Here is a 55,941-nt window from a genome sequence, read left to right on the forward strand (position 1 = left end):
GCGGCCTGGGCCAGCGGGCGCGGCAGCCGCCGCGGCAAGCCGGGCGGCCGCCAGACCAGGCGTTCCGGATCATGGACGGTGGCCGTCAGCCTCAAGCCCGGCTGATGGCGCGCCAACCACTCCAGCGCCATGAATTCACCGCAGCGGCCGCCGCCCAGTTCCGCGTGCACCAGATCGAAACGCCGCCAGTCCACGTTCTGCATCTGCCAGGACAGTTCCAGCGCATTGAGCGCCAGCGGCTGCCCGTCCAGCGGGGAGACGACGCTGACGCCTTCGTCTTCCAAAGCCCGACGCCAGGCGTCGGCGTAGTCGGCGATGCCGTTTTGCTCCGACGGCAGCGGAGCCAGCAGGGCGATCTTCATCGGCCTTCTCCTTTCCAACGCGCCGCGCCTCTCAACACGGCGGCGGGGATTTCAAAACGGCGGCGGTTGAGCACAATGCCGTCTACCTGTCCGAACGCGGCGCCCAGGATGGCCAGCGCGTTTTCCACCACCGGCACCGTGGTGGGGGGGGGCGCGCCCCCCCCCCCCACCACCAGCAAGATCAGATCGGCGCGCTTCAGCTGCACGAAGGCCTGCTGATTGTCGAGCAGCGCCGGCGCTTCGATCAGCGCCACCTCGCCGGCGGCGACGCGCGCGTCCCCGGCGGCCAGCCGCGCCGGCACGCCGCGCTCGGCCAGCACCCGCAAAAAATGACCGGCGACGAAGCTGACGCCCTCGCCGCGCCGCGACGACGCCAGGCCGATGACCAGGCCGTCCCGCGCCAGCTTGTCGGCCGGCAACTGGCTGTAAAGGCGATAGACGCTGGCCTCGAAGGCCGGCGGCGGGGTCCGCCCCGGCTCCAGCTCCATCAGCGTGCTCCACAGCGGCACGCCGAAACGGCGCTCTACGCCGCCGCCGTCGTGGATGCGTTGGTCCAGCAGATAGCACAGGTAAAGCGCGAACAGGCCCACCGCCAGGCCGGCCGGCGCCGCGGCCAGCAGGATGGCCAGGCTCTTGGGAAACACGCGCGCCGGGCTGAAAGTGGCCTGCTCTATCACCGCGATATTGCTGATGCGGCTGTTGTCCAGCTCGCGGTCTATGCGCGCTTTTTCCAGGCTGTCGCGGTAGAGCAGGTAGTTCTTTTCCGCCACCGCCAGATTGCGTTCCAGCCGCGACAGCTCCGGCTCCACGCCGAGAATGCGCGCGCGCTCGTCCTTCAGCTCGGCGATGGCCTTGTCGTAAGCCGCCACCTTGGCCTTCAGCTCGCCGGCGCGCATGCCGCGCTCCAACTTGCCGCGCTCCAGCAGATTGACGAGATCGCTGGGCGCGCGGTTTTCCGAGCGCTGCACCGTGTCTTTTTCCCGGGCGATCAAGTTCTTAAGCGCGGCGATGTTTTCATCCAGTTCGCGGATGGGCGGCGCGTCCGGCAGATAGGTCTTGAGCTTGTCCAGCCGTTCCAGCTCCAGGCCGTTGAGCTTGAGCTTGAGGTCTTGCCGCGCCGGGTTCAGGCTCAGTTCGCGCTCCTTGACGATTTCGCGCGGCAGCTTGCCGCCGCTGGCCTGGGCGTTGGCGATGCCGCCCTGCATCGCCGTCCACTCCGCCTGATCGGCGCGGCGCGCCGCCTCCAGCTTGTTGAGCTGGTCGGTGAGGCTGTCCAGACGCTCCTTGGAGCTGATGCCGTCGATCTGGCGCAATTGCTGGCCGATCCGCTCCTTGTAGCCGGCGATCTGCTCGGCCAGCTTGCCGCTTTCGGTTTCGTAAAACGCGTACAGGCTTTTGCGCCCCAGCGCGCGGCTGCGCTCGTCGATGTACAGCGCCAGCCATTTGTTCAGCACTTGCCGCGCCACCGCCGGATCGTCCCAGCTGAAAGCGATTTCCATCACCGCCGAGCCGCTTTGGTGGCTGACGCTGAATTGCTTTTCCAGCTTGGCGGCCAGCCGTTCCTGCGGCGTCTGCGTTTCCACCACCCCGATCAGGGCCAGCGCGTCGCGCGCGCCGTCCAGCACAGCGCCGGCCGCCTGCTTTAGCCGATGCTTGACGGTTTTCCACCAGCCTTGCGGCGGCGGCGAGCGCATCTCGTTCAGGTAGTAGTCGGCCACTTGGTGGATGATGGGGCGGCCGGTCAGCAGCTTTTCCTCGTCGACGATGGGGTCGCGCTGAGTGCTGGGCGCCACCAGCGTCTGACGGTCGGCGTATTCGATCGGCAACGTACTGGTGTCGCGGCCGGGCTTGACCAGCAGCCGCGCTTCGGATTCGTAGCGGGCCGGCAGCAGGAAGGCGCCCAGCGCCGCCACCAGCACGGTGGCGACGAAGGCCCATTTGAACTCGCGCCGGAAGATGAAGAACAGGCGGGCCAGATCGCGGAAGGAGCGGATTTCTATCATATCGCTATCGCCGGTGCGGACCAGGGGCTAGCCGCCGGCCTTGATGGTGGGGTTGTTCTGGATGTTGACGTTGTTGCTGCCCTTGCCGCCCAGGTCGTAATTCAGTCCTATGCCTATCGCCTTGGAGAAGGGCAGCAGCTGGTTGACGTACATGTCCACGCCTTCCACCGCCTTGCCGATGGCGGACTTGGGCACGAACACGATGTCGCCGCGCTGCAGCATCACCCCGCGCCGTCCGGCGGCCGGGTCCAGCATCCGCGCCAGATCGGTGAAATAAATCTGATACAGGCCGGTCTCGTCCATGCGCAGCAGCGCCACGTGCTCGCTGTCGGCGGACGGCAGCACGCCGCCGGCGCCTATCACCGCCTGTTCGATGCTGGCGGCGGCGCTCAGCTCGAAGGCGGACGGATTGCGCACCGCGCCGCCGACGAAGACGCGGTTGCCCGGCGCGATGGCGATGTTGACGGTGACTTGCGGCTGGCGGTACAGCGCGGACAGCCGCTCGGTGATCTCCGCCCCTATCTCCTCCGGCGTGCGGCCGCCGCCGCGGACCAGGCCGGCGTTGGGATAAGAAAAGCTGCCGTCCGGGCGCACGAAGAACAGCGCCATCTCGTCTTTTTCCGCCGGGGATTGCGCGTCGCGGACGATGCGCAGGGTGTCGCCGTTCATCACCCGCGTCGTCGGCGGCGGCAATTGGCTGATGTCGCGCAGCGCCAGCCGCCGCGCTTCCACGGTCTTGGCGTCCGGTAGCGCGATGGTGCTGGGGGTGGAACAGGCCGTCAGTCCGCCCACAAGGGCGGACAACAAGACGGCGGCGAGCTTGGCGGTGGTCATCGCGTTCATTTCCAGTAAGCGGGGAACATGCTGAGGCGGCGCTTGAGCGCGCGCGGCAGCCAGCGTTCGACATGGCCCAGCCGGTAGCCGGCCAGCTTGAGCGCGCAGCGCAGCAGCACTTCGGACTGCCGCCAGGGCTGGCCGGCGCGGCGCACCGTCTCCAGTTCCGAACGCACAAAGCGCCGCCCTTCCGCGCCGGCGCGGCCGAAGCGTTCGGCGATCCAGCGCTCGCGGCCGTAGAACACGCCGATGTCGAAATAACGGCGCATTTCCTCCCACAGCCCGTAATCGTGGGAATGGTGGACGCAGGCGGCGGCTTCGTAGCGCACCGACCAGCCGGCCAGCAGCATGCGGCCGGCGACGTGGGCGTCTTCGGAGCCGATCACGTCCACGGGGAAACCGCCCACCCCGCGCAGCGCCTCGCGGCGATAAGCGGCGAAGGAGTCCGAGCTGAAACAGGTCTTGATGCCCAGCTCGGCGGCGTCGGCCAGCCGCTTGGTGCGGCTGAACGGCGGATAATTGAAGCGGCGCGCGTGCGCGCCCAGCAAGCCGGCGTCCGGCTGCGGCAGTTGACGGCCGTAGGCGACGCCGATGTCGTCCTCCGCCAGCAGCGCGTCGCGCAAGCGGCGCAGGGCGTCGGGGCCGGCGGGAATGGCGTCCTGGGTCAGATAGATCAGCACCTTGGCGTCGGTCAGCTCGCTGGCCAGCCGGCGGGTGCCGCCGTGATTGAAGTCCGCGGCGCGCACCGGCACCACGCTGGCGCCGGCGGCCAGCAGGCGCGCCCGGCTGCCGTCGCTGGACTCGCTGTCCAGCACCAGCCATTCGTCCGGGCGCAGGCTTTGCGCCGCCAGCGCCGGCAGCAGCCGGTCCAGATGGCGGCCGGCGTTGCGCACCGGCAGGATCAGCGCGGTTCGGCTCACGGCGCGGTCTCCGAACGGCCGTAGTCGTCGGCGAAGCGCACGATGTCGTCCTCGCCCAGGTATTCGCCGCTCTGCACCTCGATCAACACCAGGTCGATCAGGCCGGGATTGCTCAATCTATGGGTTTCGCCGGCGGGAATGAAGGTGGATTCATTGGTGTGCAGCAAGCGCTCTTCTTGGCCGTGGGTCACCATCGCCGTGCCGCTGACCACGATCCAGTGCTCGCTGCGGTGATGATGCATCTGCAAGGACAGCGCCGCGCCGGGCTTCACCACGATGCGCTTGATCTTGTAGCGCTCGCTGTCCGCCAGCACGGTGTAATGGCCCCAGGGCCGCTGCGAGCTCAGGTGCAGCCGCCAGGCCGGGTGGTTCTGCTCCTGCAGCCGCCGCGCCAGCTCCCTCACGTCCTGACTGCGCTCGCGCTTGGCCACCAACAAGGCGTCCGGAGTGTCCACCACCGCCAGATTGTCCACGCCCAGCATCGCGATCAGCCGGCCGCGGCTCTGGATGAAGCAATCCCGGCTGTCCCGCAGCAAGGCGTCGCCGCTGACGCGGTTGCCGTCCGCGTCGGCCGGGAACTGCTCGGCCAGGCTGTCCCAGTTGCCGATATCGCTCCAGCCCAGCTCGCAGCGCACCACCGCCGCGGCGCGGGTATGCTCCATCACCGCGTAGTCGATGGAAATGTCCGGGCAGCGGCCGAAGCGCTCATGCTCCAGCGCGCGCAGCCTGTGGTCCGCGTGCGGGGACGCCGGGCTGTGCGCCAGGCAGTCCCGCACCGCCGCCAGCACCTGGGGCGCGTGTTCGGCCAGTTCTGCGCACAGCGCGGCGGCGGAAAAACAGAACATGCCGCTGTTCCACAGATGACGGCCGCCGGCCAAATAGCTCTCGGCGGCGGCGCGGTCCGGCTTTTCCACGAAACGCGCTACCTCCTGGCCGTCGACGCCGATCGCCGCGCCGGCCTCGATATAGCCGAAGCCGGTTTCCGCGCGGTTGGGCGTCAGGCCGAAAACGACGATGCGGCCGGCGGCGGCCAGCCGCGCGGCCTTCTCCACCGCGGCGGCGAAAGCGGCTTCGTCGGCGATCAGATGATCCGCCGGCAACGCCAGCAGCAGCGGATTGGCCTCCGGCTCGCGCTCCAGCAGGTCCGCGGCCGCCGCCGCCAGCGCCGGCGCGGTGTTGCGCCCTTCCGGCTCCAGCAGCAGCTCCAGCGCCAGTCCGCCGGCGTTGACCGCCCGGCATTCGTCCAGGGTGCGCAGCTGCGCCTGCTGATTGGTGATGATCATCACCCGTTTCACCCCCGGCAGGCGCGCGGCGCGCAGAAAGGCTTTCTGCAACAGGCTCTGATCGTCGGCCAGCCGGATGAAGGGCTTGGGAAACGCTTGCCGGGACACCGGCCACAAACGGGTGCCGGCGCCGCCGGACACGATGCAGGGAATCAGTTCTGGTCTTGGGCTTTGCATGGCGGCCTCAATAGGCTTCGTCGGCCGAGAGCACGGCCGGCAGGGTGCGGATCAGGATGTAGGCGTCGAACCACAGCGACCAGTTCTCGATGTATTCGAGATCGTGCGCCACCCGACGCTCTATCTTGGTCAGCGTGTCGGTCTCGCCGCGGTAGCCGTTGACCTGGGCCCAGCCGGTAATGCCCGGCTTGACCCGGTGGCGGGCGGAATATTCCGCCACCGCGTCCTCGAACAAGACGCCGGCGGCCTTGGTGGCAGTGGCGTGCGGACGCGGCCCCACCATGGACATGCTGCCGCCCAGCACATTGAGCAATTGCGGCAACTCGTCCAGGCTGGTCTTGCGGATGAAGCGGCCGACGCGGGTCACGCGCGGGTCGCGGCGGGTGGTTTGCGCCTCGGCGTCCGCGTCGGCCTGCTCCACGTACATGGAGCGGAATTTGTAGACCTCGATCAGGCGGTTGTTGTAGCCGTAGCGCCGCTGCCGGAACAACACCGGCCCCGGCGAGTCCAGCTTGATCGCCGCGGAGATCAACAACATCAGCGGCGCGGCCAGCGTCAGCGCGCAAGCGGCCAGCAACACGTCCTCGCAGCGCTTGAGCAAGGGCGACCAGCCCTTGAGCGGCCGCTCGGAAATATTGAACATGGGCAGCCCGGCCACCGCGCTCACCCGATGATGGGCGTGCCGCAAGCCCGCCATGTCCGGCGCCAGCAGCACCGTCACCGGCAAGCGCCGCAGCAGGCTGACCAAATCCCCCATCCGCTTGACCGCCGCCCAGGGCAGCGCCACCAGGATTTGCTGCACCTCGCCCTCGCGCACCATCGCCTCCAGCCGCTGCATGCCGCCCAAATAGGGCAGGCCGGCCATCGCGTGCTGCAAACGGTCGGAGCGGTCGTCGACGAAACCAATCACGCAAGCGCGGATGTCCGCGTTCTCCCGCAGGAAGCCGGCCAGCAGGTGGCCGCTGGCGGTACAGCCCAGAATCACCGTGCGTTGCAGGCCCACGCCGCGGCGCACCAGCCGGCGGCACCAGACGTGCACCAGCAAGCGCTGCGACAGCAAGAGCGTCAGCGTCGCCGCGAACCAGACCGGCCACAGCCGGTCCGGCAAGGCCGCCAGCGCTGGCGACAACCCGCGCGCCAGCCACAAGACCGCAAACAGCAGCGCGCACGCCGCGGCCAAGGGCCGCAAACGCAGCTGACGCAGAAACATGCCGCCGCCGTAGACGCCAAAAGCCTGAAAAGACAGCAAGGCCAGGACGCCGGCAAGCAGCAAGACCTGCACGGCCTGCACGCGGGCCTCCGCCGAAACCGGCTCAAGCAGCAGCAAAACGCAGCCGGGCGCCAATACCATCGCCAAATGCGTCAGCCGAGCCAGCAGCCGCAGATAGGTCAAGGTCTCGGGGTAGAACTGCACCAAGCTGTCCACATTGCGAATTCGCATCACATAAACCGTTAAGTTTAATTTGCTTAAACAAAAACGCCTTTTCAGTTTAAAATTTTGCTTAAATGTCTTTAAATCTTTTGCGCAATATCGCAGCAAAGCTTCTCCGACGCAACCAGATTTGCGTTACAGTTTGAAATCTGTTGTCAAAAAGAATGTAAAGCGGGCGCTCAAGCTGACTGCGCGGCGATTTATCGATTAAAATCACGACATCACCCCAGAAGGAACGATGCGATGTATCAGTCCGATTTCACCCAATTCATCAACGGCTTCCTGGAAGAACATCCGGAAGTGGACAGCCAGCGCCGCGAACTGCGCCTGACCCTGTGGGATCGTCAAGTGAACGCCGACGACCAGGAACGCTGGAAAGAATCCCGCGTGCCGCAGCAGCCCTATGTCTACCAGCCGGAATAAGCCCGGCTCCCCGCCTGACCCGACGCCCGCGCCGCGGGCGTTTCCGATTGCACTGCACACCCCATGACCAGCCGCACCGTGGCGCTAGACGGCGCCTTGCACGATTACCTGCTGAACATCAGCCTCAGCGAACACCCGGTGATGCGCGATCTGCGCGAATTCACCGCCACCCACCGCATGGCCAAAATGCAGATCGCGCCGGAACAGGGCCAGTTCATGGCCTGGCTGGCGCAGCTGATAGGCGCGCGCCGCTATCTGGAGATCGGCGTATTCACCGGTTACAGCGCGCTGGCGGTGACGCTGGCGATGCCGGAAGACGGCCGCACGCTGGCCTGCGACGTCAGCGAAACCTTCACCGCCGTCGCTCGCGACTACTGGGCCCGCGCCGGCGTCGCCGAGCGCATCGAACTGGTGTTGCAACCGGCGCTCGCCACCCTGCGCCAACAGCTGGACGCCGGCCAGGCCGGCCAGTACGACCTGGCCTTCATCGACGCGGACAAGCCTGCCTACCGCGACTATTACGAAGCCTGCCTGCAGCTGGTGCGCCCCGGCGGCGTGATCGCCATCGACAATATTTTCCTGTCCGGCCGCGTGGTGGAGCCCAAGCCGGAAGACCCGCCCGGCGTGCATCTGATGCACGACTTCAACGCCGGCCTGAAGCACGACCCGCGCATCCGCATGTGCGTGCTGCCGGTGGGGGACGGGCTGACCCTGTGCACGCGGCTGGCCTGAGCCCCACAGGCGACCGTGGCCATGAACTTTTCATGATCCGCCGCGGTCTGATCCGCTTCCCCCGGACACCTAGACCGGAGCCCGGTGTATCATGACCGCTTGCCAACGCTAACAGACGCTCCATGCTCAATCGCCGTCCCCGCCGCCAGATGAACCAGATGAACGTCGTGCCTTACATCGACGTGATGCTGGTGCTGCTGGTCATCTTCATGGTGACCGCGCCGATGTTCACGCCCGGCGTGATCGAAGTGCCCAGCGTGTCCCAGGCCGCTAGCATCGACACCCGTCCGCTGGAAGTGACCGTGGACGCCCAGGGCAAGATTCAACTGATAGACAACGACCGCAAGACCGACGTCGCCTCCGTCGCCGACCTTGCGGTGCAAATCCAGGCCTTGGGCGCGGCCGAACGCCCGGTGGCCATCTCCGCCGACGCCAACCTCAAGTACGCCGAAGTGGTGCAGATCGCCGACAAACTCCACCAGGCCGGCGTCAAGCGCGTGGCGCTGACGGTCAAGCAGCAGAAGCAGGGATGATGGCCGCAGTGTCCACCTCGCCGCGTCCTTGGTCGCTGATCGTTTCGGTACTGCTGCACGTCGCCGTGGTCGGCCTGCTGCTGTGGGGCGGCTTCCATTCCCAAACCCTGCAGGAACAGGCGCCGGTGGCGCTGGAGCTGTGGACCACCGCGCCGCCGCCGCCCGCGCCGACCGCGGTGGCCGAACCCAAGCCCGCGCCGGTGACGGAACCGCCGCGCCCCGTCGTGGCCGAGCCGCCGGCCGACGTCAACCTGGGCCGCGACAAGAAACCGCCGGAGCCGCCCAAGCTCAAACCGGAACCCAAGCCCGAGCCTAAACCGGAGCCCAAGCCGGAACCGGCGAAGAAGCCCGAAGCGAAAAAAGCGGACAAGCCCGCCGAGAAAAAACCGGAGGCCAAAGCGCCGCCGGCGCCGGCCGCCAAACCGCAGGCCAAGCCCAAGCCGTCCAAAACCTACAACCCGGAAGCCGACGACCTGTTGGCCAGCCTGGACAACCCGCGCACCAGCGGCAAGGCCAATGCGCGCAGCGATCAGGCCGGTTCGCCCAACGGCGTGGCCGGCGGCGCGGCCAACGGCTCGTCGACGGCCAAGGCCGGCTGGATCAGCCGGGTCAAGGCCAAAGTCACCCCGCTGGTGCAAGTGCCGCCGGAACTGAGCGGCAACCCCAAAGTGGTGTTGCAGGTCAGCCTGCTGCCCTCGCTGGAAGTGAACCGGGTGCAGCTGCTGCAAAGCAGCGGCAGCAAGGCTTACGACGACGCGGTGCAAAGGGCGATCTGGGAAACGAAAACCTTCCCGGCGCTGCCGCCCGGCGCCAATTTCAACGATGGCTACCGGCAGTTCAAGATGGAGTTCCGGCCCAAGTCATAAGGCGGACCAAACACAAGCCATGATGGACCGGCTGCGGCGTCGCCTCATGCCGATAGACTGATTCGAGGGAACTAATGTCCAGCTTCAAAACTCTGTTAAATATGCTGCTCGTCACGCTGGGCCTGATGGCCGCAGGCGGCGCGCAAGCGGAAATGACCATCGAGATCGTCGGCGGCGGGGCCAATCGCCACGCCATCGCCATCGCGCCGTTCAAGGACGAAGCCAACGCCCAGGGCGGCCTGAGCCCGGTGATCAAGAACGATCTGACGATTTCCGGCGTCTTCCGCATGGTGGACGCCGCCGGCGTGGCCAATACGCCGTTTGAGCCCGCCGACATCCGCTACCCGCTGTGGCAGGCCGCCGGCGCGCAGTCCGTCGCCATCGGCAAAGTGGAGGCCGCGGGCGGCGGACAGTTGAAAATCAGTTTCCGGCTGATGGACGTCGCGCAGAAGAAGCAGCTGACCGGCGGCGAATTCACCGTCACCCCGGACCGCACACGCCAGGTGGCGCACGCGATCGCCGACATGATCTACGAGGCGATCACCGGCCAGAAAGGCTTCTTCAACACCCGCATCGTTTACGTGCTGAAGACCGGCGGCAGCTATCTCTTGCAAGTGGCGGACGTGGACGGCGGACGCGCCCAGACCATTCTGCGCTCCAGGGAGCCCATCATCTCCCCCAGCTGGAGCCCGGACGGCGGACGCATCGCCTATGTGTCGTTTGAAAGCAAGAAGCCGGTGGTCTGGGTGCAGAGCCTGGCCACCGGCCAGCGTTTCGCCGCCGCCAACTTCAAGGGCAGCAATTCCGCGCCGGCCTGGAGCCCGGACGGCGGCAAGCTGGCGGTGGTGCTGACCACCAGCGGCAATTCGCAGATTTACGTGATCAACGCCAACGGCGGCGGCGCGCGCAGGCTGATGTACAACGGCGGCATCGACACCGAGCCCACATGGAGCCCGGACGGCGGCAGCTTGTACTTTGTCTCCGACCGCGCCGGCGGTCCGCAGATCTACCGCGTGTCCGCCGATGGCGGCAACGCCCAGCGCGTCACCTGGGAAGGACGCTACAACGTGTCGCCCAAGGTGTCGCCGGACGGCAAGACCCTGAGTTACATCCGTCGCGAGGGAGGCAACTTCCGCGTGATGGCGCAAGACCTGGCCACCAACGACAGCCGCGCGCTGTCGGACAGCGGCTACAACGAACGCCCAAGCTTCGCCCCCAACGGCCGCATGGTGCTGTACGCCAGCGACGCCGGCGGCAAGAGCGTGTTGTACGCCGCCACCACGGATGGCAGCAGCAAAGTGAAATTGGCCGTGATCAACGGCGATGTACAGGACCCGGCTTGGGGCCCATTTAATCGTCCTTAATTGGAGCTATTGATATGAACTGGAAACAACTCGTCCTCGGCACCGCCACCGTTACCCTGCTGGCCGCCTGCGCCAGCACCAAACCGGCTGACACCACCGCCGGCACCCAGCAGCCCACCACGCCGCAGACCACCGCGCCGGTGGACACCGGCAGCGGCAACCAGAACCAGGTGTCCGTGGATCCCTTGAACGATCCCAACAGCCCGCTGGCCAAGCGCAGCGTCTACTTCGGCTTCGACTCCTCCTCCGTTGACGCCAGCGGCAAGCCGGTAGTGGAAACCCACTCCGCCTACCTGAAGCAGAACGCTGACAAAAAAGTCATCATCCAGGGCAACACCGACGCCCGCGGCAGCCGCGAATACAACCTGGCCCTGGGTCAGCGTCGCGCCGAAAGCGTGAAAAAGGCGATGGAAGTGCTGGGCGCCAAGGAAAGCCAGCTGGAAGCGGTCAGCTTCGGCAAGGAAAAACCGCGCGCCACCGGCAACACCGACGCGGACTTCGCCGAGAACCGTCGCGCCGACATCGTGTACCAAGGCCACTAAGCCCAAACCGCCGGCCCGATTCAGGGCCGGCTTTTACAGCCGGACATCGGGCGGATGCGTTTTCACGCGCTTGCCGTTAAGATATCCGGCTGTATTCATTGCCACCCACCTTACAAGCGTCGTCCCCTCCGGGCCGGACGGCGGGACATCCCGGGACAACCATGAAACGGCTCACCCTCTGCAGCGCGCTCTTGCTGGTTCTCACCGGCTGCGCCACCACCGGCGATCTGGAAGAAACCCGCCGCCAGCTGGACCAAGTCAACCGCCAGGCGTCCACCCGGCTCAATGAAGTGGAAAGCAAGCTTTCCAATGAAAAGCTGTTGGAAATGGTCAGCCAGCTGGAAGCGATGAAGGCCGAAGTGGCCAAGCTGCGCGGCGACGTGGAAGTGCTGAACTACAATCTGCAAACCACGCAGAAGCGCCAGAACGACCTGTACAACGATCTGGACGGCCGATTGGGCCACCTGGAGAACAGCGGCGCCAAGCCCATGCCCGCCACGCACGGCGACGCGGCCTCCGGCTCCGCGGACGGCGGCGCCGCCACCAGCCCGGATTACGACAAGGCGCTGAACCTGCTGCGCGCTCGCGACTTCGCCAAAGCCGCCGACGCGCTGCGCGGCTTCATCGAACAAAACCCGCAAGCGCCGCAAGTGGCGGAAGCCACTTACTGGCTGGGCGTGTCCCACACCGCGCTGCGCCAATACGACGCCGCCATCGACATCCATCGCCGCTTCGTCGAGCAGTTTCCGGACAACCACTTCGCGCCGGAAGCCCTGCGCAATATCGGCAATTGCCAGCGCGACCTAGGCCAGATGGACCAGGCCAAAGCCACTTACAAACGCCTGATCAAACTGTATCCCAAGACGGATTCCGCCCAAAAAGCGCGCCAACAACTGGCAAAAATGTAACACCCCGGCCGGCTCCCCTCCGGCCCTCATGCCCCATTTTGAAGCCAGCCCGCCGCGGCTGGCTTTGTCTTCCGCGTCGTTTCCGTCGCCGGCAAATAGCTGATTTTTCAATAAAAAATTAAAACACAAATAATTATAACCAATGGTTATCCGCTCGCCGCACCAAAATGGCGCAGCGCTCCGCCTCCCCCTCCCTCCGCCGCCTCCGCTCCCGCTTGCCTTATCCATGCGTTTTCTCTACCAAACATGCTTATCGCATGACAATATATTCGTTCTGGGTTTAAACCCAGGATAAAAATACAAACGACAAGATCTACAAAGGAGTTACCCGTGATGAGAACCACACAAGCAAGCGGAACCCAATGGTTCCGGCTTGGCGCTATCGCCGTGGGCGTAGCGCTGATCGGCGGCCTGTCCGGCTGCGAAGACGACGGCAGCGGCAGCCAGCCCGGCGACGGCTCCAGCCATCATGGCGGCAGCGGCCGCCTGGCGGTGGACATCTTCGGCAACCGCGGCGGCGTGCTGACCGCGGTGCCCAGCGGCCTGTGCCTGGGCCAGCCCCGCGTGCAATGGAGCAACGGCGCCCGCGGCTTCAGCGCCGAAGACAGCGCGCCGGACCAGCCGCTGACCGCCACCGTCAGCTGCGCGCTGACCAGCGCCAGCCAGACCCTGGTGCCGCAAAACGTGTTCAGCGCGCCGTCGGTGTTCGCCGTGCTCAAGGCGGACCGCACGCTGGCGGTCTGGGGCAGCCGCCGCCTGGGCGGCGACACCTCCGCCCTGCCCGCCCAACCCAAGGACGTGGTGGCGGTGGCCGGCAATGAACGCGCGATGGCCGCGCTGCAGGCCGACGGCACCGTCGTCGGCTGGGGCCGCGCCGGCTCCGGCGCCAGTTTCGCCGGCCCGGTGGGCGTAGGCAGCGCCGACGCCACCTCCCCGGTGGCGCCGCTGGGCAAGATCGCCAAGCTGTGGCCCACCAAACGCGGCTTCGTCGCGCTCAACGGCGACGGCAGCGCCACCAGCTGGGGCAATATCGAAACCACCTTCGACGGCAGCGGCGGCTCCAAATCCATCTCCTCCTACTTCGACGCCGCCCGACTGGCCGCGCTGACGGACGTCGCCAGCGTCAGCCACAATCTGGGCGCGGTGGCGGTGCTGAAGAAGGACGGCAGCGTGCTCGCCTTCGGCGACCCCAACTCCGGCGGCGACGCCTCGCCGCTGGCCGCCAAACTCAACAATGTGGCCAGCATCGCCGCCACCGATTACAACTTCGCCGCGCTGAAAAAAGACGGCAGCGTGGTGGTGTGGGGCCTGAACTGGGACGGCCAGACCAGCGACTACTACGACGGCAGCGAGCCCATGCCCGCCGGCGTCAGCGCCGTGCAGACCAACCTCAACGTCTTCGCCGCGCTGAAGCAGGACGGCTCGGTGGCCACCATAGGCAGCGCCTATTTCGACCGCGGCGCCGACACCGGCCCGGTGGCCGGCAACCTGGCCGGCGTGGCCAAGCTCTACGCCAGCAAGACCGCCTTCGCCGCCTTGCGCAAGGACGGCAGCGTGGTCACCTGGGGCGACAGCGCCCGCAACGACGCCAGCGGCGTGCAACACCAGCTCAACCGCGTGCGCGCCATCGCCTCCACCGAACTGGCCTTCGCCGCGCTGCGTCAGGACGGCAGCGTCGTGACCTGGGGCGATGAACTGCGCGGCGGCGACAGCAGCGCGGTGCGGCACCGCCTGCGCGATGTGGTGGCCGTGTTCGCCAACGACTACGCCTTCGCCGCCTTGAAGGCCGACGGCAGCGTGGTCACCTGGGGCGCGCCCACCCACGGCGGCGACAGCTCCGCCGTCCGCTCGCGCCTGGTCAATATCCGCGCCATTTACAGCACTCCGCTCGGCGGCTTCCTCGCCGTGGCCAAGGACGGCAAGTTCGTCGCCTGGGGCAGCCCGTCCGCCGGCGGCAATGCCCCGGCCGGCCTCGCCGCCATCCCCTACGTCAAGAACTAAGCCGTCGCCGCATTGGAGCAATAACACATGAACCGCAAAACCTCGCTGTCCCTGCTGACCGCCGCGCTGCTGGCCGGCGCCGGCGCCGACATCGCCGCCGCGGCGCCCTCCGCCGCCGGCATCACCGGCATCATCGTCAAATACCACAGCGTCTCCCAGCTGCAACTGACCCAGGCTCGCATCGCCAACGGCGGCCGCGCCCCGTCCAGCCGCCCGGCGGATTTCGCCGCCCGCACCCAACGCGTGCAGCAACTGAGCGGCAGCCCGCTGCAATTCCATCACCAGATGGGCACCGGCGCCTACGTCTATCAAAGCGGCAAGGCGATGAGCGTGGCCGAAGCCCAGACCCTGGCGCGCAAGATCCAGCAAGACCCGGCGGTGGAATACGCCGAGCCGGACTTCGTCATGAGCCCCAACTACCTGCCCAGCAGCCCGCTCTACGCGGCCAAGCAATGGGATATGCAGGCTAGCGCCGGCGAACCGGGCGCGATGAACCTGCCGGCGGCCTGGGACCTGTCGCTGGGCGCCGGCGTCACCGTGGCGGTGCTGGACACCGGCTACCGTCCGCACGCCGACCTCAAGCCCAATCTGCTGGAACCGGGCTACAACTTCATCTCCGATCCCAAGCGCGCGCGCCTGCCGGCGGTGGCGCAGACCAATGCCGACGGCAGCCCGCTGCTGGACAGCAACGGCCAACCGGTGCAAAACGCGCGCACCAACAACGGCCTGGATCAGGGCGATTACAGCGACGGCAGCCTGTGCCGCGCCGGCAACAGCAGCTGGCACGGCACTCACGTGGCCGGCACCATCGCCGCGGCCGCCGGCGACGCCAACGGCCTGACCGGCGTGGCGCCCAAATCCAAGCTGCTGCCGCTGCGCGTGCTGGGCCAATGCGGCGGCGCCAGCTCGGACATCGCCGACGCCATGCTGTGGGCGGTGGGCGCCACCGTGCCCGGCGCGCCGGTCAACGCCAATGTGGCGCGGGTGCTGAGCATGTCGCTGGGCGGCGCCCAGCCGTGCAGCCGCACCTACCGCGACGCCATCCAGCAGGTCAACGCCCGCAACGGCGTGGTGGTGGTGGCCGCCGGCAACGCGATGAAGAACGTGCGCAACACCAACCCGGCCAGCTGCCCCGGCGTGATCACCGTCGCTTCCAACGGCAAGTCCGGCGGCATCGCCTCCTACTCCAACTACGGCGCGATCACCACCGTCACCGCGCCGGGCGGCGACCTCAACAGCGGCGACCCCGGCATCTATTCCACGCTGAACAGTGGTACTACCGTGCCGGGCGCGGACAGCTACGCCGCCTTCCAGGGCACCTCCATGGCCACGCCCCACGTGGCCGGCCTGGTGGCGCTGATGCTGTCCTCCAACCCCAGCCTCAACTGGAAAGCGGTGCGCAACATCCTGATCAAGACCGCCCGCCAACCGGCGGCGGATTGCGAAGGTTGCTCCGCCGGCATCACCGACGCCGCCGCCGCGGTGCGCGCGGCCAAAGCCAACTAAGCCGGCCGGCGGTCGGCGCCCCGGCGCCGGCCGCCGGTTCGCTTGCGGCTTCCTTTCCCTGCACACCGGGAGCCTGCCGCCGCGGCTCTGGCCCAAAACCAGACGGCGGCGGCTTTTTTCTCAACGCTTTCAGGGCGCGCTTACGATCTCGCGAACCAAGACATGACATGGCGTTGCGGTGGGGAAAGCGGAATGCACACACGGTACATGAGCATTTTGAATGCCATACTCACCGTGCCACGTCTCACGACGCGCAGCAGATCGTAAACAGGTTCTTAGGTATCATTCAGTATCCAAACCCATCCCGCCGCGAGCCCGCCATGCCTCTGCCCACCCCGCCCCTGCCGGATTCCCTATCCCTTGCCGCCTTCCTCCTATTGGCCCTGGCCTTGCTGGCCGAAAGCCTGCGCCTGCGCTGGCCCTCCCGCCTGGCCGCGCTCAGCAGCGCCGGCGTCGCCATCGCCTGCGGCCTGGTGCAGCCCTTGGGCGCCGCGGCCCTCCTCGCCGCCCTCGCCGTCAGCCTGGCCGCGCGCCACTACCGGCGGCCGGAGCTGTGGCTGGTCTGGATCGCGCTGCTGCTGGCGCTGGCGCTGCACGCCTTGCCCGGCTTCGACAACCCCTTGCTGTGGCAGGGCCTGAGCACGCCGAACAGCGCGCCCTACCGGCTGTACTGGAGTTACGACAAGGGCGCCGCCGGCTGGCTGCTCTTGATGGTGCTGGCCGCCAGCCCGCAAGTGGAACGGCGCTGGGGCCCGGCGGCGGCCGGCGTCGGCGCGCTGCTGCTGCTGGTCGTGCTGGGCCTGGCCAGCGTGGCCGGCGTCATCGCCTGGGCGCCGAAATGGCCGCATTGGCTGCTGCCCTGGCTGTTCGCCAACTTCTTCCTGGTTTCGCTGGCGGAGGAAGCCTTCTTCCGCGCCGGCCTGCAACGCTGGCTGGAATTGCGCACCGAACCCTTTCCCGCCCTGATGGCCGCCGCGGTGGCCTTCGGCCTGGTCCACGTCGCCGGCGGCTGGGTCTGGGTGGGGCTCGCCACCCTGGCCGGCCTGGGTTACGGCCTGGTCTACGCCGCCACCCGCCAGGTCTTGTGGGCGGTGCTGGCCCATGTCGCCTTCAACGCTGTGCACCTGATTCTGTTCACTTATCCGCGGCTGATGTGATATGCCCTAAGTACCTTGATGTCAAAATAAAAAACCATAACGGCAGCAGGCCCCAATCGGGTAAAATCCCGGCTTTAGCCTCAACCAGCGAGCTTCTCCGCCATGATTGAAGTCGGCATCGTGATGGGTAGCAACAGCGATTGGGAAGTCATGCAGAACGCCGCCCGCGTGCTCAAAGACTTCGGCATCGCCTGTGAAACCCGCGTCGTCTCCGCCCACCGTACTCCCGACCTGCTGTTCCAATACGCAGAAACCGCTGCCGAGCGCGGCCTGAAGGCCATCATCGCCGGCGCCGGCGGCGCCGCCCACCTGCCGGGCATGCTGGCCGCCAAGACCCATGTGCCGGTGCTGGGCGTGCCGGTGCCGTCCAAATACCTGCGCGGCGAGGATTCCCTGCTCTCCATCGTGCAAATGCCCAAGGGCATCCCGGTGGCCACCTTCGCCATCGGCGAGGCCGGCGCCGCCAACGCCGCGCTGTTCGCCGTGGCCATGCTGGCCGCCACCCGCCCGGAACTGGCGGAACAACTGATCGCCTTCCGCCGCAAGCAAGAAGAAACCGTGCTGGCGATGACCCTGCCGGAGATCGAATAATGGCCGCCATCCTGCCCCCGGCGATGCTGGGCATCCTGGGCGGCGGCCAGTTGGGCCGCATGTTCGCCGTCGCCGCCAAGACCATGGGCTACCGCGTCACCGTGCTAGACCCGGATGAAGCCGCGCCGGCGGCGGACTTCGCCGACCGCCACCTGTGCGCGCCGTTCAACGATCCCGCCGCGCTGGAAGACTTGGCCAAAAGCTGCGCCGCCGTCACCACCGAATTCGAGAACGTCAACGCCGACGCGATGCGCCTGCTGGCCAAGACCACCCGCGTGTCCCCGTCCGGCGACTGCGTCGCCATCGCCCAGGACCGCATCGCGGAAAAAGCCTGGATCGCCAAGGCCGGCCTGCCCACCGCGCCCTATCTGGCCATCCAGAGCGTGGAAGACATCCAGGTCGAACTCTCGCCCTATCTGCCCGGCATCCTGAAAACCGCGCGTCTGGGCTACGACGGCAAAGGCCAGGTGCGGGTGAGCACCGCGGCCGAGGCGCGCGCCGCCTACGCCAACCTGGGCGGACAGGCCTGCGTGCTGGAAAAAATGCTGGACCTGCAGCTGGAAGTGTCCGCCATCGTCACCCGGGTCAGCGCCACCCAGAGCGCGGTGTTCCCGGTGGCCGAGAACATCCACGCCGACGGCATCCTGGACGAATCCATCGTGCCGGCGCGCATCAAGCCGGCGCTGGCGGCCGAAGCGCAAGCCATGGCGATGCGGCTGGCCGAGGCGCTGGACTACGTTGGCGTGCTGGCGGTGGAATTCTTCGTGCTGGCCGACGACAGCCTGGTGGTCAACGAAATCGCGCCGCGGCCGCACAACTCCGGCCATTACACGCTCACCGCCTGCCTGACCGACCAGTTCCAGCAACAGGTGCGCGCAATGTGCGGCCTGCTGCCGGGCCGCACCGAGCTGCTCAGCCCGGTGGTGATGGTCAATCTGCTGGGCGATGTGTGGAAGGACAACGGCGCCCAGCCCAATTGGGACGTGCTGGCGGAAGCGCCCAACGCCCAACTGCATCTGTACGGCAAGAAAAGCGCGCGCCCCGGCCGCAAGATGGGCCACTTCAATGTGATGGCGGCTACGGCCGACGAAGCCTTGGATCAGGCCCGGGCCTTGAAGGATACCTTGTAAGCGCATGGCGAAGCTTTCCGGCTTCGCCATTTTTTCGCCATGAAGCTGAACGGACTCAATCACCTGACCCTGGCGGTGCGCGATCTGGAGCGCGCCTGGGACTTCTACGCCCTCACCCTGGGTTGCCAGCCCCATGCGCGCTGGGACGGCGGCGGCTACCTGAGCCTGGACGGCCTGTGGCTGTGCCTGTCCTTGGACCCGGCCGCCGCGCCAGCCCCCGGCTACACCCATTACGCCTTCGGCGTGGACGCCGCCGACTTCCCGGCCTGGCGCGAGCGCCTGGCCGCCGCCGGCGTCCGCCAATGGCGGGACAACCGCAGCGAGGGCGACTCGCTCTACTTCCTGGACCCGGACGGCCATCAGCTCGAGCTGCACGTCGGCAACCTCGCCTCGCGGCTGGCCGCCTGCCGCGCCCGGCCTTACGCCGGCATGCGCTTCTTCGACGAGGCGCCGGCATGAACGCCGACATCGCCGCGCTGCGCGCCGGACTGAGCGCCGCCGCCGTCCCGGAACAGGCCGCGCCGATGCGCGCCTATATGCGCGAGCAGTTCGACTTTCTCGGCGTGCCCACGCCGGCGCGCCGCAAGGTCTCCACGCCCTGGATCCGCGCGCTGAAGACCCAAACCGCGGAATACTGCCTGGAACTGGCCGAACAACTGTGGCGGCAGCCGGAACGCGAATTCCAATACGCGGCGGTGGACCTGCTGACCGCGCGCGCCGAGGCACTGCCGGCCGCCAGCCTGCCGCGGCTGCTGACCCTGGCCGCCGCCAAGCCCTGGTGGGACTGCGTGGACGGCTTGGCCGCCTGGGTGGTCGGCACGCTCGCGCGCCAACACCGCGATCTGCAACACGATATGGACGCGCTCAGCGGCGACGCCGACTTCTGGCTGCGCCGCGTCGCCATCCTGCACCAGCTGCGCTGGAAAACCGACACCGACGCCGAACGCCTGTTCCGCTACTGCGCCGCCAATGCCGGCGACGCCGAATTCTTCATCCGCAAGGCCATAGGCTGGGCCTTGCGCGAATACGCTTACACCGACGCCCGCGCCGTGCGCGCCTTTGTCGCGGCCACGCCGCTATCCGGGCTCAGCCGGCGCGAAGCCTTGAAACACATTGCCCGCTCCACCGAGGATTTCCGATGACCGGACTCAACACCACCCAACTGACCAGCTTGAAGAAAATCTACTCCGGCAAGGTCCGCGACCTGTACGAGATCGACGACCAGCGCATGCTGATGATCGCCACCGACCGGCTGTCCGCCTTCGACGTGATCCTGGACGATCCCATTCCCGGCAAGGGCCAGATCCTCACCGCCATCTCCAACTTCTGGTTCGACAAGCTCAAAGAGCTGGTGCCCTGCCACCTGACCGGCGACGCGCCGGAAGACGTGGTCTCCGCCGCCGACCTGCCGCAAGTGACCGGCCGCGCCGTGGTGGCCAAGCGCCTGAAACCGGTGCCGATCGAAGCCGTGGTGCGCGGCTACCTGGCCGGCTCCGGCTGGAAGGAATACCGCCAGAGCGGCACCGTCTGCGGCCTGGCGCTGCCGGCCGGCCTGCGCGAGGCCGACAAGCTGCCCGAACCCATCTTCACCCCGTCCACCAAGGCGGCGGTGGGCGACCACGACGAAAACATCAGCTACCAGCGCTGCGAGGAAATCGTCGGCGCCGAACTGGCCGCCCAGGTGCGCGACACCGCGATCAAGCTCTACCGCGCCGCCGCCGAATTCGCCGCCAGCCGCGGCATCATCATCTGCGACACCAAGTTCGAGTTCGGCCTGGACGAGAACGGCGTGCTGACGCTGATGGACGAGGCGCTGACCCCGGACTCCAGCCGCTTCTGGCCGGCGGACAGCTACGCGCCGGGCGGCAACCCGCCGTCCTTCGACAAGCAGTTCGTCCGCGACTGGCTGGAAGCCTCCGGCTGGAACAAACAGGCGCCGGCGCCGACGGTGCCGCTGGAAGTGCGCGAGAAGACCGCGGCCAAGTATAAGGAAGCGCTGGACAGGCTGACCGCCTGAGAACCTGCTTACGATCTGCTGCGCGTCGGCGATACGGCGTTGAAAAAGGCTTCGAAATGCTCATGTACCACGCGTACATTCCGCTTTCTCAGCCGTTTTCGCCTTGTCTCACCTTAGCTCGCGAGATCGTAAACAGATTCCAAGTTTCCACCCAAGCCCCGCCCCGGCGGGGCTTGCTTTTTAAGCCGTTTCATATGACATTGGCGACTCAATCCCGCGACAGGAAACCCCGATGAAAACCGCCCTGCTGATCATCGACGTGCAAAGCGGCATGTTCGACCACGAACCCCGCGCCGACCACGCCGACGCCGTCATCGCCCGCCTCAATCAACTGGCCGCCGCCGCGCGCGCGGCCGGAACGCCGGTGGTCTGGGTTCAACACGAACGCGCCAGCGCGCCGCTGATCCACGGCTCGGCGGAATGGCAGCTGGCCCGCGGCCTGGACGCCCAGCCGGACGACCACTACCTGCGCAAGACCACGCCGGACTCCTTCCTGCGCACCGGCCTGCATCAGCAACTGCAACAATGGGGCGTCGGCCAACTGGTCATCGCCGGCTACGCCAGCGAATTCTGCATCGACACCACCACCCGCAGCGCGGCGGCCCACGGCTACGCCATCATCCTGGCCAGCGACGCGCACACCACCCACGACAAGGACCACGCCAGCGCCGCCCAGATCCGCGCCCATGAAAACGCCACCCTGCCCAAGCTGGGCAGCTTCGGCGTGCCCATCCTGCTCCGTGCGGCGGCCGAGATCGCCTTCCCCGCCAGCGCCTGACCGCTCCGCATGCCCATCGCCCAGCCCACCCTCAACACGCCGCGCCTGCTGCTGTTGCCGGCTCAGCCGGCGCAGGCGCGCGCGATGCTGGATTTCCACGTCCGCAACCGCCAGCACTTCGAACCCTGGGACCCCAAGCCCGGCGACATGTTCTTCACCGAGCTGTACTGGACCATGCAGCTGCGCCAACGCGCGCGCGACTGGGAAGAAGGCCGCGGCGGCCGCTTCCTGCTGGCCCTGCACGCCGAGCCGGAACGGGTGATCGGCAGCGTCGGCCTCAGCAATATCAGCCGCGGCGCCTTCCAATCCTGTCACCTGGGCTATGGGCTGGACCAGCACTGCCAGGGCCAGGGCCTGATGCGCGAAGCGCTGGAAGCGGTGATACGCTGCGCCTTCGACACCCTCAAGCTGCACCGGGTCCAGGCCAACTACCAGCCCCACAATCTGCGCAGCGCCGGCCTGCTCAAGCGGCTGGGCTTCGAGATCGAAGGCCACGCCAAAAACTATCTCTATCTGAACGGCGCCTGGCGCGACCACGTGCTGAGCTCGCGGCTGAATCCGGACTTCGACCCGGAACACATGCTGGCCTGAGCGCCTGTCCACCATCCGCTGCGCATCAGTAGGACGAGTAGCCACGCTAAAAGCCTGTGCACGACCTGTTCAGTGTTTTGGCCCTGGCTTGGCGCACAGGACACCGCCTATCCGAAGCGCCCCAAACCTCTTCAAGACCGCCGCGTGGGTATCGCCTGCGGCTCCACCCACCCTACCGCTGGCCAACGACCGCACGTAGGGTGGGTGGAGCCGCAGGCGATACCCACCGGCACCCGCGGTTGAGGATCACGCCAACCAAAGCGAAACAAGGCCTTGCTCGCGACACGCAACGGATCGTAAACAGGTTCTAAGACGTCACCGTCTCCAGCCTCTCCATCGCCCCCTGCAAACGCTGCTGCAAAGGCTCCAGCAAGGCCCACAGCGCCTTGCCGCGCACTTGCGCGTTTTCGGTGTGACGCAACATCAACAGCACCGCGCCCAAGGCCTCATTGCATTGACGCAACTCTTCGGCGATATCGTCGTAATGCTCGCAGCAACGGGCTAAATGAATCAGAACGGGATCGATGGCGGCAAGCGCGGTATTTTCCGAACGCAGACCTTGCAGATGTTTGACGGTCTTGATCAGACGGCTGGCCGCTGGGAGAGCGGCTGGAGATTGAGCGGCCTCCTTGGGCGGAGGCGGTTTGGAAAGCAGGGATAGAACTGACAATAGAGGCATGACGGGCTCCGATCCAAAATGAGCCTGCCATCCCGCTTCCAATCACGATGGGCAGGCATATGACAGGGTTGGAAGGCAGGCGAATCGGAGCCAGCAGGCCAAAGGCCTCCCTGCCATAACCTGCCCTGATGGGCGCAGCTATAGCGTGGCATTGGGATGATATCCCCCGATTCTATTCAGGCTTCCATTCCTGATGCCGCGCTGTATGAAACGGCACGCGGCTCATGGTGCCCACCCAGCTTGGTCTGGTCAAGCGCGGCGCGTCCGGGAAGGCCTAGCAAAACGGCCCCCACCCCATGGCGGCGAACAGGCCAGGACATTTGGATAGCGCTTGCCAGCATCCTTGCGCCATGTTCTGCTGTGAAGCCGCCGCTTCGCCGCAACCCTGATGCCGCGGCGCAGTCAAAACAGGCCATAAAAGGGCTCAACACCATGCAAACCTTCCATCTGAACGCCGACGACGGGGAAATCCTGCACGCCGCCTGCTGGCTGCCGGACGGCGCGCCGCGCGCCGTGGTGCTGATCTCCCACGGCATGAGCGAATACGCGGTGCGCTACCACCGCTTCGCCCAAACCCTGACCGCCGCCGGCTACGCGGTCTACGCCCACGACCACCGCGGCCACGGCGCCGCGCCGCGGCTGCGCGGCCATTTCTCTGCCGACGGCGGCTGGGACAAGGTGGTGGCCGACGTGGACACCCTGCGCCGCCACGCCGCGGAACGCCATCCCGGCCTGCCGGTGGCGCTGTTCGGCCACAGCATGGGTTCCTTCATCGCCCGCGCCTATTTCCTGCGCCACGGCGCGGCGCTGTCCGGCCTGATCCTGTCCGCCACCGGCTACCGCCAGCGGCCGCTGGCCTGGCTGCTGCGCGGCCTGGCGCGGCTGGTGGCCCGCTTCGGCAGCCCGGAACGCCCCAGCCGGCTGCTGGCGCGGCTGGTCTTCGGCAGCTTCAACCTGGGCTTTCTGCCCGCCCGCACCGGCATGGACTGGCTGAGCCGCGACCCGGCGGAAGTGGACAAATACCTGGCGGACCCGCTATGCGGCTTCGACCCCTGCCCCGGCCTGTGGATAGATTTGTTCGGCGGCATCATCGCCATGGAGCGTGGCGAGGCGAGCGGCGACAGCCTGCCGCGCCGCTGTCCGGTCTGGCTGCTGGCCGGCAGCCGCGACCCGGTCAGCCTGGGCAAGCTGGGCCTGGGCCAACTGGAAATCCGCTACCGCGAGGCCGGCCTGCTCGATGTGCAGACCACGGTCTACCCCGGCGGCCGCCACGAAATGCTGAACGAAACCAACCGCGTGGAAGTGGAGCAGGACATGCTGCGCTGGCTGGAGCGGATCAGCGCGCAGCCGGTCATTGCAGGCTGAGCCTGGGAACCTGTTCACGATTCTTTTTCAGTACTTTGAAACCTTGTTAGCTACGCAGGAAACCTGCGTATCCGACGCGCCCCTACTCCCTTCAAGCCTGCCGATGGGTGGCAGGCCCGAGGTCTTAAGCGGCTGCTTGTTCGAGCACCGCGACGCTAGCGCGGTGCGAGTTCAGCCGCGCCTCGGGCCTGACGGGCCCCGGCGGGAAGCCGAAGGCCAGGCTTGCAGGGCGGCCTTTAGGGTAAAGGGAGATTTGGCCGCGCAAATCTCCCTTTCCGTTCGCCGGGCGGAACCGGCCCTAAATCATCATCCGCGAAGCGGATTCAAGGCATTGGGCAATGGTTCCGAACCTGAAGGATCAGAAACAGCGCCCAAGCGCGCCGGCGCGAATTGGACTAAAATCCGGCGATTCGTTTTTCGCAGGAGGCCGCCATGAGCCTGATTCCCGAGATCAAACCCCAGCAATCGCTGGAACTGCTCAAAGAGCTGCACATCCTGACCCGCGACGGCAAGATCAACCAGGACACCCGCCGCAAGCTGAAACAGGTTTACCACCTGTACCAGTTCATCGAGCCGCTGATGGCCGACGTGCTGGCGGAAAAAGGCGAGATGAGCCTGGCCGACCACGGCGCCGGCAAATCCTATCTGGGCTTCATCCTTTACGACCTGTTCCTGAAGGACAAGGCCGCCGGCAGCGTCTACGGCATCGAAACCCGGCCGGAACTGGTCAGCCGCTCGCAAGAGCTGGCCGCCCGCCTAGGCTTCGAACGCATGGGCTTTTTGAACCTGAGCGTGGAACAGTCGATCACCTCGGAGCAATTGCCGGAGCAGGTGGACATCATCACCGCGCTGCACGCCTGCAACACCGCCACCGACGACGCCATCCGCTTCGCGCTGGCCAAGAACGCGCGCTACATCGTGCTGGTGCCCTGCTGCCAGGCGGAAGTAGCCGGCGTGCTGCGTCAGAAGAAAAACCAGAGCTTCGGCCTGACTCCGCTGTCCGAGATGTGGCGGCACCCCATCCACACCCGCGAGTTCGGCAGCCATCTGACCAATGTGCTGCGCTGCCTGCAGCTGGAAGCGCGCGGCTATCAGCTCACCGTCACCGAGCTGGTGGGCTGGGAACACTCGATGAAGAACGAGCTGATCATCGCCAAGTACACCGGCCAGCGCAAAAACAGCGCGCGCGAACGCCAGGAGGCGATTCTGAAAGAGCTGAACCTGGAAGACCTGCGCGAGCGCTTTGTTTACTAGTAGCCAGTTCAAAGGCTTTAATGATTCGCGGGTTGCCGCATCGTTAATACAATGGAAACCGCGTATTCGACGCGCCCTCACTCCCTTCAAGCCTGCCGACGGGTGGCAGGCCCGAGGTCTTAAGCGGCTGCCTGTTCGAGCGATTTGACGCTAGCAAATCGCGAGTTCAGCCGCGCCTCGGGCCTGACGGGACCAGGCGGGAAGCCGCAGGCCAGGCTTGCAGGGCGGCCTTTGGGGTAAAGGGGAATTTGGCCGCGCAAATTCCCCTTTCCGTTTGCCGGGCGGAACCGGCCCTAAATCATCATCCGCGTAGCGGATTCAAAACTCAAAATATCGTAAACAGGTCCAACTACGCCACTGACACCCGTCGCCTCGGCCCGTTTCCGGGCCCTGAGCATAATGGGAACGACGCACCCGGACCGCCCCGCGCGGCCGGTCCCGCCCCCGCCCGCTTCTCCTCCCGCCTCAGATTCTTCCGAGCATTTCTCCGCGTCCGCCGGGGGCCCTTCCCAGGAGCCCGACATGAATATCAGCGCCAACGGCGTCAAACTGATCCAGCAATTCGAAGGCCTGCGCCTCAAGGCCTACCAGGACGCGGTGGGCGTCTGGACCATAGGCTACGGCCACACCGGTCCGGACGTGACGCCGGGTCTGGTCATCAGCCAGGCCCAGGCCGACGCGCTGCTGACGCGCGATTTGAACCGCTTCGAAACCGGCGTCTCCCGGCTGGTCCAGGTGCCGCTGAACCAGAACCAGTTCGACGCGCTGCTCAGCTTCAGCTACAACCTGGGCCTGGGTTCGCTGCAGAACTCCACCCTGCTGCGCCTGCTTAATCAGCGCGACTACGCCGGCGCCGCCGCCCAGTTTCCGCGCTGGAACAAGGCCGGCGGCAAAGTCCTGCCCGGCCTCACCCGCCGCCGCGCGGCGGAGCAGGCGCTGTTTCTGCAACCGGTCTGAGCACGTGGTCTGAGCCATGAAAAAAGCCCAAGCATCCGCTTGGGCTTTTTTACGGAACGCGGCGAACTCAGCCGCGCCGCCGCCGTGTCTTATTGCGGCGACTGCACCAGTTGGGACTCTTTCACCCCTTTTTGACCTTCGGCCTCGTCAACGCTCTGCAGCTTGTTGCGAGCGTACAGCACGCCCATCTTCACTTCCTGCCAAACGTAGTAAATCTTGCCCGCCACCATGTCCAGGGTCAGGCTGGAATCGTTCTCGGCCTTGCCCACCAGCGTGTGCGAACCCGGCTCCAGATCGGCCATGATGTAGGTTTTGGCCACGGTGTCGCCCAAGGCCTTGTTGTCGGCCAGAACATTCATTTTCACGGCGGCGCCCATCGCCTCGTTGCGATAGATGTAGACGCGAGCCTTGGCCGGCTGGGCGTTGAACTGCTTGGCTTGAGCGTCCGCCTCGGGCGTGGCCAGCGTGGTGGAGGCGCAGCCGGACAGCAGGGCCAACAGAGAAGCAGCGGCAAATAGTTTTTTCACGGAAAGTTCTTTCTTATATTTAAATGGTATGGCGGCGGGGATTCTACATGCAAATATTCCGCCTCGCATCCATCCATTTTCACTTTCCGAAAATGCCGAACCGGCCTCGCGGCCCCGGCTCAATCCTCGTCCGCCAACACCGTCTCGCCGTCGCGCTGCGCCAGCATGAAACGGCGCAGCGGCCGGTGCCGCGCGATCAGCTCCGCCAAGCGCGGCGAATGGCTGGTCACCCACAGCTGGCTGTGGCGGCCGGCCTCGGCGATCAGCCGCGCCAAGGCCGGCAACAAGTCCGGGTGCAGGCTGTTTTCCGGCTCGTTCAAGGCCATGAAGGCCGGCGGACGCGGGCTGAGCAAGGCCACCGCCAGGCACAGGAAACGCAAGGTGCCGTCGGACAATTCGGCCGCCTCCAGCGGCCGCAGAATGCCGTCGCGCTGCATCAGCATCTGGAAACGGCCATGCAGCGCCTCCGTCTGGAAGCGGCTGTCCGGAAACGCGTCGGCCAGCACGCTGTGCAGCAGTTCGACGTCGCCGATCTCCACAATGGTCTGGAAAGCGGCCGCCAGGTTGCCGCCGTCGTGCGCCAGCACCGGCGAGCGGATGCCCACTTGCGGCGCGCGCGGCGGCGAGCCGGGCCACACCGCGAACTCATGGTAGAAACGCCAGCGCCGCAGCGTCTCCCGCACTTGCGACACCTCGGGATAAAGATGCGGCTCAGCCAATTGGCCGAACACCGACTCCTCGGCCTGCAGGCCCAAGGGATAGGTGGTCCTGACCCCGTCCACGCTGGTGAGAAAGGCGCTCTGATTGCGCCGCTCCAGCACCTGGGCCGAGGGGCGGCGCCCCTGGCCGGCCAGCCACAACGTCTCCTCCTTCACCAATGGGTCCAGCGAGAACAGGCTGCGGCTGGGCTCGGGGTAGCCCAGTTGCAATTCGTAGTCGTAATCGGCCAGCCGCGCCGCCAGCGCCATGCGCTTGGGCTCGCCCTTGCGGTCGCCGCGGCGCAGGCCGCCAGCCCACATCGCCTTCTGAATGCCGCCCTCTTCCGCCAGCGCCGCGGACAGGCGGCCGCAGGCGGCCTCGTGCAGCAGGCGCACCGCTTTGTAGAGATTGGATTTGCCGCAGCCGTTGGGCCCGACGACGACGTTGAGCGGCTCCAGCTCCAGCCGCAGCTGACGGATGGAACGGAAACCCTTGAGGCTGAGCTCGTGAATGGACATGGCGGCTCCGGTGACGACGGAGCCGCCATTCTAGCGCGGACGCGCCGTTTTACTGCAGCGCCTGGTTGATCACCATGGCGATGCGCGCGCCGGCCTTGACCAGCTGCTGTTTGACCAGCTGAGCGCCGGCGGTCTGGTAGGTGCGGTCCAGGTAGGCCACGTCGCTGGGCGCTTGGCCGCAGCTGAAGTTGGACAGCGGGCCGTAGACCTCGCTGCGCGCGTACTGATTGGATTCCTTGATCCAGTCATTGACCTGCCCGCTCTGCCAGCCGGCGATGTTGCGCGCGTAGTACTTGAGGTTCTGCGTCGCCCAGCTCTGCTCGTTGGCGCCGCTCAAGGCCTGCTGCACCAGGGCGGTGTCCCACACCGAATGCAGATTGCCGGTCTTGTTGCTGCCGGCCAGCCGCGTCTTGACGTCGTTGCCGCCGCGGTCGTGGTTGTCGGCCGCGTGCAGCGGCTGGTGGATGTCGCCGATCATGTGGAGCAGGAAGGTCAGCGCCTGGGCGCGGGCGGACTTGCTCGCGGTTTTGTCGGCCAGCACCTTGCTGTAGCGCCCGATCTGATTGGACGCGCAGTTGCCGCTGGGACAATCGTCCTCTTCCACGCCGTCGCACACCGGTTCGTCGTTGTAATGCCATTGATCCGAGCCCGGCAGCTGCTGTTTCAATTCCTGCTTGTGCTGGTCCATGTACAAGGCCAGCTGGGCGAAGTCCGCGTTGGGGATCAATTGATTGACCGCGGCCTTGGCCTGGGGGCTCAACAATTGCTGAGCGACGTAGCCGGTGACGCGGTGGCCTTCCTGGCCCCAGGCCAGCGCTTGGGCGCTGGGCAGCGCGAAAGCGGCGGACAACAGCAGGGCGAGCGTAAATTTCTTCATGACGGTTTCTCTTGTGATTGTGATATGCCGAGACGGGCGCGCCGCCCGCCGTTTTTATGGCGAACGGATATTACCCGAAAACCGTTAAATTAAAATGCCAATATCATTTCATTTGAAGATATACGCTGCACAACCCCGTAAAAAAGCCCGGCAGTGCCGGGCTGGGTGTTTGGGATTGCTTGCGAACTCAGTCCGTCCCGTATCTGGGAGAGTACGGACCGTACAACAGGCCGCCGTTATGGCCCGCGCTGAACAGACGCTGGCTGGTGACGCCCGCCATATCGTGGCTAGCGTCGGTGGCGCTGTTGATGATCTGCTTCAGCGCCGCGGTTACCAGCAGACCCACCAGGCCGCCGCCGGAGTTGTTGTTGCCCTCATTGTTGGAGGCGGTGGCGAAACCGCTCCACAACACCGCGCCGGACTTCAGGTCCACCATCTTGGCGCTGGCGGATACCACGGTGTCGCTGCTGATCACGCTGTAGCGAGTACCGTACTTGCTCACCGTCACGTACAACGCGGCGTCGGCCCCGAAGATGTCTTTCAACTTGGCCGGAGCCACGCCGTGAATGTCCGAGGCCGTGCTCATGCCGTTCTGCTTGAAGGTTTCGTCCACCAGCGTCACCGGCAACACGTAGTAACCGGCTTCAGCCAGCGGCATGGTGACTTGCGACAACATGCCGTAGCTGGCGGCCACTTCCGGCGATTCGTTCAACGGAGGCAGCACCAGCAGGGAGCGCGGCCGGCTCTGCTTGTAGGCGGTGTAGTCATAAGGCTTGTGGCTGGCGCAGCCGGTGGCCAGCGCCGCGATGGCCAGGCAGGCCAGCCATTGGGCAATGCGTTTGATCATGGTGCGGTCTTTCACTTCTTGGCTTTCTTCAGCAGGAAGTCCATATAGGCGGCGGATTCAGGAAACAGCTGCTTCTCGGTCTGGAATTCCTGCGCCATCTGATCCCCCTTACCCAGGCTGGCGTACAGCATGCCCAGGTGGGCGTGATAGCCCGGCGGCGGGGTCTTGCCGCTTGCGCGGATCTTCTGCAGATCGCGCTCCAGCGCGGTCACCTGTTCTTCCGCCGCCGCGCCCTTGAAGTGCTGGTAGACCTGGGGCTGGTAGCTTTCCCACTGGTACAGCGAGTTTTGACTGGCGCAGCCGGTCAACAATGCGCCGCCCAGCAGGGCTAGCGCCAATAGCGGCGTTTTCGCCATCTTGTGTTTCATGATGTTCAATCTTGCAATAGCTAGCACGGACGGGCCGCAAGGCCCGCCTTGTAATCATTCGAGGCTTGCTTAACGCTCAGAGCCGTTAACAAAACCTCGCAGAGAACCTGAGCCAAGGCGCGCCGACGCAGGCAGTACCAGGGGTACGACAAGGGGCGCAACGCAGGATCAGGGGTTTTGTTAGCGGGTCTTATTTGGCGGGCTGCCAGGCGCCGGAATCTATGGCCGCGGTCAGCTTGTTCACCGCCTCGCGCATCGCCAGGTCCAGCACCTTGCCGTTCAGCGTGGAGTCATAGCTGGCAGTGCCGCCAAAGCCGATGATTTCGCGGTTGGACAAGCTGTATTCGCCGGCGCCCTGAGTGGAGTACACCACTTCCGAGGTCGCCACCTTGACGATGTTGAGGTTGACCTTGGCGTAAGCGATTTGCTGCTTGCTGCGGCCGAGGATGCCGAATAGCTGGTGGTCGCCCACTTCCTTGCGGCCGAATTCGGTCACGTCGCCGGTCACCACGTAGGTGGCGCCTTTGACCGCCTGCGCCTGCTTGCTGAACGCCGCTTCCTGCTTCATTTCTTCCAGGTTGTCGCGGTCCAGCACATTAAAGCGGCTGGTCTGCTGCAGATGGGTAATCAGGATGGTCTTGGCCTGGCCGCCCAGACGGTCCACACCGTCCGAGAAAATGCCGCGCATATAACTGGAGCGGTTGTCGAACTTGCCTACCGCGATGGGGGAGCGCGGGCCGGCGTAGGGCTTGCCGGCGGTTTCCACTTGCGCCACCGTCAACGCGCGCGAGTTTTCCGTCGCGCAGCCGCTCAGCCCCGCTGTCGCCGCCATAGCGAGCACGACGCATTTTTTTGCGATCTTCATTTTTATTCTCTCTAAACATCCAACTCGGAAAGTCCAGCATCATACTGCTGCGCAGCTATGCCGGTCGACGCCATTTATGCCAAAACAGTGTTATCAAATATACGCACCAAGCCCTTTACTGACGCTGCATAGACATTATGATGATTGGAGAACGCTCATCATTTTCAGGCAAATGGAATGCAAAAACCCGGCAATGCCGGGTTTCCTTTTCCTGCTCATTCCGCCGCGCTCAACGCGGCCGGTCGCCCAGGATGGTGGCGCGGTGCATCACCCGCCGCTGCGGCAGGTAATCCGCCACCGCGTAATGCTGGGTCACGCGGTTGTCCCAGAACGCCAGATCGTTTTCCTTCCAGCGCCAGCGCACGGTGAATTCCGGCCGCGCGGCGTGGGCGAACAGCAGGGCCAGCAAGGCATCGCTCTCGCGCGGCGCCAGTTCCAGGATGCGAGTGGTGAAGCCTTCGTTGACGAACAGGCCCTTGCGGCCGGTGACTGGATGGGTGCGCACCACCGGGTGCACCACCGGCGGATGGTCGCGGCTGGCCTGTTGCCAGCGCGCGTATTGCGGCGTGTCCTTGAAGCGGCTTTCCGGGAAGGAATGGACGAAGCTGTGCTCGGCGCTAAGGCCGTCCAGCAGCCCGCGCAAGGCCGGCGACAGTGCGTCGTAAGCGGCACTGTTGCTGCTCCACAGCGTGTCGCCGCCCACGTCCGGCAGCTGCCGCGCCGCCAGCACCGCGCCCAGCGGCGGGGTGGCGATGAAGGTGACGTCGGTATGCCAGTTGTCGTTGTCCGGCAGATTGTCGACATGGGTGTCCAACACGATGATTTCCGGCTGCTCCGCCACCGTCGGGTAGACCGGATGCAGGTGCAGATCGCCGAAGCGGGCAGCGAAGTCGCGCTGCTGGCGCGGCGTCAACGGCTGGTTCTCGAAGAACAATACCTGGTGGCGCAGCAGCGCCGCCTCGATCGCGTCGCGCTCGGCGCCGGACAGCGGCGCGCTCAGATCGACGCCGGAAACAATGGCCCCCAGGGCCGGGCTGATGGCTTGCAGTTGCAGGCTCATGAATGTGCTCCTTATCCGCGCGGCGGAAACCCAATCCAAAAAGTTGAAAACTCGCTCAAAAACGTTCCGGCGCGGCCCAGCCGGCGAAGCGCCGCTCCACCCAACGCAGCCCCAATTCCAGCGCCAGCGCGATCCAGGCGATGATCAGGATGCCGGCGATCACCGCGTCGGTGACCAGGAACTGGGCGGCGGACTGCACCATGAAACCCAAGCCGCGGGTGGCGGCCACCAGCTCCGCCGCCACCAGGGTGGACCAGCCCACGCCCAGGCCGATGCGCAGCCCGGTCAGAATCTCCGGCAGCGCGCTGGGCAGCACCACCAGCCGCAGCAGCTGGCCGCGGCTGGCGCCCAGCGAGCGCGCCGCCTGCAGCCGCGCCGGGTCCGCGCGGCGCACGCCGGCGGCGGTGGCGATGGCCAGCGGCGCGAAGATGGCGAGATAGATCAGCAGCACCTTGCTGGCCTCGCCAATGCCGAACCAGATCACGATCAAGGGCAGGTAGGCCAGGGGCGGCACCGGCCGGTAGAACTCGATCAGCGGGTCCAGCGCCGCATGCGCGCGCCGGCTCAGGCCCATCAGCATGCCCAGCGGCACCGCGGTGGCCGCGGCCAGCAATAGCGCCAGGCCCACCCGGCCCAGGCTGGCGACGGCGTGACGCCACAGGCTGGCGTCCATGAAGCCGTTAACGGCCAGATCCACCAGCCGCGTCGCCACCTGGGCCGGGCCGGGCAGAAATAGCGGCGACACCAAGCCACCGGCGCTGGCCGCCCACCACAGCAGCAGCAGGCCGCCCACCGACAACGCGCTGGGCCAGCGCCGACGCCAGGCGGCGAAGCGGCCGGAGAACGGTGCGGGGGCATGGGCCGGCGGCGGCGCGCTCAGTTCGGCCTGCGCGGCCGGGCCCAATTCAGTCAGTTCAAGCGGCGGCATGGTCGGCCTCCTCGGCGCGGAAAATCCAGTCCAGCAAATGCTCGCGCATGGCGATGAAGGCGGGATCGGCCTTAATCGAGCGCGCCGATTCGCCGGCGGCGTAGCGGTGGGCGAAGCCCAGTTTCTGCCGCAGCGCGATGCGGCCGGGGCGCGGCGTCAGCACCAAGAGCTCGGTGCCGAGGAACAGCGCTTCCTCGATGCTGTGGGTGATCAGGAAGATGCCCTTGCCGCTGCGCTGCCACAGGCTGAGGATCAGCGACTGCATCTTTTCCCGGGTCAGCGCGTCCAGCGCGCCCAAGGGCTCGTCCAGCAGCAGGAAGTCGGGATCGGCCGCCAGCGCGCGCGCCAGGCCCAGGCGCTGACGCATGCCGCCGGACATCTGGCTTAGCGCGTGGCCGGCGAAGGCTTCCAGCCCCACCCAGCCCAGCATGCGGCGCGCCTCGAGTCGCCGCTGTTCGCGCGGCACCCCGCGCAGGCGCAGGCCGAAGGCGACATTGTCCTCGGCGTTGAGCCAGGGCATCAGCGCGTCGTCCTGGAACACCACGCCGCGATCCGCGCCCGGCCCGCGCACCGGCCGGCCATTGGCCAGTACCCGGCCCTGACTGGGCGTCTGGAAGCCGGCCATCAGCCCCAGCAAGGTGGACTTGCCGCAGCCGGACGGCCCCAGGGCCACCACGATCTCACCGGAACGCAGCTCCAGCGACACCCGGTCCAGCGCCTGCACCGGGCCGGACGGGCCGGCGTAGCTGACGCCGGCGTTTTCCACGATCAAGCTCGCCATCGCGGCCTCCTCGCGCTCAGCGCGGCTGCGCCAGCCGCACGAAGCGCGGCTCGACATAGGCTTGATAATCCGGCAGCACCGCTTCCACCTTCTTCTGTTCCTTCAGGAACAAGGCGGTGTCGCGCAGCGCCTTGGCGGTGCCGCCGCCCAGCAAGCGCGGCGACAGCTGCTCCTGCGCCAGCGGGAAGCGGCTGCCGGCCAGCAGGCCGGGAATCTGCGCCGGATCGGCCCCGGTCAGCCGCGCGATCTTGGCCACCTGCGGCGAGCCGGCGCTCCAGGCCGCCGGCTTGGCGCGGTAATCGGCGAAGGCCTGCAAGGTCACCTTGGCGAAGGCGGCCAGCGCCTGCGGCTGGGCGGCGGCGAAATCCTTGCGCGCCACCCAGGCTTCGAAAGTGGGCGCGCCCCACTGCCCCACTTGTTCGGAATTGACCAGCACCGAGCCGCTTTTCAGCGCCTGGCTCAAGGCCGGGTCCCAGACATAGGCGGCGTCGATGTCGCCGCGCTGCCAGGCGGCGCTGATCTCGGACGGGCGCAGATTGACGATGGACAGCTTGGCCGGGTCCAGCTTCCAGTGTTTGAGCGCGGCCAGCAGGCTGTAATGGGTGGTGGAGACATAGGGCACCGCCACCTTTTTGCCGATCAGGTCCCGCGGGGTCTTGATGCCGCTACCCTTGCGCGCCACCAAGGCCTCGGAGTTGCCGATCTCGGCGACGATCAGAAAGGTCTGGATCGGCAGTTGGCGGGTGGCGGCGGCGCTGAGCGGGCTGGAGCCCAGATCGGCGATATGCACATCGCCGGAGGCCAGCGCGGCCAGCACTTCCGCGCCGCTCTCGAACTTGCGCCATTGCAGCGGCCGGCCGATGGCTTTTTCATACAAGCCGTCGGCCTGGGCCACTTTGGAGGGATCAACCCCGGTCTGGTAGCCGATGACGATGGGCGCCTCGGCGGCGTGTGCCGCCAAGGCGAGGAAGGACAGGCTGGCGAGGCTGAGCGCCAGCAGGGAACGGCGGGAGATGAACATGGACATGGCGAGTTCCTGAACAAGGGGGACTCAGCACACTATAAAAGCCATGTTTAATATCAAAAAGTAATTAAATTTGCTTTCAATATTCCAAATAAATCAATAGCGTATTGGAGCCTGTTCAAAGTCTCGCGAGCAAGAGCGAGACAAGGCGAAAACGAGCGAAAAAGCGGAATGTACAAGTGGTACATGAGCATTTTGAGCTCGTACTCACCGTGCAACGCTTCACGACGCGCAGCAGGCTTTGAACAGGCTCTTAGAACCTGTTTACGATCTCGCGAGCTAGGGCGAGACAAGGCGAAAACGAGCGAAAAAGCGGAATGTACACGTGGTACATGAGCATTTTGAGTTCGTTTTCAACGCCGTATCGCCGACGCGCAGCAGATCGTAAACAGGTTCTTACCAGTTCACCTGATCACTCAGCGTCAGCCCGCCGGCCGGCGCCTGCAACACCCGGTTGCCGGCGTGCTGCTCCCAGCTCACGCTGCCGTCAGGGTTCTTGCGGTAGTACTTGTACTCGATGCGCTGGCCGGCCGGCAGATTGACCCGGGTCTTCCACAGCGGGTAGGCCGCCGCGTCCGCCGGCAGGCCCAGATCGGTGTTCCAATTGCCCAGCGCGCGCGCCGCGCCGGTCACGTACAGCTGCTGCCCCCAGCTGGTCGTGGCGGCGGCCTGGATCTCCACCGTCGCCTCCCCGGCCTTGGGTTCCACCCGGCAGGCGTAGTAACGCGCGCAGGCGGCTTCCGGCAGATCGACGACGCGTCCGGCGCGGATGGAGGCCAGCAGGCTGATGTACTCGCCCATCGCCCAACTCAGCGGCGCGATCGAGCGGGTGGGCGTGCCGGCGCGGTTGCCGGCCGGCGTCTCCACCGCCCAGCCGTCCGGCAGCACCGCGCTGTGCGGCCACACCTGTTCCGGCAGCATGCCCTCCGGCGTGGCCAGTTGCTTCAAGGCGGCCAGATAGGGCTGGCCGGCCGCGCCGCCGCCCTGGCGCGCAATCTCGTAGACGCCGCGCTCGGCGGTGAAGATGGGCCACAACCGGCCCACGCCGCTGCCGGCGAAATCGCCGCCGTCGTTGCGTTCGCCGTAGCCGTCGAAGTTGTAGCGGAACCAGGCGTTGACCGGCAGCGCCGGCGCGCCGGGCAGGTCCAAGCGCTGGCCCAACACCGCGTCGTAAATGCCCAGCGTGGCGAGCACCGCCGGATCGTCGGCACGCTTCACGCCCATGCGCACCAGTTCCAGGAAGCCGCCGTCCACCACCCGGCGCGCGTCGCGGCCGCCGCCGCCGTTCTTCACTTCCAGCGCCTGCGGCGTGTCCGGGCTCAGCGCCGGCGCCTGGCCGGCGCGGCCGGCCCCGCCGGCGCGCGCGGACGGATTGAGGCGCAGATAATAACGGCCGTCGCCAAAGCCGCCGCTGCGGGTGAAGGTCCAGGCGTCCACGTTCTGCTGCCAGTAATCGGCGGCGGACAGATAGCGCGCGGCGCTGGCGTCGTCGCCGTTGGCGCGGGCGATGTCGGCGGCGGCGGCCAGGCCGGCGATCTGCGCCGCCAGCGTGGACGGCGAATAGCCGCTGTTTTCCTCCCAGCGCTCCTGGTAGGTCCACGGCCCGGCGCTCAGGATGTAGTCGGCGGCCAGCTTGATACGCGGCCACAGCGGCGAATACACCGCCGGCCCCTGGCGCCAGGCCAGCAGGATGGGCATGGCCTGCTCGTCCATCTGGGTGCCCTGCCAATACTGCGCGCCGCTGACCCAGGCGTTTTGCGGAAAGCGGCCGTTGCGGCTGAAGCCGTCCGGGCAGCCGGCGGCGTCGTATTCCGCCGCGCCGCAGTCGCGGCGCTGCTGCAAGGTGTTGAACAGATAATCCGTCACCCGCGCGGCGGTGGCGCGGTCGCCGGCGGTGAGCAGGGCGTTGGCGAACTTGAACAGGTCGCGCGGCCACACCAGGTGATAGCCGCCGGCGTTGGCGTCGCCCTGGCTGGCGCCCCACGGCGTGCCCAGACCGGCCACCATCGCGCCGCTGGCCTTGTCCTGCATGGTTTTCAGCGTCATCGCCGCCAGGTAGTAGCCGTCGTCGGCGCTGCCGCCCTGATCGGACAGGCCGGCGGCGTAAGCCTGCCAGCCGGCGTCGTAGCGCCGCTGCGCCGCGCCCAGGTCACCGCCCAGCGCCGCCTCGGCCGTGTCCAGCGCCTGCCCCTGGCTGGCGCCGAAGCCCAGCACCACGTCGAAGGACACGCTGGCCGCGCGCGGGTCGCCCAAGTCCAGCCAGCCCATCTGCGCCACATTGCCGTTGCCGGCGGAATCGAAAGTCCAGTCCATGCGCTTGTCGGCACCGCCGCCCAGCAGATCGGTCCAGCCGTCGCTGAGACCGACAAAGCCGTTGGACAGCATGCGGCGACCGTTCTGCGTCTTCCACGGCAGGCTGCTCAGCAGCGCCGAGGCGCGCTGATTGCGGCTGGCCGCCAAGGCCGCGCCGCCGCCGGCGCGCGCCAGGGTGGCGGCGCTATTGCCGGCGCCGGCGTTGTCCAGATAGGGTTTGAACAGCAGATAAAGTCGGAAATCGCCGACGCGGCGGCCGTCCAGCGCGCTGAAGGTGACGCGCTGGATCAGCGCGTCGCGCGCCGGATCAGTGAAGATGCGCTTGCTGATGCGCCAGTGATGGGCCGGGTTGCCAGTCTGCGCCTGCCAGCTCATGCTGCGCGGATGCAGCCGCTGCACGCGGTAGTCCTGCCGCTTTTCCTCGTCGACGAAGCCGCCGCCGGCGTCGCCCACCAGGAATTGCAGATCCACCGCCGCCTGGGTGTCCACCGCCGGGTAGAACACCTCGGACACCACGCCGCGATAGCCAGTGAAATACACCCGCGACGGCCCTTCCGTCGCCACGCCCACGAAAGACTTGGCCGCCGGGCCGCGCACCGCCGTCAGTCCCGGCGCGCCAAACGCCTCGCCGGCCTGCGCCGCGCCGCCCAAGCCGCCCAACAGCAGGGCCAGGCCCATCCATTGCTTGATCATGTCCGCTCGCTCCTGATTTTGCCAGGGAGCGTAGCAAAACAAAATTCAAATGTCATTTAGAATGAAAAGGATTTCCAGCCTATCCAAGCCTTAGGGTCAGGCGCTGAAATTTTCCTACCCGTCGCTTAGCCGCGGTTCAAAGTCTCGCGAGCCAGGGCGGGACAAGGCGTTTTCCGCTCAGCAGCGCATAAGCCGCTTCAGAACACCGTCTCCCATTCCTCCCTCACCCGGTACTCCTCGTCCACCAGGAACACGCGCTTCCATTTGTCGAAGCTCAGGCAAGGGTGGGAGCTGCCGAACACCAGCAAATCGCCTATCCGCAGGTCCAGGCCGGGGCCGCAGTCCAGCAAGGCGTGCTGATCCATCAAGGCGCGGGTGCGCAGGCCGCCGGGCGTGAAATCCACGCGCCGCCCTTGGCGGTACTGCGCGAACGGCTGCGGCAGGCCGGCGTCGAAGGCCACGTCGCGCTTACCCAAGCCCGCGACGGCCAGGCCCGGCTCCGGCAGCGACTGCACCAGCGCGCACAATTCCAATGCAGGGGACAGCCCGCCGTCCAGCCGCGCCGCCAGCGGCTCGCGCGCTTGCAGCGCGGCGTAAGCCTGCCGATAGATGCCGTGGTCCTGCGTCACATAGCAGCCGGGGCGGATCACATGACGCACCCCGGACAGGCCGGCGTCCCGCAGCTGCCGGCTGACGATGTCGAACCAGACCGAGCCGGCCCCGGTCAGCAACACTTCCGGCGCGCCGGCGAAGTCGCCGTTGCGCAGCAGCGTGCCGCACACCGCGACCGCGCGCTGAATCAGCGCCTGTATCGCCGCGATGTCCGCCTGCTCGTCGTCGCCATGGATCACGCCCTCGTAGAAGGCCACGCCGGCCAGCGCCAGGCCCGGCAGCTTGGCGATGTGCTCCGCCAGTTCATAAGCCTGCCGCTCGGTGCGGCAGCCGCAACGCCCGCCGGGCGCGCCCATTTCCAGCAAGACCGACATCCGCAGTTGCCGGGCGGCGAAAAAGTCCGACAGCCGCCGCGCATTGTCCACGCTGTCTACGCAGCAATGGAGGGCGGCGCGCCCTTGCCGCAGCAGCGCGGCAAGCAGCTCCATATTCGCCCGGCCCAGCAATTGATTGGCGATGATCACGTTCTCGGCCCCGGCCGCCACCGCCGCCTGGGCCTGAAACGCGCTGGCCACGCCCAGCCCCCAGGCGCCGGCAGCCAATTGCCGCCGGAAAATGGCCGGCGTCATCGTGGTCTTGCCATGCGGCGCCAGCGAGACCCCCATCGCGTCCGCGAAACCTTGCATCCAGCGGATATTGCCGTCCAGCGCGGCCTCCTTGATCACCAGCGCCGGCAGGCAGGCGTCCTCATGCAGGATATTGGCCCCGCCCTCTCCGCGGAACATCAGCGCCGCCTTGTGCCGCGCGGGCTCCGCTCCAAATTCGCTCAGCATCATCCTGTTCTCCCTGGTATCCCTATCCGCCAGTCGTAGAGCCTGTTCAAAGTCTCGCGAGCTAGAGCGAGACAAGGCGAAAACAGCTGAGAAAGCGGAATGTACAAGTGGTACATGAGCATTTCGAAGTTGTTTTCAACGCCGTATCGCCGACGCGCAGCAGACATTGAACAGGTTCTCAGCCATGGCTTTCACGCTCAGTCGTAATCATCTCCAGCACCTCCTCCCGGGAACGCGCGCTCGCCGGCGTCAGCCAGGTGACGACAACGGCCAGCAGCAGGCTGAGCAGCACCGCGGGAATCACCGGATTGCCCAGCCGCGCCAGCCACGACGGCGACAGGATGACGGCCAGCGAGGCGAGGCTGCCGCCTAGCAGCGCGGCGATGCAGCCCTGCCAATTGAAGCGCGGCCAGAAACGGCCCAGCAGCACGGTGACGAACATGCCGGACATCACCATGGAGATCATCTTGGTGATGTAGCCGATGATGTCGTTGGAAGTCAGCGCGAAGAGATAGGCCAGCAGGATCACCAGCAGCAGGAACAGCCGGGACAGCGCAATCGCCCGCTCCGGCGGCGGCATCCGGCCACGCATCCAGACGTAGAGATCGCGCAGGATGATGGAGACCCCGGCAATCGCGTCGGAACTGCCAGAGGACATATTGGCCGACATGCCGGCGATCAGCACCACCACGGCCAGCGCCTGCGGCAAGGCGGTGGTGGCGTGCAGGAAGGCGAAGCTGCTATTGGCCAGATTGGGCTCCATCGCATGCGTGGCCATGCCGATGATGGCCGGCAGGAAGGAAAAGCCCATATACAGCAGGCCGGTGATGATGAAGGACTGGCGGATCACGCTGGCGGATTCGGCGGCGTAGATGCGCTGGCGGTAGGAGGGCGTGGCCAGCACGCCCACGCCGATCACCGCGGCCAGCGACAAGGCCGGCAGCAGGCCCAGCTTGCCGATGCCGAAGGGCGTGAACGCGGCCGGATCGGTCCGGCTCACCACCGCCTCCCAGCCGCCGACATGGCGCACCGATAGGACCGCCAGCACGATGAAGCCGAGGAAGAGCACGATGGACTGCAAGGTGTCGATCCAGGACACCGCCTTATAGCCGCCGATGCCGACGTAGAACACGAAGCCGACGGCGACAATGGTCTTGGCCGCCCGGATATCAATACCGGAGGCCCAGGCCAGGTACAGGCCGCCACCCAGGATGTGCGCGCCCAACCAGCCCAGGGAGGCGCAGAAAATGATGACGGCCACCAGGTTTTTGACCAGCTTGCTGCCGCCGGTGTAGTAGCAGACCTCCTCGCTCATGGTCATGAAGCGGAGGTTTCGGACCGGCGCGAACCACCAGGCCGTCAACAGGATGCCGGTGGCGCCGCCAATGCCGTACAACATGCCGGCCCAGCCGTTGGCGTAACCGAAGCTGACCGCGCCGATGCTGGAGCCGGTGCCCACCATGGTGCCCACCGTCGAGCCCAGCGTCAGCAGCATCGGCATCTTGCGGCCGCCCAGGATGAAGTCCTCGCCGGTCTTCTGATGCCGGGTCACATACCAGCCCAACGTCATCATGCCGGCGGCGTAGATCAGAAACCACGTCAGAAAATCGCTATTCGCCATCGCCCTCTCCTTTTCATCGGCCGCGCTGCCGCGCCTGGCGCAAAATACTTAATATTTGAACTTGGCGTTAAAACACCTCATGTCCACCTCAACCATGCAATCCACCACCAGCTCCGCCACGCAGCACACCCGCGCCGGCGGATGCTCGGCGAAGAACGAGCGGAACACCCGGTTGAAGGAGGGGAAATAACGGGCGTCGCTGAGAAAGACCTGCATATGCACGATGTCCGCCGGCGCGAAGCCGGCCTCGGCCACAATGTCCAGGCAGTTCTGTATCGCCAGCCGCGACTGTTCCACGATGCCGCCGGCGATGATTTCGCCGTCCCGCATCGGGGTTTGTCCGGACACGTACAACCAGCCGTCCGCCGCCGCCGCCGCGGCGAAAGGCAGCGCTTGCCCGCCGGTGCCGGCGCTGCCGCTTACTCCATAACGTTTAATCATGCTGCCTCCCCCTAAGAGCCTGTTTACGATCTGCTGCGCGTCGTGAGGCGTGGCACGGCGAGTACAACTTCGAAATGCTCATGTACCGTATGTACATTCCGCTTTCTCAGCCGCTTTCGCCTTGTCTCGCTCTTGCTCGCTAGAGCGTAAACACGCTCTAAGCAGCCTGACGGCTTCTGCTCAAGAACCGCCCGGCGCGGACTCCGCTCAGCCGCTGCTGAGCATAGGTTTGCACCCCGTTGACGAAGACCCGCTCAATGCCCGCCGCCGCCTGCCGCGGCTGCTGGAAGCTGGCGACGTCGTCGATCCGCTGGTAGTCAAACAGCACCAGATCGGCGAAATAGCCGGCACGGATCAAGCCCCGGTCGCGCAGCGCGAAGCGCCGCGCCGGCAGGCCGGTCATTTTGTGGACGGCGGTGGACAGCGGGAACAGTTGCAAGTCCCGGCTGTAATGGCCCAGCACCCGGGGGAAAGTCCCCCACAGCCGCGGATGCGGATTGGGATCGCAGGGCAGGCCGTCCGAGCCCACCATCGCCGCCGGGTGGCTCAGGATGCGCCGCACATCGTCCTCATGCATCTGGAAGTAAATGGCGCCGGCGGGCAGCAGGCGGCCGGCCGCCTGGTGGATGTCGCACGCCCAGAGGCCGGCGATCTGTTGCAGGGTTTTCCCCGCCATCTCCGGATGCGGCGCGGACCAGGTGATCAGGATGTCGTAGTCGGCGGTGACCTGGCCGGGGTCGAGATTGGAGGAGCCGGCGCGGTAGGGGTAGCAATCGAGGCTGATGTCCTGCCCCAGGCGACGGATGTCGATCAGCGCCAGCGTCTCCGCCGAGCGTCCCCAGTTTTTCAGCCCGGCGCATTTGTGGTGCGAGATCTGCACCGGCACCTTGGCGCTGCGGCCGATGAGGAAGGCTTCCTCCATCGCCTCCAGCACTCCGTCGTACTCGGTGCGCATATGGGTGGCGTAGACGCCCTGGTATTCGGCCAGCGGCGCGGCCAGCCGGCAGACTTCCTCGGTGGACGCCTGCGCCGCGCTGTCATAGGACAGGCCGGTGCTCAAGCCCAGCGCGCCCTGCTCCAGCGCCAGGATCAAATGCTCGCGCATCGCGGCGATGCCGGCCTCGTCCGCCGGCCCCTGCTGCGACGCCAGGCAGCGGTGCCGCAAGGTGGTGTGGCCGATCAAGGTGGCGACGTTGACCGAGGGCCGCGCCGCTTCGATGGCGGCGCGGTAGCTGGCCAGGTCCGGATAGCGGAAATCCTCCAATTCGCCCAGCAGATTGATCGGCGCCGGCACCTCGTCGCCCAGCACCGCGCCCACCGCGCTGAGTCCGCAGTTCCCGACGATGATGCTGGTCACGCCTTGCGAGGTTTTTTCCAGGTAGTCCGGGCGCCGGATCACCGCCAGGTCGTCATGGGTGTGAACGTCGATGAAGCCGGGCACCAATACCAGGCCGGCGCAGTCGATGCGCTGTCCGGCGTCGCCGTCGAGCTCGGCGGCCACCGCCGCGATGCGTTCGCCTATCACCCCGACATCCGCCCGCCGCTCCGGCGCGCCGCTGCCGTCCGCCACCAAGGCACCCTTGAACAAGTAGTCGTATCGCATATTGCTCTCCTATCCCGCCATTGCCTCCCGGTAAGCGCGGGCGAAAGCCCGCGCCTGCGCCCGCGTCCTCTCCGGCGGCTGGCCGGCGCGATACAACTCGCCGCCCAGCCCCGCCCCCCGGCAGCCGGCGCGTAGATAATCCGCCAGCGTCTCCGGTCTCACTCCGCCCACCGCGTAGATGTCCACCGCTTCCGGCAGCACCGTCCGCAAGGCGGCCACATAAGCCGGCCCCAGCGCGCCGGCGGGGAACAGCTTGATCCGGCGCGCGCCGGCCGCGATGGCGTCGAAAGCCTCGGTGGCCGTGGCGCAGCCCGGCAGCAATTGCATGCCCGCGGCCAGGCCCTGCCGGATCACCTCGGCATCGACGTTGGGCGTAACGATCAAGCGGCAGCCCAGCTCGGCCAAGCGCCGCACCTGTTCCGGCCGCAGCACGGTGCCGGCGCCGATCAGCGCCTGATCGCCATAGCGCTGCGCCGCCAGCTGAATGCCGGCCTCCCAGCGCTCCGAATTCAGCGGTATCTCCACCGCCTCGAAGCCCGCCTCGATCAAGGCCGGCACGTGCAGCTCCAGCTCCTCCGGCCGGATGCCCCGTAAAATCGCCACCAGCGGCAGCTTGCTGTCCATTTCTTGCTCCCTGTTGAATCCACCACCCCGCCCGCGAGACTTTGAACAAGCTCTCAGAGCAAGCCCCGAGTCCGCGCCAGCAAAATCGCTCCATGACCGGCCAGATCCGCCTGCGTCGCCTCGTCCACCATCGCCACATTGCCGGAGAAGAACTCATCGCCGGCCACCAGGCAGCCCAGCGCCGCGCGCAGCAGCGGCCGGCCGGTGGCGATGAATTGCGTGCCCGGACTCATATTCAGCGCGCGGCTGTTTTTCAAGGTCAGCAAGTCCGCGCCCAGCACCGCGCCCAACAGGAAATTGGCTCTGGCGTTGTGGTCGTACACCGTGAACTGGTCCAGCGTGCGCACCATGAAACAGGCCCGGCCCAGGCCGATGCGGCTGGCCTGCTCGGCCCCGGCCAACAACATCTCCACATCCAGCTCCGCGGCGAACGAGCCGCCCAGCGCATCCGCCAGCAAGGTGTTGTGGGTAATCACGTGCAAGAGCTCGCCGGCCAGCGTGGTCACGCAGCCGGCGATCCGCTGCCGCGCGTCCAGATGGATGAATTTGGAATGCGAGCCGGGAATGGCCAGAATGGCCGGCTGGCGGATGGACAGCCTGTCGATCAAGGCCATCGCCTCGACCTCTTCGCCGCGCATCATGTCCATGCGCTCGCAGTTGTGCAGGCCGATGTCCTCGGACAGATTCTTCACCCCGGGCACAAACCAGATCGGCCGCGCGCACACCTCAGGCACCACGCAGGCCCTCATCCCGGCGGCCAGAGCCTCGCGGCCGGCGGGCGCCAGCAGGTGGGGAATCTCCAACAGGCCCATATTCGAACTGATCATTCCCGTCGCCAGCAGCAGGCTTGGCTCGTCGATGCCGACATCGGCCTGGCTCAACGCCTGCGCCAGCGTTTCCCTCACCGCCCGCCGCAATGCGTTCCGGCTGCCCGTCATCGCCGTATCCCGGCTCCCCACCCGCTGCGCCGCGCGCGCAATCGGCACTGAATCGCGCCATAAGGTGGCGCGGGTATTCGTGGTGCCGGCATCAATGGTCAATATCATTTCCACGCTTTAAATAATGGACTTGTGTGATATTGTTAATGAGCTAATTTTTTATCGCAAGACAGTTATATTTGACATCGGTTTAGTTTTATTAAACGAATGGATCTGGCGGATTTTATTTGCACGAGGGGAAATCATGTACCAACGCCTGCCACCGCTGCATGCCTTGAGAGTTTTTGAATCCGCCGCGCGACATATGAGTTTTACCCGAGCTGCGGAAGAGCTATTCGTCACCAAGGCGGCCGTCAGCCATCAAATAAAACAGCTGGAGCAATTTCTGAATCAGCCCTTATTCGAACGCCAAAACAATCGTTTAAAATTAACCACGGCGGGCGAGCATTATTTACCCAGAATCAGAGAATCATTCCGCACGCTGCAACAAGCCACGGACGGATTGATGCTGCAGACGGCGCCGGCTTTGAATATCCATGTGCCGCGCCTGTTTGGCAGCAAATGGCTGATTCCCCGGCTGTACCGGTTTTTGAAACGGCACCCCGGCCTGCCGGTGGAAATCCATACCGAGCCGGCGGCCGAATATTCCGCCGCCGATATCGTCATCAGCACGGGACCGCCGTGGCCGGCCCGCTTCAACACCGAGCCCTTCGCCTCCTCCGCCTTCTTTCCGGTCTGCAGCCCCGACTTGGCCCGGCGCCTGCGGCGGCCGCGGGATTTGGCGCAATGCACGCTGCTGCACGAGCGGCAGTTCGCCGGCTGGCGGCAATGGCTGGATCACGTCCAGATCGATCTGGATCTCAAGGCGCAGCCGAGCTTGAGCTTTTCGGATGAATCCATGTTGTTGCAGGCGGCGATAGACGGACAGGGCGTCGCCCTGGGACAGGCGCTGTGCGTGGAATACGATTTGCTGGCCGGACGTCTGGCGCGGCCGCTGCGCGGCGAAGCGCCATTCCGCCAGGCCTATTACCTGAGCGTCGCGCAACGCGACGCCAACCAGCCGGCGGCGCGGGCCTTGCGCGACTGGCTGTTTGAAGAAGCCGCCGAGGGCTTGCCCGCGCCCCAAGCCGACATCGGCTAGCGCCAGCCCGTCATTGTCGACGCGCGACGCGGCCAAGACAGCCGCGACGGCCGTCGAAGCCAGGCGACTCCCCCGCCCCAAGGCCAAGCTCAGCATTTGCCAGCCTCGCCCTCTCACCGCTCGTCTATAAAACAATGTCATTCAAAACGCATAGCCGCCGTCGCGGCCGCACAAGGAGAAGAGCGCCATGGGCCTGAATGCCATCACCCCGGACGACCCCCGTTACGAAACGCTGAAAAAAGGCTTCAATCTGCGCTGGCCGGAGGCCGGCCAGGCCGCCGGCGGCATCGTCGTCTGCAGCGACGAGAACGAAGCCGCCGCCGCCTTGCAATACGCGCTGGACCACCGTCTCAAACCCACCATCCGCAGCGGCGGCCATTGCTACGAGGGCTTCGTCAGCAACAACCCCGGCGGCCTGATCATAGACATCGGCCAGCTCTCCGGCCTGCGCCGCGACGTGACGGCGGATGGCCGCCGTTACGGCTTTCAGCTCTTGGCCGGCAATCAGAACTGGGACGGCTATGTCGGCCTGTACAAGCTCACCGGCAAGACCGTGCCCGGCGGCTCTTGCTACTCGGTGGGCGCCGGCGGCCATATCAGCGGCGGCGGCTACGGCCTGCTGTCGCGGCTGCAAGGCCTGACCGTGGATTGGCTGAGCGCGGTGGACATTCTGCTGGCGGACGGCGGCAAGGCGCGCAAGGTCCACGCTCGCGCCGACAATGAATTCGCCGACCTGCTCAAGCTGTGCAAAGGCGCCGGCGGCGGCAACGTCGGCCTGATCACCAGCTATTACTTCGACGATCTGCCGCCGGCGCCGCAGCAGGTGGGCGTGCAATTCCTGCAATTCGACTGGAACGATTTCAAAGACCTGGGCCGCTTCACCGACTTGTTGCAAACCTACGGCCAATACTGGCGGGAGGCGGACAGCGAACCCGAAGGCTACGGCCTGTTCAGCCTGCTCAAACTCACCCATGTCAGCGCCAAAAAACTGGGGCTGGTGGTGCAGTACACGGACCGGGACGGCAAGCTGAACGACACCGCGCCGTTCAATGATTTTTACCAACGCATCGCGCGAGTGGCCTCGCCGCAATTGCTGAACACCTATCTGCCCGGCGGCGGCCATCTGCCCCACATCCCGCACCGCTCGCCGCCCAGAAACAGCGCGCCCTTGCCGGAACACGCGCAGGCGATGGACTGGCTGTACGCCACCCAGACGCTAAACGGCTCCGGCAACAATCAGCGCGGCAAGTACAAATCCGCCTATATGAAACAGAACTTCAGCCAGGCCGAGTGCAAGGCGATCCACCGGCATCTGAACACCCATCCCCACGATCTGGACTTCTCCCAATCGCTGCTGCAAGTGGACTCCTACGGCGGCGCGATCAACCGCCGCGGCGCCGGCAACAACGGCTTCGATCCGGCCGACAACCAGACCGCTGTGCCGCAGCGCGCCTCGGTGATGAAGCTGCAATACCAGAGCTACTGGACCGACCCGGCCAACGACGCCAAGCATGTGCGCTGGATGCGCGAGTTCTTCGACGCCGTCTACGCCGCCGACGGCTTCAACGGCACGCCCTACCCGGCCTCGGCGGCCTTGCCGGATTCGCCCTACGAAGGCTGCTACATCAACTACCCGGACGTGGACATGCTGAACGGCGCTCAGCCGGGCACGCCCGGCTATAGCTGGGGCGAGCTGTATTACGGCGCGCTGTATCCGGAACTGACGGCGATCAAGCGCAAATACGACCCGGGCAATGTCTTCAATCACGCGATGTCGCTGGGCGAGGAATAAGCGCCCGGCTCCGGCCGGCGCGGGACACGCGCCGGCCTCCTGTCCTTTCCCTCCGGCCCCCCTCCTGGCCTAAAGAACATTGCCCTTATGGCCAGCGCCGCCTATACCCGCGCTATGCCCATGGAATTAAATCGCCTACAAAAGCCGTCAGCGGATTTTCCTGCCGGCAAGGAGCCCATATGAGCTATCTGCAGTTCCCCCGCTTGGCCTTTTCCGGCCAGTTCCAGTCCGACGTCTCCACCGTCAACAACGATCCGCGCCATTACGACAACGCCACTTTCGAACCGCGCTTTCAGGAATATCAGCAGGCGGGGGACAACGGGCGCACCAAAACCTACAACGGCTGGTGGCACCCCACCGGCACCGCCATCATGCGCTTCGCCAACTGCCAGGTGAGCAGCTTGCGCGGCCCCAGCGGCATTCTGATCACCGATCCGGCGCAAGACCCGCTGCTGTCCTGCAGCGTGGGCAACGCCATCGGCAAGCCGTCCGGCAAAATGGTGGATCTGGACCCGGACTGGCAGCTGGCCTCCAGCATCTACGGCCTGGCGGTGTCCTTGCTCAAGCCGGACGGCACGCCGCTGATGACCGCCGACTACCAGAGCAACCCTTTCCGCGATCTGTGGTTCTCCCGCGCCGCCAGCCAGGGCGACAGCGCCGCCTCCGCCGTCTTTCAGTCCGTGCTCACCAATATCCAGTGGCATCTGGACGGCTTCGACAGCCCGCTGCTGGCCCGCCTGATCGAGTTGAGCGAGCAGAACCGGCTATCCATCCGGCTGACCACCTACGGCTACAGCACCACCTACAGCGACCCCGGCTTCGGCTACGGCACCGTGCTCGGCGCCATCGGCCCGGCCTATCTCGGCCAGCCGCGCTCCTTCATCCTGGGCCGCCGCTTCATGCCCACCACGCAACAGGGCAGCGATCTTGCCAGCCAGAACGGCATCGGCTGTTTCTCCTCCTGGCTGGATCAGGATACCGCCAGCCTGCAAGTGGACCTGAGCAACGCGCTGCCGCTGGACAGCCGTTATCAGGTGACGGCGCTGCCGTCGCTGCAATACGCGATCCTGCACAATGAATGGACGGCGCAGGACGCGGAGATAGGGCCGGGCGACTACACCGCCATCGCCGGCGTGGACACCTCGCAGACGCTGCAAGACCAGCAGGCCGGCATCCAGTCCGTGCCGCTGAACGAGGCGCAGCTGCGGCTGGCCAATCAGCCCTTGCCGCTGGCCATCGTCCAGCCGGTGGGCGCGGAGGGACGCGCCGTGGTCTGCGTGCGCGAAGCGCTGCTGGGCAACGAGGTCCGCGCCGAGGACTTCGCCATCCGCCTGGACCCCAACCACCCGGACAAGAACCACCTGCACACCCATCTCTACGCGGCGCGCTACGGCCAGCCGCTGGCCGGCGCGGCGCTGGCCTTCTGGGCCGGCGCGCCCATGCTGGACTACGGCGACACCCCCACCGACAAGACTCAGGGCACCACCCCGCGCGCGCTGTTGCCGGTCAACAACGTGCCCAACGCCGCCGTCCGCTTCAGCCCGGCGGAACCGGTCACCGATCAGGCCGGCCGGGTCGCCGTCACCCTGCACGGGCCGGAAAGCTTCGGCACCCCGCGCGAATACATGGACGGCCAGCTGTTCACCATCAACTACAATCTGGCCGGCTCCGATCCGGCGCTGCAACAGCCCTTCGACAATTTCGCCGTCGTGGTTTTCAGCAGCTTCCCGCAGCCGGGCCAGGACATCGACCTGGACAACCCGCGCTGGGAGGACGTTCAGCCCATCCTGCAGCAATACGCCAACCTCTACCCGGTGATGAGCCAGGGCCTGTTCGACTTTTCCAAGCAAGCGGTGGCCGACGCCAGCGCCTTCATCATGCGCTTCGTGTTCGACAAGCCCATCGAAGACCCGGACCAGATGCCGGTGACGCGCGACCTGTCCGCCAGCAAGCGGCGCATGCTGATCAACTATTTCCAGAACGTGATAGACCGCACCGGCAAAACCTTCGACCGCCAGCTGATGTACGGCAAGCGCTGCCCGCTGCGCCAGAGCGCGGCTCCCAGCGAGGCCGACATCGCCGCCACCCGCGGCTCTCTGAGCACGAGCAAGAGCCGCAAGGGCAACGACGCCTGAGCGCCCAGACCACCCCTCTTTCAAGGAAACCAAGCCAGGAAACCAAGCCATGCTGAAGATACGTCAAGAACTGATGGCCGAACTGCTTCAGGCCGAGCACATCAACGATGTGCGGACCATGCTGGCCGGCGCGGTGCGGCTGGAGCTGTCCACCATTCCCACTTATCTGACCGCGCTGTTCTCCATCAAGCCCGGCCAGAATCAGGAAGCGCGCGCGCTGGTGCAATCCGTGGTGGTGGAGGAAATGCTGCACATGACCCTGGCCGCCAACACCCTGATCGCCATCGGCGGCAACCCGCGCGTCATCGAAGACGGCCGGGCGCTCAGCTACCCGGGGCCGCTGCCGATGTGCGTGGACACCGGCCTGATCGTCACCCTCAAGGCGCTGAGCCGGCAGCAGGCTCAGGAAGTGTTCATGGAGATTGAACGCCCGGACACCCAGGCCGTCCTGCCCGGGGAGACCCAGGCCTCGGTCGACAACCAGCCCGGCTTCGACTCCATCGGCCGCTTTTACCAGGCCATCCTGGAACGGCTGCAATATTTGGAAAACCACGGTCACGACTGCTTCGCCCAGCCGCGGCTGGACGAGCAGGTGGACGTCAGCCAGTGGTTCCCGCAGGAGGTGCCGGGCTGTCCGGACGGCAAGGTCTACGACATGGCCAGCGCCCGCGTGGTGATAGACACCATTGTGCGCCAGGGCGAAGGCGTGCAGGTGGAGGACGACTGGGTCAACCCCAAGGAAGAAGCCGGCGGCGGCTACGCCCATTATTTCAAGTTTGGCGAGATCTACTACGGCAAGCGCCTGGTGCGCGACGACTCCAGCCCCTCCGGCTGGTCCTATACCGGCGAGCCGGTGCCGCTGGACGAAACCGGGGTGTTCAATCTGCTGCCCAACGCCGCGCTGTCAGACTATCCGGCGGGCAGCGGCGCGGCCGTCAGCGGCGCCCAGTTCTACCAGGCCTACCAGAACCTGCTGGCCGCGCTGGACCGCACCTTCAACGGCCAGCCGCGGGAGTTGGACGCCGCCATCGGCATCATGTACGAGCTGAAGCTGGTGGCGCAAAAAGTGATGCGGAACCCGGTCAACAGCAGCGTGCCGGACGTGGTGGCCGCGCCGCCGTTCATGCTCCGGCATTCGTCGTCCTGAGCGCCTGTTCAAGGTCTAGCGCGCCAGGGCGGGAACCGCAAAGACAGCGGGATGCTCAAGGGGCGCATGCGCATTTTTAAAGGGGCGCTCGCCGCGCCGCGTCCGGCGAAGCGCGGCAGGCTATGAAGAGCTTCTGAGCACCGGCAGCGTCAGGGCGGCGCATAGCCCGCCCTCCTCCCCGGCCAGCAGTTCCAGGCGGCCGCCAAAGCGCCCGGCGATCGCGGTGACGATGGACAGGCCCAGGCCGCTGCCGGCGCCGGCATGCCGCCCGCGCCAAAAGCGCTGCGCGGCCTGTTCGCGCTGGTCCGCCGTCAGCCCCGGCCCCTGATCGCGGATTTCAAAGCGCAAGCCCTTCTCGCACAGCGCAGCCTCCAAACGCACCGGAGCGTCCGGCGGCGAATACCGCAAGGCGTTGTCCAGCAGATTGCGCAGCGCGGTGGCCGCCAGCGCCTGGGGCAAGGCCAGCGCGGCCTCCGGCAGCGGAGCGCAGACAATGCGCCGCGGCGGCGCGGGCTCCGCGTCGCGCATCGCCAGCCGCGCCACCTCGTCGGCGCAGGCCGGAGGGCCTTCCTCCCAATCGAAAGCCCCTTCCAGCCGCGCCAGCATCAGCAACTGCCCCAGGGTGTTCTGCAAGCGTTCCGCCCCCTCGGCGGCGTGGGCCAGCGCCTGCGCCGCGTCCGGCCCCTGGGTGATGCGCGCCACTTGCAGATGCGTCTTGATCGCCGTCAGCGGGGTGCGCAGCTCATGGGCGGCGTCGCTGGTCAGACGCCGCTCGCGTTGCAGCGCTTCGCCAACGCGCCGCAAGAGCTGATTCAGGCTGTCCGCCAGCGGCAGCACGTCGCGCGGCAAACCCTGAGTGGCCACCGGCTCCAGCGCTTCCGGCGCGCGGCGCGCCAAGGCGCGGCGCAGCCGCTCCAGCGGCCGCAGCCCCCGGCTCACGCCCAGCCACAAGGCCACCAGGCTGCCGGCCAGGGCCGCGATGAAGGGCACGGCGGCGGCCCAGCGGATATCCGTCAACATCGCCTCGCGTTCGGTCAGCCGGTCCGCCGTGGTCACCCGCAAGCCGTTGGCCACCACCGTATAGCTGCGCCAGCGCTCGCCGCGCAGGGTTTGCTCGGCATAGCCCGGCGCCGGGTCCGCGCGGGTATCCGGCGCGCCCGGCGTGCGCGCCAGCACCTCGCCGCGCACGGAAACAATCTGGCACGCGATGCCGGCGCCTATGCCCTCGAAACGCGGCACGGCGCGCGGCGGCGGCGCCGGCAATTGTTCCATCAGGCCGGCCACCATCTGCGCCGACATCGCCAGCCGCCGGTCCAGCGTCAGCCGCATCTGCCGGTCCAGATCATGCAGCGTCCAGGCCGCCACGCCGCCCCACAGCAGGCACAGCGACACCCCTATCCATAACAGCAGTCGCAGACGCAAGCTCATTCGCCGGCCCTGCCGTAGCGGTAGCCCAGGCCGCGCACCGTCTCCACCACCGCCGGCCCCAGCTTGCGCCGCAAATGGTGGATGTGCACGTTCAGGGCGTTGCTTTCGATTTCCTCGCTGTAATCGTAGAGCCGGTCTTTTAACTGCTCGGCGCTGAGAATCCGCTCCCGCGCCTGCATCAAGGCCGCCAACAGCGCCAGTTCGCGGCGCGCCAGCGCCACCGGCCGGCCGTGCAGCCAGACTTCGCCGCGCATCGGGTCCAGCCGCAGCGGGCCGTCCTCGATCACGTCCACGCAACGCCCGGCGGCGCGGCGGCGCAAGGCGTGCAGCCGCGCCACCAGTTCGTCCAGATCAAAGGGCTTGAGCAGATAATCGTCCGCGCCGGCGCGCAGGCCGGCCACCCGGTCTTCCACCGCGTCGCGCGCGGTCAACACCAGCACCGGCAACGCCGCGCCGCGCGCGCGCAAGCGCGCCAGCAAGCGCATGCCGTCCTCGTCCGGCAGCCCCAGGTCCAGAATCATCAAATCGGCGTCCAGCGTCGCCAGCGCCGCCTCGGCCTGGGCCGCGCTGCCCACCGCGTCCACCGTCAGGCCGTGGGCGCGCAGCCCGGCGACGATGCCCAGCGCGATCAACTCATTGTCTTCCACCAATAACACCCGCATTCCCGCCTCCTTGTCGCCGCCAGCTTGCCGGCAACGGATTATCCCATTGTTAACGGCGGCTTAATCCCCGGCGCCCAGGCTGTGGGCATTCATCGCCATGGAGACCGCAATGCCGCTTATTTTCCGCAGCCTGTTGCTGCTGCTTTTCCTCTGGATGCCCACCGTCCAGGCGCAAACCGGCTTTCTGCCGCCGGAACAAGCCTTCCGCCTCAGCGTCAGCGAGCTGGGCGACGGCCAGGTCCGCCTGCGCTGGGACATCCGCGACGGCTATTATTTGTATCGCAAAAATATCAAGATCGCGGCCGAACCCGCCGGCAGCGTCCCGCCGCCGGCGATGCCGGCCGGCAAGACCATCCATGATGAATTCTTTGGCGAATCCGAGGTGTATTACCAGCGGCTGGAACTGCTGGTGCGGGCCGGCCAGGCGCGCCGCCTCGCGCTGAGCTGGCAGGGCTGCGCCGAAGCCGGGCTGTGCTATCCGCCGCAGCATCGCGTCGTCGAGCTGTCCGGCGGCGGCCAGGCCGTTAAAACCGCCACGGCGGGGCTTGCCGGCACGGCCCCCGCCGCGCCGGCCCTGGGCGAAGACCAGGCGCTGGCGGCGCGGCTGGCGCAATCCGGCGTCGGCTGGGTCTTGCTGGCCTTCTTCGGCCTGGGCCTGCTGATGACCTTCACCCCCTGCGTGCTGCCCATGGTGCCCATTCTCAGCAGCCTGATCGTCGGCAGCGGCGCCACGCCGCGACGCGGCCTGGTCCTGGCGCTGGCCTTTGTGCTGCCGATGGCGCTGACCTACGCGGCGCTGGGCGCGCTGGCCGCCAGCATGGGCGCCAATCTTCAGGCCGCGCTGCAAACGCCGTGGGCGCTGGGCCTGTTCGCCGCGCTGTTCATCCTGCTGGCGCTGGCCATGTTCGGCGTTTACGAGCTGCAATTGCCGGCGGTGCTGCGCGACCGGCTGGCCATGGCCAGCCAGCGCCAGCGCGGCGGCACCCTGGGCGGCGCGGCGGCGATGGGCGTGCTGTCCGCCTTGCTGGTGGGCCCCTGCATGACCGCGCCGCTGGCCGGCGCCCTGCTCTACATCAGCGACAGCGGCGACGTGCTCAAAGGCGGCCTGGCCTTGCTGGCCATGGGCCTGGGCATGGGCGTGCCGCTCTTGCTGGTGGGCGCGCTGGGGGCCAAACTGCTGCCGCGTCCCGGCCTGTGGATGAACCGGGTCAAAGCGGTGTTCGGCTTCCTGCTGCTGGGCATGGCCATCTGGTTCCTCGACCGCGTGCTGCCCCCGGCCGCCAGCCTGGCCTTGTGGGGCGCGTGGCTGTTCGCCGTCGCCGTCGGCCTGCTGACGCTGAGCCGGCCCTGGCGCGCCAGCCCCGGCCAATGGACGCTGCGCGGCGCGGCGGCGCTGCTGGGCCTGTGGGCGGCGGCGATGCTGATCGGCGCGGCCGCCGGGCAAAGCGATCCGCTGCGGCCGCTCGCCTTCGTCTCCTCCGCGGCCGCGCCCGCCACCGACATGGAACAACTCGGCTTCGTCACCGTGCGCGATGTCCGCGCGCTGCAACAGGGCCTGGACGAGGCCGCGCGCCAAGGCCGGTGGGCGCTGGTGGACTACTACGCCGACTGGTGCGTGGCCTGCAAGGAAATCGAGCACAAGGTGTTTGGCGATCCCCTCGTGCGACAAGCGCTGGCCGGCATGACGCTGCTGCGGCCCGACGTGACCGAATCCGGCCCGGATAGCGCCGCGCTGCTGGCCTCGCGCCAGGTGATAGGACCGCCCACGCTGTTGCTGATCGGCCCGGACGGCCAGGAGCGCCGCGCCCAGCGCATCGTCGGCGCGCTGGGCCCGGACGCCTTTCTCGAACGCCTGAGCCAGGCGCGGCGGGCCCGCTGAATCTTTTGGAAAGGACCCAGTCTATTCAAACGTTTAAAAAAATAGCCTCCGCCACCCCGCTCCGCGCGGCACAGGACTGAACCATGCTTGCTTTCAACCTTGGCCCGCTGGCCATTCCGGTCAGCCTGGCCATCATCGCCGCCGCCTGGCTCACCGCCCACGGCGCCGGCCTGCTCGCCGGCCGCGGCCGCCGCGTCAGCGTGGCGGCCCACCTCAACGACATGCTGCTGTGGGGCTTCGTCGCCGCGCGCGTCGGCTTCGTCCTGTACTGGTTTTCGCTGTACTCGCAGCGGCCGCTGGCGGTGCTGGATCTGCGCGACGGCGGCTTCCTGCCCTGGGCCGGCGTCGCCGCCGCGCTCGCCCTGGCCGCGTGGCGCGGCTGGCGTCGGCCGGAGCTGCGCCGTCCGCTGGCCGTCGCCATCCTGAGCGGCGCGCTGGTCTGGGCCGGCGGCGCGGCGCTGCAAGAAGGGCGAACCAAGGCCTCGCTGTCCGCCCGCGTGCTGCCGCAACTGGACGGCGCCCCGGCCTCGCTGCCGGCGCTGGCCGGCGGCAAGCCCATGGTGCTCAATCTCTGGGCCAGCTGGTGCCCGCCCTGCCTGCGGGAAATGCCGCTGCTGCAAGACGCCCAGCGGCAAAGGACCGACGTGCGCTTCGTCTTCGCCAACCAGGGCGAGGACGAAGTCGCGGTGCGCGAGTTCTTCCACAAGCAGCCGCTTCGGCTCCGGCATGTGCTGCTGGACCCGGCCGGCGCCCTGGGCCGGGAGTACGGCTCGGCGGCGCTGCCCACCACGCTGTTTTTCGACGCCCGCGGCCAATTGCAAACCATACATCTGGGCGAACTGTCCGAAGCCACTCTGGCCAGCAAGCTGCAATTGCTGGGCGGCGCGCCCGCTTCCAAGGAATAAACATGAACGCACCGCTGATCCGCGGCCTGGCGCCGCTGGCGCTCTGGCTGAGCCTGAGCGCTCACGCCGCGCCGCCCCAAGCCTGGCCGGCGCCCATTCAGGCGCTGGAAGCCCAGGGCTATGAAGTCCTGAGCAGCTTTCCCGGCCCCTCCGGCCTGACCGGCTACGCCGCGCTCTACCTGGGCCGGCCGCAGGCCGTCTACCTGACCCCGGACGGCCGACAGGCCATCGTCGGCAACGTCACCGACGCCCGCGGCGACAAATGGAAGCCCGAG

General features: G+C 66.7%; 53 protein-coding genes (1 of these 53 only partly in view). 27 read left to right on the plus strand and 26 right to left on the minus strand.

Annotated elements, in window-relative coordinates; all coding sequences use genetic code 11:
* The 6 genes from ACODSD_RS18560 to ACODSD_RS18585 form a co-directional block, all read right to left on the minus strand.
* On the minus strand, nt 1–362 hold a 362-nt coding region (locus ACODSD_RS18560), incomplete at its 3' end, for a hypothetical protein (protein WP_488878003.1).
* Entirely contained in the window at nt 359–2,365 is a 2,007-nt protein-coding gene (locus tag ACODSD_RS18565; RefSeq protein WP_488878004.1) for a GumC family protein, read from the minus strand. The genes ACODSD_RS18560 and ACODSD_RS18565, both read right to left, overlap by 4 nt.
* A 27-nt stretch (nt 2,366–2,392) precedes the next feature.
* The gene (locus ACODSD_RS18570; protein ID WP_107801483.1) at nt 2,393–3,199 is read right to left on the minus strand and encodes a polysaccharide biosynthesis/export family protein; all 807 of its coding nucleotides are present in this window, start codon (nt 3,197–3,199) and stop codon (nt 2,393–2,395) included.
* 5 nt (nt 3,200–3,204) lie between these two features.
* Nucleotides 3,205–4,119, minus strand: coding sequence for a glycosyltransferase family 2 protein (locus ACODSD_RS18575; protein ID WP_235085160.1), 915 nt, complete (start codon nt 4,117–4,119; stop codon nt 3,205–3,207).
* Complete coding sequence (locus ACODSD_RS18580) at nt 4,116–5,579, minus strand: mannose-1-phosphate guanylyltransferase/mannose-6-phosphate isomerase (protein ID WP_488878005.1); 1,464 nt, start codon at nt 5,577–5,579, stop codon at nt 4,116–4,118. The genes ACODSD_RS18575 and ACODSD_RS18580 overlap by 4 nt, the downstream gene beginning before the upstream one ends.
* A gap of 7 nt (nt 5,580–5,586) precedes the next feature.
* Nucleotides 5,587–7,020: an undecaprenyl-phosphate glucose phosphotransferase gene (locus tag ACODSD_RS18585; protein WP_488878006.1), complete on the minus strand. Its 1,434-nt coding sequence runs from the start codon at nt 7,018–7,020 to the stop codon at nt 5,587–5,589.
* A 234-nt stretch (nt 7,021–7,254) separates the two neighbouring features.
* Between ACODSD_RS18585 and ACODSD_RS18590 the strand changes: the two genes are divergently transcribed.
* The 17 genes from ACODSD_RS18590 (at nt 7,255) to ACODSD_RS18670 (ending at nt 22,150) form a co-directional block, all read left to right on the plus strand.
* Nucleotides 7,255–7,434, plus strand: coding sequence for a DUF3460 family protein (locus tag ACODSD_RS18590; protein WP_235085168.1), 180 nt, complete (start codon nt 7,255–7,257; stop codon nt 7,432–7,434).
* A gap of 63 nt (nt 7,435–7,497) precedes the next feature.
* Nucleotides 7,498–8,166: a class I SAM-dependent methyltransferase gene (locus ACODSD_RS18595; RefSeq protein WP_474455320.1), complete on the plus strand. Its 669-nt coding sequence runs from the start codon at nt 7,498–7,500 to the stop codon at nt 8,164–8,166.
* A 122-nt stretch (nt 8,167–8,288) separates the two neighbouring features.
* On the plus strand, nt 8,289–8,699 hold the full coding sequence (locus ACODSD_RS18600; protein WP_227106289.1) for a biopolymer transporter ExbD: 411 nt from the start codon (nt 8,289–8,291) through the stop codon (nt 8,697–8,699).
* Nucleotides 8,696–9,565: an energy transducer TonB gene (locus ACODSD_RS18605; protein ID WP_488878007.1), complete on the plus strand. Its 870-nt coding sequence runs from the start codon at nt 8,696–8,698 to the stop codon at nt 9,563–9,565. The genes ACODSD_RS18600 and ACODSD_RS18605 overlap by 4 nt, the downstream gene beginning before the upstream one ends.
* 74 nt (nt 9,566–9,639) lie before the next feature.
* Nucleotides 9,640–10,929 carry a Tol-Pal system beta propeller repeat protein TolB gene (gene tolB / locus ACODSD_RS18610; protein WP_486636323.1) on the plus strand — a complete coding sequence of 430 codons (1,290 nt, stop codon included), beginning with the start codon at nt 9,640–9,642 and terminating at the stop codon, nt 10,927–10,929.
* Between the two features lie 14 nt (nt 10,930–10,943).
* Entirely contained in the window at nt 10,944–11,471 is a 528-nt protein-coding gene (pal, locus tag ACODSD_RS18615; RefSeq protein ID WP_107801475.1) for a peptidoglycan-associated lipoprotein Pal, read from the plus strand.
* A 161-nt stretch (nt 11,472–11,632) separates the two neighbouring features.
* Entirely contained in the window at nt 11,633–12,379 is a 747-nt protein-coding gene (gene ybgF, locus ACODSD_RS18620) for a tol-pal system protein YbgF (protein ID WP_107801474.1), read from the plus strand.
* Nucleotides 12,380–12,712: 333 nt separating this feature from the next.
* A complete protein-coding gene (locus ACODSD_RS18625; RefSeq protein WP_488878008.1) occupies nt 12,713–14,380 on the plus strand; it encodes a hypothetical protein in 1,668 nt (555 codons plus the stop codon).
* A 27-nt stretch (nt 14,381–14,407) separates the two neighbouring features.
* Nucleotides 14,408–15,886, plus strand: a complete 1,479-nt coding sequence (locus tag ACODSD_RS18630) for a S8 family peptidase (RefSeq protein WP_107801472.1) — start codon at nt 14,408–14,410, stop codon at nt 15,884–15,886.
* 320 nt (nt 15,887–16,206) lie between these two features.
* Nucleotides 16,207–17,043 (plus strand): CPBP family intramembrane glutamic endopeptidase, encoded by an 837-nt coding sequence (locus tag ACODSD_RS18635; protein ID WP_488878009.1) that lies wholly within the window; start codon nt 16,207–16,209, stop codon nt 17,041–17,043.
* Nucleotides 17,044–17,145: 102 nt separating this feature from the next.
* On the plus strand, nt 17,146–17,634 hold the full coding sequence (gene purE, locus ACODSD_RS18640; RefSeq protein ID WP_191186231.1) for a 5-(carboxyamino)imidazole ribonucleotide mutase: 489 nt from the start codon (nt 17,146–17,148) through the stop codon (nt 17,632–17,634).
* A complete protein-coding gene (locus ACODSD_RS18645) occupies nt 17,634–18,764 on the plus strand; it encodes a 5-(carboxyamino)imidazole ribonucleotide synthase (RefSeq protein WP_227106279.1) in 1,131 nt (376 codons plus the stop codon). The genes purE and ACODSD_RS18645 overlap by 1 nt, the downstream gene beginning before the upstream one ends.
* 39 nt (nt 18,765–18,803) lie before the next feature.
* Complete coding sequence (gene fos / locus ACODSD_RS18650) at nt 18,804–19,223, plus strand: fosfomycin resistance glutathione transferase (protein WP_488878010.1); 420 nt, start codon at nt 18,804–18,806, stop codon at nt 19,221–19,223.
* Nucleotides 19,220–19,906 carry a DNA alkylation repair protein gene (locus tag ACODSD_RS18655; RefSeq protein ID WP_488878011.1) on the plus strand — a complete coding sequence of 229 codons (687 nt, stop codon included), beginning with the start codon at nt 19,220–19,222 and terminating at the stop codon, nt 19,904–19,906. The genes fos and ACODSD_RS18655 overlap by 4 nt, the downstream gene beginning before the upstream one ends.
* The gene (locus ACODSD_RS18660) at nt 19,903–20,781 is read left to right on the plus strand and encodes a phosphoribosylaminoimidazolesuccinocarboxamide synthase (RefSeq protein WP_235085181.1); all 879 of its coding nucleotides are present in this window, start codon (nt 19,903–19,905) and stop codon (nt 20,779–20,781) included. The genes ACODSD_RS18655 and ACODSD_RS18660 overlap by 4 nt, the downstream gene beginning before the upstream one ends.
* 232 nt (nt 20,782–21,013) lie before the next feature.
* Nucleotides 21,014–21,559: a cysteine hydrolase family protein gene (locus tag ACODSD_RS18665; protein WP_107801465.1), complete on the plus strand. Its 546-nt coding sequence runs from the start codon at nt 21,014–21,016 to the stop codon at nt 21,557–21,559.
* 9 nt (nt 21,560–21,568) lie between these two features.
* Entirely contained in the window at nt 21,569–22,150 is a 582-nt protein-coding gene (locus ACODSD_RS18670) for a GNAT family N-acetyltransferase (protein ID WP_107801464.1), read from the plus strand.
* Between the two features lie 307 nt (nt 22,151–22,457).
* Here the strand turns inward: ACODSD_RS18670 and ACODSD_RS18675 are convergent, their stop codons facing one another.
* A complete protein-coding gene (locus ACODSD_RS18675) occupies nt 22,458–22,829 on the minus strand; it encodes a hypothetical protein (RefSeq protein ID WP_227106267.1) in 372 nt (123 codons plus the stop codon).
* A gap of 432 nt (nt 22,830–23,261) precedes the next feature.
* Here ACODSD_RS18675 and ACODSD_RS18680 point away from each other — a divergent pair, with 432 nt between their 5' ends.
* The 3 genes from ACODSD_RS18680 to ACODSD_RS18690 all read left to right on the plus strand — a co-directional run bounded on the left by ACODSD_RS18680 (nt 23,262) and on the right by ACODSD_RS18690 (nt 26,405).
* Complete coding sequence (locus ACODSD_RS18680; protein WP_488878012.1) at nt 23,262–24,194, plus strand: alpha/beta hydrolase; 933 nt, start codon at nt 23,262–23,264, stop codon at nt 24,192–24,194.
* A gap of 432 nt (nt 24,195–24,626) precedes the next feature.
* On the plus strand, nt 24,627–25,448 hold the full coding sequence (locus ACODSD_RS18685) for a class I SAM-dependent methyltransferase (RefSeq protein ID WP_107801461.1): 822 nt from the start codon (nt 24,627–24,629) through the stop codon (nt 25,446–25,448).
* 522 nt (nt 25,449–25,970) lie between these two features.
* Nucleotides 25,971–26,405, plus strand: a complete 435-nt coding sequence (locus tag ACODSD_RS18690) for a lysozyme (RefSeq protein ID WP_488878013.1) — start codon at nt 25,971–25,973, stop codon at nt 26,403–26,405.
* A gap of 89 nt (nt 26,406–26,494) precedes the next feature.
* Here the strand turns inward: ACODSD_RS18690 and ACODSD_RS18695 are convergent, their stop codons facing one another.
* The 17 genes from ACODSD_RS18695 to ACODSD_RS18775 all read right to left on the minus strand — a co-directional run bounded on the left by ACODSD_RS18695 (nt 26,495) and on the right by ACODSD_RS18775 (nt 44,685).
* Nucleotides 26,495–26,932: a DUF2846 domain-containing protein gene (locus ACODSD_RS18695; RefSeq protein WP_200123092.1), complete on the minus strand. Its 438-nt coding sequence runs from the start codon at nt 26,930–26,932 to the stop codon at nt 26,495–26,497.
* Nucleotides 26,933–27,051: 119 nt separating this feature from the next.
* On the minus strand, nt 27,052–28,149 hold the full coding sequence (locus ACODSD_RS18700; protein ID WP_107801458.1) for an AAA family ATPase: 1,098 nt from the start codon (nt 28,147–28,149) through the stop codon (nt 27,052–27,054).
* 49 nt (nt 28,150–28,198) lie between these two features.
* On the minus strand, nt 28,199–29,026 hold the full coding sequence (locus ACODSD_RS18705) for a S1/P1 nuclease (RefSeq protein WP_227106258.1): 828 nt from the start codon (nt 29,024–29,026) through the stop codon (nt 28,199–28,201).
* A 187-nt stretch (nt 29,027–29,213) separates the two neighbouring features.
* On the minus strand, nt 29,214–29,873 hold the full coding sequence (locus ACODSD_RS18710; protein WP_488878014.1) for a DUF799 domain-containing protein: 660 nt from the start codon (nt 29,871–29,873) through the stop codon (nt 29,214–29,216).
* An 11-nt stretch (nt 29,874–29,884) separates the two neighbouring features.
* Nucleotides 29,885–30,241, minus strand: a complete 357-nt coding sequence (locus tag ACODSD_RS18715) for a DUF4810 domain-containing protein (protein WP_488878015.1) — start codon at nt 30,239–30,241, stop codon at nt 29,885–29,887.
* A 190-nt stretch (nt 30,242–30,431) separates the two neighbouring features.
* On the minus strand, nt 30,432–31,106 hold the full coding sequence (locus tag ACODSD_RS18720; protein ID WP_488878016.1) for a CsgG/HfaB family protein: 675 nt from the start codon (nt 31,104–31,106) through the stop codon (nt 30,432–30,434).
* A gap of 229 nt (nt 31,107–31,335) precedes the next feature.
* The gene (gene tauD / locus ACODSD_RS18725) at nt 31,336–32,166 is read right to left on the minus strand and encodes a taurine dioxygenase (RefSeq protein ID WP_488878017.1); all 831 of its coding nucleotides are present in this window, start codon (nt 32,164–32,166) and stop codon (nt 31,336–31,338) included.
* 55 nt (nt 32,167–32,221) lie between these two features.
* Nucleotides 32,222–33,094: a taurine ABC transporter permease TauC gene (gene tauC / locus ACODSD_RS18730; protein ID WP_488878018.1), complete on the minus strand. Its 873-nt coding sequence runs from the start codon at nt 33,092–33,094 to the stop codon at nt 32,222–32,224.
* Nucleotides 33,081–33,875 (minus strand): taurine ABC transporter ATP-binding protein, encoded by a 795-nt coding sequence (locus ACODSD_RS18735; protein ID WP_194427204.1) that lies wholly within the window; start codon nt 33,873–33,875, stop codon nt 33,081–33,083. The genes tauC and ACODSD_RS18735 overlap by 14 nt, the downstream gene beginning before the upstream one ends.
* A 16-nt stretch (nt 33,876–33,891) precedes the next feature.
* Nucleotides 33,892–34,902, minus strand: a complete 1,011-nt coding sequence (gene tauA, locus ACODSD_RS18740; protein ID WP_488878019.1) for a taurine ABC transporter substrate-binding protein — start codon at nt 34,900–34,902, stop codon at nt 33,892–33,894.
* Between the two features lie 393 nt (nt 34,903–35,295).
* Entirely contained in the window at nt 35,296–37,905 is a 2,610-nt protein-coding gene (locus ACODSD_RS18745; RefSeq protein WP_488878020.1) for a glycoside hydrolase family 15 protein, read from the minus strand.
* A 197-nt stretch (nt 37,906–38,102) separates the two neighbouring features.
* Entirely contained in the window at nt 38,103–39,353 is a 1,251-nt protein-coding gene (locus ACODSD_RS18750) for an alanine racemase (protein ID WP_488878021.1), read from the minus strand.
* A gap of 175 nt (nt 39,354–39,528) precedes the next feature.
* Complete coding sequence (locus ACODSD_RS18755; protein WP_488878022.1) at nt 39,529–40,971, minus strand: sodium:solute symporter family protein; 1,443 nt, start codon at nt 40,969–40,971, stop codon at nt 39,529–39,531.
* Between the two features lie 48 nt (nt 40,972–41,019).
* Nucleotides 41,020–41,412, minus strand: coding sequence for a RidA family protein (locus tag ACODSD_RS18760; protein ID WP_486636306.1), 393 nt, complete (start codon nt 41,410–41,412; stop codon nt 41,020–41,022).
* Nucleotides 41,413–41,569: 157 nt separating this feature from the next.
* The gene (locus ACODSD_RS18765; protein WP_488878023.1) at nt 41,570–43,015 is read right to left on the minus strand and encodes an N-acyl-D-amino-acid deacylase family protein; all 1,446 of its coding nucleotides are present in this window, start codon (nt 43,013–43,015) and stop codon (nt 41,570–41,572) included.
* A gap of 9 nt (nt 43,016–43,024) precedes the next feature.
* Complete coding sequence (locus tag ACODSD_RS18770; protein ID WP_107801448.1) at nt 43,025–43,639, minus strand: 2-dehydro-3-deoxy-6-phosphogalactonate aldolase; 615 nt, start codon at nt 43,637–43,639, stop codon at nt 43,025–43,027.
* Nucleotides 43,640–43,692: 53 nt separating this feature from the next.
* The gene (locus tag ACODSD_RS18775; RefSeq protein ID WP_488878024.1) at nt 43,693–44,685 is read right to left on the minus strand and encodes a 2-dehydro-3-deoxygalactonokinase; all 993 of its coding nucleotides are present in this window, start codon (nt 44,683–44,685) and stop codon (nt 43,693–43,695) included.
* A 16-nt stretch (nt 44,686–44,701) separates the two neighbouring features.
* Between ACODSD_RS18775 and gcvA the strand changes: the two genes are divergently transcribed.
* The 4 genes from gcvA (at nt 44,702) to ACODSD_RS18795 (ending at nt 50,792) form a co-directional block, all read left to right on the plus strand.
* Entirely contained in the window at nt 44,702–45,718 is a 1,017-nt protein-coding gene (gene gcvA, locus ACODSD_RS18780; protein ID WP_233246768.1) for a transcriptional regulator GcvA, read from the plus strand.
* A gap of 187 nt (nt 45,719–45,905) precedes the next feature.
* The gene (locus tag ACODSD_RS18785; protein ID WP_488878025.1) at nt 45,906–47,510 is read left to right on the plus strand and encodes an FAD-binding oxidoreductase; all 1,605 of its coding nucleotides are present in this window, start codon (nt 45,906–45,908) and stop codon (nt 47,508–47,510) included.
* 179 nt (nt 47,511–47,689) lie between these two features.
* A complete protein-coding gene (locus ACODSD_RS18790) occupies nt 47,690–49,645 on the plus strand; it encodes a hypothetical protein (RefSeq protein ID WP_107801445.1) in 1,956 nt (651 codons plus the stop codon).
* A gap of 49 nt (nt 49,646–49,694) precedes the next feature.
* Nucleotides 49,695–50,792: a ferritin-like domain-containing protein gene (locus ACODSD_RS18795; RefSeq protein WP_488878026.1), complete on the plus strand. Its 1,098-nt coding sequence runs from the start codon at nt 49,695–49,697 to the stop codon at nt 50,790–50,792.
* A gap of 120 nt (nt 50,793–50,912) precedes the next feature.
* On the opposite strand, the gene ACODSD_RS18800 is transcribed toward ACODSD_RS18795, so the two are convergent.
* Together ACODSD_RS18800 and ACODSD_RS18805 are read right to left on the minus strand one after the other, a co-directional pair.
* The gene (locus ACODSD_RS18800; protein ID WP_488878027.1) at nt 50,913–52,220 is read right to left on the minus strand and encodes an ATP-binding protein; all 1,308 of its coding nucleotides are present in this window, start codon (nt 52,218–52,220) and stop codon (nt 50,913–50,915) included.
* Nucleotides 52,217–52,882 carry a response regulator gene (locus ACODSD_RS18805; protein ID WP_107801442.1) on the minus strand — a complete coding sequence of 222 codons (666 nt, stop codon included), beginning with the start codon at nt 52,880–52,882 and terminating at the stop codon, nt 52,217–52,219. Before ACODSD_RS18805 ends, ACODSD_RS18800 begins: the two co-directional genes overlap by 4 nt.
* 109 nt (nt 52,883–52,991) lie before the next feature.
* Here ACODSD_RS18805 and dsbD point away from each other — a divergent pair, with 109 nt between their 5' ends.
* The 3 genes from dsbD to dsbG all read left to right on the plus strand — a co-directional run.
* Nucleotides 52,992–54,761 carry a protein-disulfide reductase DsbD gene (gene dsbD, locus ACODSD_RS18810; protein ID WP_235085210.1) on the plus strand — a complete coding sequence of 590 codons (1,770 nt, stop codon included), beginning with the start codon at nt 52,992–52,994 and terminating at the stop codon, nt 54,759–54,761.
* Nucleotides 54,762–54,844: 83 nt separating this feature from the next.
* Nucleotides 54,845–55,666 (plus strand): TlpA family protein disulfide reductase, encoded by an 822-nt coding sequence (locus ACODSD_RS18815; RefSeq protein WP_488878028.1) that lies wholly within the window; start codon nt 54,845–54,847, stop codon nt 55,664–55,666.
* 2 nt (nt 55,667–55,668) lie between these two features.
* A protein-coding gene (gene dsbG / locus ACODSD_RS18820; RefSeq protein WP_107801439.1) for a thiol:disulfide interchange protein DsbG crosses the window boundary here: on the plus strand, nt 55,669–55,941 show its 5' portion. 477 nt of this gene lie beyond the right edge of the window; the window shows 273 of its 750 coding nt (coding positions 1–273); it begins with the start codon at nt 55,669–55,671; its stop codon lies beyond the right edge, outside the window.

It is taken from the genome of Chromobacterium sp. FG22, from assembly GCF_057809415.1.

What these genes read in the sequence shown, in the direction of transcription:
- ACODSD_RS18565 (WP_488878004.1), bottom strand. Translation starts at nt 2,365, where the DNA reads ATGATAGAAATCCGCTCCTTCCGCGATCTGGCCCGCCTGTTCTTCATC.
- ACODSD_RS18570 (WP_107801483.1), bottom strand. Translation starts at nt 3,199, where the DNA reads ATGACCACCGCCAAGCTCGCCGCCGTCTTGTTGTCCGCCCTTGTGGGC.
- ACODSD_RS18580 (WP_488878005.1), bottom strand. Translation starts at nt 5,579, where the DNA reads ATGCAAAGCCCAAGACCAGAACTGATTCCCTGCATCGTGTCCGGCGGC.
- ACODSD_RS18585 (WP_488878006.1), bottom strand. Translation starts at nt 7,020, where the DNA reads ATGCGAATTCGCAATGTGGACAGCTTGGTGCAGTTCTACCCCGAGACC.
- ACODSD_RS18590 (WP_235085168.1), top strand. Translation starts at nt 7,255, where the DNA reads ATGTATCAGTCCGATTTCACCCAATTCATCAACGGCTTCCTGGAAGAA.
- ACODSD_RS18595 (WP_474455320.1), top strand. Translation starts at nt 7,498, where the DNA reads ATGACCAGCCGCACCGTGGCGCTAGACGGCGCCTTGCACGATTACCTG.
- ACODSD_RS18600 (WP_227106289.1), top strand. Translation starts at nt 8,289, where the DNA reads ATGCTCAATCGCCGTCCCCGCCGCCAGATGAACCAGATGAACGTCGTG.
- ACODSD_RS18605 (WP_488878007.1), top strand. Translation starts at nt 8,696, where the DNA reads ATGATGGCCGCAGTGTCCACCTCGCCGCGTCCTTGGTCGCTGATCGTT.
- tolB (WP_486636323.1), top strand. Translation starts at nt 9,640, where the DNA reads ATGTCCAGCTTCAAAACTCTGTTAAATATGCTGCTCGTCACGCTGGGC.
- pal (WP_107801475.1), top strand. Translation starts at nt 10,944, where the DNA reads ATGAACTGGAAACAACTCGTCCTCGGCACCGCCACCGTTACCCTGCTG.
- ybgF (WP_107801474.1), top strand. Translation starts at nt 11,633, where the DNA reads ATGAAACGGCTCACCCTCTGCAGCGCGCTCTTGCTGGTTCTCACCGGC.
- ACODSD_RS18625 (WP_488878008.1), top strand. Translation starts at nt 12,713, where the DNA reads ATGAGAACCACACAAGCAAGCGGAACCCAATGGTTCCGGCTTGGCGCT.
- ACODSD_RS18630 (WP_107801472.1), top strand. Translation starts at nt 14,408, where the DNA reads ATGAACCGCAAAACCTCGCTGTCCCTGCTGACCGCCGCGCTGCTGGCC.
- ACODSD_RS18635 (WP_488878009.1), top strand. Translation starts at nt 16,207, where the DNA reads ATGCCTCTGCCCACCCCGCCCCTGCCGGATTCCCTATCCCTTGCCGCC.
- purE (WP_191186231.1), top strand. Translation starts at nt 17,146, where the DNA reads ATGATTGAAGTCGGCATCGTGATGGGTAGCAACAGCGATTGGGAAGTC.
- ACODSD_RS18645 (WP_227106279.1), top strand. Translation starts at nt 17,634, where the DNA reads ATGGCCGCCATCCTGCCCCCGGCGATGCTGGGCATCCTGGGCGGCGGC.
- fos (WP_488878010.1), top strand. Translation starts at nt 18,804, where the DNA reads ATGAAGCTGAACGGACTCAATCACCTGACCCTGGCGGTGCGCGATCTG.
- ACODSD_RS18655 (WP_488878011.1), top strand. Translation starts at nt 19,220, where the DNA reads ATGAACGCCGACATCGCCGCGCTGCGCGCCGGACTGAGCGCCGCCGCC.
- ACODSD_RS18660 (WP_235085181.1), top strand. Translation starts at nt 19,903, where the DNA reads ATGACCGGACTCAACACCACCCAACTGACCAGCTTGAAGAAAATCTAC.
- ACODSD_RS18665 (WP_107801465.1), top strand. Translation starts at nt 21,014, where the DNA reads ATGAAAACCGCCCTGCTGATCATCGACGTGCAAAGCGGCATGTTCGAC.
- ACODSD_RS18670 (WP_107801464.1), top strand. Translation starts at nt 21,569, where the DNA reads ATGCCCATCGCCCAGCCCACCCTCAACACGCCGCGCCTGCTGCTGTTG.
- ACODSD_RS18675 (WP_227106267.1), bottom strand. Translation starts at nt 22,829, where the DNA reads ATGCCTCTATTGTCAGTTCTATCCCTGCTTTCCAAACCGCCTCCGCCC.
- ACODSD_RS18680 (WP_488878012.1), top strand. Translation starts at nt 23,262, where the DNA reads ATGCAAACCTTCCATCTGAACGCCGACGACGGGGAAATCCTGCACGCC.
- ACODSD_RS18685 (WP_107801461.1), top strand. Translation starts at nt 24,627, where the DNA reads ATGAGCCTGATTCCCGAGATCAAACCCCAGCAATCGCTGGAACTGCTC.
- ACODSD_RS18690 (WP_488878013.1), top strand. Translation starts at nt 25,971, where the DNA reads ATGAATATCAGCGCCAACGGCGTCAAACTGATCCAGCAATTCGAAGGC.
- ACODSD_RS18700 (WP_107801458.1), bottom strand. Translation starts at nt 28,149, where the DNA reads ATGTCCATTCACGAGCTCAGCCTCAAGGGTTTCCGTTCCATCCGTCAG.
- ACODSD_RS18705 (WP_227106258.1), bottom strand. Translation starts at nt 29,026, where the DNA reads ATGAAGAAATTTACGCTCGCCCTGCTGTTGTCCGCCGCTTTCGCGCTG.
- ACODSD_RS18710 (WP_488878014.1), bottom strand. Translation starts at nt 29,873, where the DNA reads ATGATCAAACGCATTGCCCAATGGCTGGCCTGCCTGGCCATCGCGGCG.
- ACODSD_RS18715 (WP_488878015.1), bottom strand. Translation starts at nt 30,241, where the DNA reads ATGAAACACAAGATGGCGAAAACGCCGCTATTGGCGCTAGCCCTGCTG.
- ACODSD_RS18720 (WP_488878016.1), bottom strand. Translation starts at nt 31,106, where the DNA reads ATGAAGATCGCAAAAAAATGCGTCGTGCTCGCTATGGCGGCGACAGCG.
- tauD (WP_488878017.1), bottom strand. Translation starts at nt 32,166, where the DNA reads ATGAGCCTGCAACTGCAAGCCATCAGCCCGGCCCTGGGGGCCATTGTT.
- tauC (WP_488878018.1), bottom strand. Translation starts at nt 33,094, where the DNA reads ATGCCGCCGCTTGAACTGACTGAATTGGGCCCGGCCGCGCAGGCCGAA.
- ACODSD_RS18735 (WP_194427204.1), bottom strand. Translation starts at nt 33,875, where the DNA reads ATGGCGAGCTTGATCGTGGAAAACGCCGGCGTCAGCTACGCCGGCCCG.
- tauA (WP_488878019.1), bottom strand. Translation starts at nt 34,902, where the DNA reads ATGTCCATGTTCATCTCCCGCCGTTCCCTGCTGGCGCTCAGCCTCGCC.
- ACODSD_RS18745 (WP_488878020.1), bottom strand. Translation starts at nt 37,905, where the DNA reads ATGATCAAGCAATGGATGGGCCTGGCCCTGCTGTTGGGCGGCTTGGGC.
- ACODSD_RS18750 (WP_488878021.1), bottom strand. Translation starts at nt 39,353, where the DNA reads ATGATGCTGAGCGAATTTGGAGCGGAGCCCGCGCGGCACAAGGCGGCG.
- ACODSD_RS18755 (WP_488878022.1), bottom strand. Translation starts at nt 40,971, where the DNA reads ATGGCGAATAGCGATTTTCTGACGTGGTTTCTGATCTACGCCGCCGGC.
- ACODSD_RS18760 (WP_486636306.1), bottom strand. Translation starts at nt 41,412, where the DNA reads ATGATTAAACGTTATGGAGTAAGCGGCAGCGCCGGCACCGGCGGGCAA.
- ACODSD_RS18765 (WP_488878023.1), bottom strand. Translation starts at nt 43,015, where the DNA reads ATGCGATACGACTACTTGTTCAAGGGTGCCTTGGTGGCGGACGGCAGC.
- ACODSD_RS18770 (WP_107801448.1), bottom strand. Translation starts at nt 43,639, where the DNA reads ATGGACAGCAAGCTGCCGCTGGTGGCGATTTTACGGGGCATCCGGCCG.
- ACODSD_RS18775 (WP_488878024.1), bottom strand. Translation starts at nt 44,685, where the DNA reads ATGATATTGACCATTGATGCCGGCACCACGAATACCCGCGCCACCTTA.
- gcvA (WP_233246768.1), top strand. Translation starts at nt 44,702, where the DNA reads ATGGACTTGTGTGATATTGTTAATGAGCTAATTTTTTATCGCAAGACA.
- ACODSD_RS18785 (WP_488878025.1), top strand. Translation starts at nt 45,906, where the DNA reads ATGGGCCTGAATGCCATCACCCCGGACGACCCCCGTTACGAAACGCTG.
- ACODSD_RS18790 (WP_107801445.1), top strand. Translation starts at nt 47,690, where the DNA reads ATGAGCTATCTGCAGTTCCCCCGCTTGGCCTTTTCCGGCCAGTTCCAG.
- ACODSD_RS18795 (WP_488878026.1), top strand. Translation starts at nt 49,695, where the DNA reads ATGCTGAAGATACGTCAAGAACTGATGGCCGAACTGCTTCAGGCCGAG.
- ACODSD_RS18800 (WP_488878027.1), bottom strand. Translation starts at nt 52,220, where the DNA reads ATGAGCTTGCGTCTGCGACTGCTGTTATGGATAGGGGTGTCGCTGTGC.
- ACODSD_RS18805 (WP_107801442.1), bottom strand. Translation starts at nt 52,882, where the DNA reads ATGCGGGTGTTATTGGTGGAAGACAATGAGTTGATCGCGCTGGGCATC.
- dsbD (WP_235085210.1), top strand. Translation starts at nt 52,992, where the DNA reads ATGCCGCTTATTTTCCGCAGCCTGTTGCTGCTGCTTTTCCTCTGGATG.
- ACODSD_RS18815 (WP_488878028.1), top strand. Translation starts at nt 54,845, where the DNA reads ATGCTTGCTTTCAACCTTGGCCCGCTGGCCATTCCGGTCAGCCTGGCC.